This window comes from Pseudomonas sp. AIG (assembly GCF_977020205.1).
This window is the reverse complement of sequence record NZ_CDROCK010000046.1, coordinates 1-55,842: the sequence shown is the minus strand read 5'-3', so window position 1 is coordinate 55,842 and position 55,842 is coordinate 1. Positions and strand designations below refer to the sequence as shown.

The following is a 55,842-nucleotide window of genomic DNA, read 5'->3' as shown; positions in this document are numbered from 1 at the left end:
TGAAACCCAGGCGCGTCAGTACGGCTTCCACCGCGCCGCCCAGTTTAAGCGCGTGCTGCAAGGTGCACGGGCAATGCACGGCAATCCGCCGTTCAGTGGCGGCGCAAATCTGTTCGAGCGGTTCCTGCGCGAGTACCTGCACCAGATCCAGCGTGCGCTCGCTGATTTCCCGGGCCTTGGCTGCATACAGCGGATCGTCTGCCAGCAAATGCCCGTAATCCTTGATGAATGCGCCGCAACCGCTGGCGGTCTGCACAATCGCTTCGGCGCCGTTTTGCAGGTGCGGCCACCAGGCATCGATGTTCTGCCGAGCGCGGTCGAGGCCTTTGGCCTGGGCGTCGAGGTGATAGTCCAACGCGCCGCAACACCCGGCCTCGGCCACCGGGGTGACACTGATGCCCAAGCGATCCAGCACCCGCGCCGTGGCGTCATTGGTGTTTGGCGACAACCCCGGCTGTACGCATCCTTCCAGCAACAACACCCGCCGGGCATGACGCGGGGCGGGGCGCAAACCGGAAAACGGCAGATGCTGCGGCAGTTTGCTTTCCAGCATTCGCGGCAACAGCGGCCGAAACGTCGTGCCCACCCGCAACAAGCCTTTGAACAACCCTGGATTCGGCGCCAATGCGCGCAACCCTTCGCGCAATAGGCGTTGCGCCGCCGGACGCGGCACCGCGTGATCGACCACCGCGCGGCCAATGTCGAGCAGGTTGTGATAGTCGACGCCGGACGGGCAGGTGGTTTCGCAGTTACGGCATGACAGGCAGCGGTCCAGGTGCAGTTGCGTCTGCGCCGTCGCGGGTGCGCCTTCGAGCACTTGTTTGATCAGATAGATGCGCCCGCGCGGGCCATCGAGTTCATCGCCGAGCAACTGATAGGTCGGGCAGGTCGCGTTGCAAAAGCCGCAATGCACACAGGTGCGCAGAATCTTTTCTGCCTCGGCGGCGCGGGGCAACTGGCGCGATTGTTCGCTGAGGGTGGTTTGCATGGCTAGAACTCCGCGTACATGCGCCCGGGGTTGAACAGCCCTTGCGGGTCGAGTTGTGCTTTGAGTTGCCGGTGATAGCGCAGCAGCGTTGCGGGCAACGGTTGGAACGGCGTATCGCTGGCGCCGTGGCTGAAACAGGTGGCGTGGCCGCCCAGTTCCTGCGCGAGATTGTGGATGTACGCCGAATCGGATTTCAGCCAGCGTTGCGCGCCGGCCCAGTCGATCAGTTGCTCGCCGGGCAGATCCAGTGGTCCGAGATTGTTCGGCAACGACAAGCGCCACAGCGGCAGACCTTCGTTGAAAAACCCTAGACGCTGCTCATTCAGATCCCGCCAGAACCCTGAATCCAGCGGCTCACCACCGAGACGTTGATGTGCGGCTGTCACCGAGCCTTCGCCGCCCTCAAGCCGCAGATACAGACTCTGGCCATCGTGGCACGCGGCACTGATCGGCAGCGGTTGCTGGCCCCACTCGGCAAGCTTGGCCAGCGCCCGCGCGCATTCCATGTCGAGCCGAATGCTCAGGCACTGGCGCGGTTTCGGCAGGACTTTCAGCGACACTTCGGTGAGCACGCCGAGGCAGCCGTAACTGCCGGCCATCAGTCGCGACAGGTCGTAACCGGCGACATTCTTCATCACTTCGCCGCCGAAGCGCAGGTGCTGACCGAGGCCAGTGATCACCCGCGTGCCAAGGACGAAGTCGCGCACCGAGCCCGACCACGGCCGCCGAGGCCCGGATAAACCCGTGGCGATCATGCCGCCGACGGTGGCGCCTTCACCGAATGCCGGCGGTTCGCACGGTAGCATTTGCCCGGCGGCATCCAGCGCCGCCAGCAGTTCGGACAACGGCGTGCCGGCGCGCGCGGTGATCACCAGTTCGGTCGGTTCGTAACGAACGATGCCGCAGTGGGCGCGGGTGTCGAGTACTTCGCCGGCCACCTCGCGGCCGAGGAACGCTTTGCTGTTACCTCCCCGAATTTTCAGCGGCGTAGCGTTGGCCCGGGCCTCGTTGACCTGATCGAGCAGGGCGCTGGCGGCGTCGACATCGGCCATCAGAAACGCTCCAGTTCGGGGAACGGCAATTGCCCGGCGTGAATGTGCATCGCGCCGAATTCGGCGCAGCGGTGCAGGGTCGGAATGTTCTTGCCGGGGTTGAGCAGGCCTTGTGGGTCGAACGCGGCTTTTACTGCATGGAACAGGCTCAGTTCGTCACTGTTGAACTGCGCGCACATCTGGTTGATTTTTTCGCGGCCGACGCCGTGTTCGCCGGTGATGCTGCCGCCGACCTGCACGCACAGCTCAAGAATCTTGCCGCCCAAGGCTTCGGCGCGGTGCAGCTCGCCGGGTTGATTGGCGTCGAACAGAATCAGCGGGTGCATATTGCCGTCGCCGGCATGGAACACGTTGGCCACGCGCAACCCGTATTCTTCGCCGAGGCGGGCGATGCCTTGCAAAACGCCGGGCAATTCGCGGCGCGGGATGGTGCCGTCCATGCAGTAGTAATCGGGCGACAAACGGCCGATGGCCGGGAAAGCATTTTTGCGTCCGGCCCAGAACCGCACACGCTCGGCTTCATCACGGGCCTGACGCACTTCCGTGGCGCCGGCGGCGGTCATGACCTCGTGCACCCGTTGGCAATCATCGTGGACATCGGCTTCGACACCGTCGAGTTCGCACAACAGAATCGCCTCGGCATCGACCGGGTAACCGGCGTGGATGAAATCTTCAGCGGCGCGAATGGCGAGATTGTCCATCATCTCCAGGCCGCCGGGAATGATCCCCGCCGCGATGATTTCGGCGACCGCGCGGCCAGCCTTTTCCACGGAATCGAAACTGGCCAGCAACACTTTCGCGACCTGAGGTTTGGGCAGCAGTTTGACCGTGACTTCGGTGATGATCCCCAGCAAGCCTTCGGAGCCGGTGAACAACGCGAGCAAATCGAAACCCGCTGAATCGAGGGCGTCCGAGCCCAGAGTCAGGCGTTCGCCCTCGATGGTCAGCACTTCGATTTTCAGCAGGTTGTGCACGGTCAGCCCGTACTTGAGGCAATGCACACCGCCGGCGTTTTCGGCGACATTGCCGCCGATCGAGCAAGCGATTTGCGAGGATGGATCCGGCGCGTAATACAGGCCGAAGGGCGCCGCTGCCTGGGAGATCGCCAGATTGCGCACCCCCGGTTGAACCCGCGCGGTGCGGGCGGCCGGGTCGATGTGCAGGATATTGTTGAAGCGCGCCATCACCAGCAGCAGGCCCTGTTCCAGCGGCAAGGCGCCGCCGGACAACCCGGTTCCGGCGCCACGGGCAACCACCGGGACGTTTTTTTCATGGCAAAGTTTGAGCAGGGTTTGCACTTGCTCGAGTCGACGGGGCAGGGCGACCAGCATCGGCGTAGTGCGGTAAGCGGAGAGGCCGTCGCATTCGTAGGGTTTGAGTTCTTCGTCTCGCCACAAGATGTCTAGATCGGGCAGCGCTTGCTGCAATGCCTTAAGTAACTCAGCCTTGTTCACCTTCGGCAGCGGGCCGTCGAGGCGTTCGTCATAAAGAATGTTCATCTCAGGCCCTTACCCTTGATCGTTCCCACGCTCTGCGTGGGAATGCAGCCCGTGACGCTCCGCGTCACTGGACGCGGAGCGTCCCTTGAAGCATTACCACGCAGAGCGTGGGAACGATCAGGAGCTGGGTGCATTGTCATTTCTGGCTTCCGAGGAATTCGCGATACAGCCGCGCCGTATTCCCCGGCTGTTCAACCATCGGCATGTGCCCGACGTGATCCCAGACATCCACGCGCAAATTGGCGATGCCCTTGCTCCACACTGGCACGCTGCTGACGTCGATCAGCCGATCCTTGCGCCCCCAGAGCAACAGCGCCGGGCATTTGATATCGGGTAGTTTCGGCTCCATCGGCGGGCTGGCGCGGAAATCGCGGAAGATCTCCTCCAGTTCATCACGTTGTTGTTCGTAGCGTTGGGCGATGGCGTCCAGCACCAGATTCGGCACCCACGGCGGCGATTCCATGGTCATCGCATAAAACTGGCGAAACTCTTCCCGCGAGTTGATCAGAAACGGGTTATGCCCGCGCGCCAGATGCCGCTCCATGTCGCTGACCTCCGGTGCGGTGACGCCCGCCGGGTCGATCAATGCCACCGAAGCGATGCGGTCGGGATACGTCGCCGCCAGCCACGCGGCGATGTAGCCGCCCATCGAGTTGCCGATCACATGGACTTTCTCCACGCCGCAAACGTCGAGCAACTGGATCATGCGTTTGGCTTGCAGCGGAATGTCGTAGCCGCCGCCAGCCTTGAAACCGGTTTCGCCATGGCCGGCCAGGTCCGGGATGATCACTCGATACTGGCGCACGAAGTGCCGTGAAAAGCGCAGCCACAGGTTCTTGTCGGCGCTGTAGCCATGCAGCATCAGAATCGCGCTGGCCGCTTCATACGGCCCGCCCTGCCAGGTCGAGACGGTCATCTCGGCGATCGGCACTTCGATCTTGTGCAATTTGTACAACTTGGCCTCGATGGCCATGTTCAAGTCGTACAGCCAATGGCCGACCGCCGGATAACTCAACCAGCTCCAGGCCACGAAAACCGCGAGGGCGACAAACAGCAAAAGCATCGACGTCTTCCTTTTACGTGTTCAGGACAGAATGTGGTCGGCCGGTTTCAGCGCCCGGGTCAAGCGGTGATAGCTGAAACTGAAGCCGGGAAACATCGCGATCACATGACCGCTCTTGCTTTGATACCAACTGTGGCAGCCACCGGACTTCCAGACCGTGCGCTGCATTTCCCGATGAATCATCTCAGTGTAGGTACGTTCCGCTTCACGGCGCACTTCGATACTGCGCAGGCCTTTGGCCTGCACGGTGCGGATGCAGTCGAGGATGTAGTTCATCTGCGACTCGATGATGAACAGCGCCGAGGTGTGGCCGATGCCGGTGTTGGGGCCGGTGACGATAAACAGGTTGGGAAAGTCTGGCAGGCTGGTGCCCAGATACGCGCGCGGGTATTGCGCCCAGACCTCTCTGAGTTGCACGGCGTTTTTTCCGCTGACCGGGTAGGAAATTACCCCGTCGGTGGCGTCGTAACCGGTCGACCAGACGATCAGGTCGACATCGATGTGCTGGCCGTCCAGGGTGTTGATCCCGGTTTCGTCGATTGAAGCGATGCCTTGCTCACGGGTATGCAAGGTCACGTTGGGACGGCTCAGCGCCGGGTAATAGGTGCTGGACACCAGCACCCGTTTACAGCCGATGGTGAAGTCCGGGGTGAGTTTTTCTCGCAGTACCGAGTCCGGCACCTGGCGTTTGAGAAAGCGCAGGGCGTGCTGTTGCACCATATGAATCGCCGCTTGCGAGTATTTGAACGCGATGACCCGGGTTTCGAATTGCCAGTAAATCAGCCAGCGCAACAGTTTGTAGGCGGGTTTCAGGCCGAGCAGCCAACGTTGCAGCGGCCCGAACTGACGATCGGCGCGGGGCAGTACCCAGTGTGGCGTGCGCTGAAATACGTGCAATTGCTCGACCTGCGACGCAATCGCCGGAATCACTTGCACCGCACTGGCACCGCTGCCGACGATGGCCACGCGTTTAGCGCGGTAGTCGTAGCTGTGATCCCAGTTGTTTGTATGAAACGTCTTGCCTTGAAAGCGATCCTGGCCGGGAAAGTGTGGGATGACTGGTTGGCTCAATGGCCCGGTGGCATTGATCAGGAACTGCGCATAAAAGGTGCCTTTGCTGGCGGTGTGCACGGCCCAGCGTTTTTCCGTGTCGTCCCACTCGACGCACTGGACATCAGCCTGCAGCTCAACGCGTTCGCGCAGGCCGAACTGCTCGATCACGTGCTCGGTGTAGCGCTGCAGTTCAGCCTGACCGGCGAACATCTGCGACCAGCGGTACGGCGCGAACGACAGCGAGTACAGCGGCGACGGCACGTCCACCGCCGCGCCGGGGTAGGTGTTCTGGCACCAGGTGCCGCCAAAGAAGTCCCTTCGCTCCAGCAGTCGGAAATCGTCGATCCCGGCCTTCAGCAGGTTGACTGCGGCACACTGGCCGCCAAAACCGCTGCCGATGATCAACACTTGAAAGGTGTGCATGGGCCTCCTTCTTATAGTTGTTTTTCCATTTTGCTCCTTTCATGTATAGCCAAATATTTGCACTGTGTGCGGCCCTGATGTCGCTCTATTCAGCCCGCTGGCCGGTGATGGCTATTTAACGTCGCCCTGATAGACTCCCATCACATCCGTCCTGCGGTGTGCGTGATCGAGGTCCTTATGGGAAATACGGGAGGAAAGGGACTTTCATTGGCCAGGAGGCTTTATACGTCGCGAACCCTCGGGCTGTTGCTTGGGCTGCTGTGTGTATCCGTTGCGATGTATGCGCTAAATCCGCCGCTGTGGGTCTGGGCACTGATGTTCTTCAATGGCCTGGTCTGGCCGCATCTGGCGTTTCAATGGGCGCGCCGCTCCAGCGTTCCCTATCACGCCGAACATCGAAATCTGTTGATCGACGCTTTTCTCGGCGGTTTCTGGGTCGCTGCCATGCATTTCAATCCGCTGCCCACGGCAACGACCATTTCGATGATGGCGATGAACAACGTCGCCATCGGCGGCTCACGCTTTCTATTGGCAGGTTCTGCGGCGCAGTTGCTCGGGGTCGGCGTCGGGCTGGTGGTCTTTGCCCCGGCATTCGTTCCGCAGACCTCGCCTGCGCAAATGTACGCCTGTTTCCCTTTACTGCTGCTGTACCCGTTGGCGCTGGGCTGGATCTGCTTTCGCCAGGCCTACACCCTCGGTCGGCATAAACGCGAATTGCTCGCCCTGAGTCGCACCGACAGCCTCACCGGGCTGCTCAATCACGGCGCCTGGAAAGACCAACTGGAGATCGCTTTTCAGCGTTGCAAACGGCAGAAGCAGGGGGCGGCGATTGCGCTGATCGACATCGATCACTTCAAGGCGATCAACGACACTTACGGCCATGTTGCCGGCGACATTGTGTTGCGCCAGTTGAGCAAGTTGCTCAAGCAGAACCTGCGGGCGACGGACATTGCCGGGCGCTATGGTGGAGATGAGTTCTGCGTGATTCTGCCGGAACTGCCGCTGTTCAACGCCGCGCAGGCCATGGAGGCGTTGCGCGAGCGTTTCGCGATTCTGGGGTATGAGCAGAACCCAGCGTTGAAGGTCAGTTTGAGCATCGGCCTGGCGGCGTACGATCCGGCACATGCCGACGCGACGCGCTGGCTCAATGATGCCGATCAGGCGCTGTACGAGGCGAAGGCCAGCGGGCGCAACCGGGTGATCTGCAATTGCGATGACAAGCCCCGGCGGACGTTGCTGGATTCGGTTTGATCGCTACACCGTAGATCCCACAGGGTTTGTGTGTTGTCGGTTAGATCAGTGTCGCATTCGGTGTAGAGCCTCGCGCCGATGTCGGGTACGGTTAAATCCCCCCCGACGCGAAACAAGGATCGCTTCATGACGTTCTCATTTTCTCGCTCCCTGCTGGCCGCCAGCCTCGGCCTGTCTCTCGCTTTCTCCGCTGCCCACGCCTTCGCCGAACCGCACAAACAAGTGCTCGCCGATGCCGAGCAATACCAGCCAGAAGCCCTGAAACTGCTGGAGCGGCTGGTCAATATCGACTCCGGTTCCGGTTATGAACCCGGCCTCAAGCAAGTCAGCGACATCGCCATTGATGAGCTGAAAAAGCTCGGCGCCACCATCGAACGGGTGCCCAACACGCCGGAAAAATCCAACCATGTACTGGCCACGTTCAAAGGCACCGGCAAGGCAAAAATCCTGCTGATGGCGCACATGGACACGGTATTCAAGGAAGGTTCGGCGGCCGAGCGGCCGTTCCACATCAAGGACGGCCGCGCTTACGGCCCGGGGGTTATGGACGACAAGGGCGGCATCGTCGCCGGGATTTATGCGCTGAAAATCCTGAAAAACCTCGACTTCAAGGACTACGCGCAAATCACCTTCCTGCTCGACGCCAGCGAAGAAACCGGTTCGGACGTCGCCACCGACCTGATCAAGAAAACCGCCAAACAGCACGACGTGACCCTCAATCTGGAGCCGGGGCGTCCGGCCGATGGCCTGGTGGTGTGGCGCAAGGGCAGCGCGACGGCGCTGGTCGAGGTCAAGGGCAAAGCCGCGCACGCCGGTGTCGCGCCGGAACTGGGGCGCAACGCCGCGATGGAGGCGGCGCACCAGATTCTGCAACTGGGCAAACTCGGCGATGAGGCGAAGAAAACCACCATCAACTTCACCGTGCTCAAGGCCGGCGACCGCACCAATGTGATTCCTGATCAAGCCACGGCGAAGGCTGACGTGCGTGCTGCGGTGCCGGAGGAGTTCGACCGGATCGAGAAGGATCTGGCGCGGGTGTCGCAAGACAAGCTGATACCTGAGACGGAAGTGAAGACTTCTTTGCAGCGCGGGCTGCCACCGATGCCGCAGACGCCTGAGTCGGACCGTTTGATGGCCATGGCCCAAGGGATTTACGGCGAGATTGGCCGCAAGTTGACCGAAGAGGGCAGTGGGGGCGCGGCGGATGCCAGTCTGTCCGCGGGGGTTGGTACGCCGACGCTGGACGGCTTCGGGATTGTTGGTGGCAATATTCATACGCCGGAGGAATACGCCGAAGTGGCGAGCGTGGCGCCACGGATTTATCTGTTGTCGCGGATGATCATGGAGTTGGCCAAGCCGCGGTGAGGTAGTGATTGTTCCCACGCTCTGCGTGGGAATGCCTCAACGGACGCTCCGCGTTCGCTTTGTGTGGGACGCAGAGCGTCCCGGGCTGCATTCCCACGCGGAGCGTGGGAACGATCATTAAGCCGCGGTGAGGTGGTTTGCGGTGTGATGAGGTCGGCGGGGTGCCAGATAAATCGGCCCCTCACCCTAACCCTCTCCCAGAGGGAGAGGGGACTGACCGTGTTGTTTGTGGTCCATGTGGCAACCAGCAGATCAAGTTGAATGCAAATTCGCATTCAACGCGGTCTCTCACGTCGGCGTAGATCCAGAGCATCCCCCAATCAGTTCCCTCTCCCTCCGGGAGAGGGCTAGGGTGAGGGGCTTTTGTGGGAAAAGTGGAAGCTGTGAGTGACCAGCGCGGTGCATCTGTTGATGCGCGAGGGCTGTGCGATTCTGAATGTGATTCAGGCGCGGGCGGTGCAGCGGGAGGAGGCTTACAAGACGCCGGTTTAGCGGTGTAGCGGCTGTTGCTATCGCGAGCAGGCTCACTCCTACAGTAGATCTTCAGTGCACACAGTATTTGTGTTCAACACTGATCAATTGTAGGAGTGAGCCTGCTCGCGATGGCGTCAGCCCGGCCAACCCATCACTCCTTGACGCTCATGTATTCCTTGGCCCAGAGAATGTATTCCTCCGGCTGGGTATAGGTGTGCGTCAACTCGGTCGCGCTCAGGTCCGAAGCCTGGGTGAAGATCTGCCGCTGTTCGCGCAAGCTGTCGTACGTCGCTTTGATCGCGGCAAAGTAAGCCCCATGCCCATCAATGGTCACGCGCACACCGAGTTCGGCCAGACGCTTGTCGTCGCGCAGCGCCGGGTTGCCGTAGGTCACCAGCATCAGCGGTACGGTCAGGTGCTCGGCGATTTGCTCGAGCTGATCGAAATCCTGAATCCCGACCATGCAGATACCGTCAGCCCCGGCCGCCTGGTACTGGCGAGTGCGGCTGATGATTTCCTGATTCGGCAAAATGCCGGCATTGGTACGGGCGATGATCGCCATTTCCGTATCAACCCGGGCTTCCAGCGCCGCGCGGATCTTGCCGACGCCTTCGGCAACGGTGATCAGGTCGGTGGATTTGCGGCCGAATTGCGCCGGCAGCAAGGTGTCTTCGATGGTCAGGGCGGCGACGCCGGCGCGCTCCAGTTCGACGATGGTGCGCATCACGTTGAGGGCATTGCCGTAGCCGTGGTCGGCGTCGGCGATCACCGGCAATTGGGCGACGCGGCCGATGCGGGTGGCCTGTTCGGCGAACTCACTGAGGGTGATCAGGGCAAAGTCCGGGGCACCGAGCACCTGCAACGAGGCCACGGAACCGCCGAGAATCCCCACTTCAAAACCGAGGTCAGCGGCAATGCGCGCGGACATTGGATCGAACACCGAAGCCGTGTGGTAGCAGGTGTCGGAGGCCAGCAGTTGACGGAAGTTACGGCGCAAATCTTGATGGGAAAGCCTGGTCATACGAGTTCCACCAATACAAAGGAATGGAAAGGCTTGAACAAAGGTGTCAACGCCGAAGAATGAAAAGGCTATCACGCGAATGGGTCAAGGATCATGACGAATTTGCAAGGGACAGGTTGTCGCGGACGCTTTTGCTGAAAGGATTTACCTTTTTGCGGTGATGACCGTCAGGCCGCCACCGCCTGTTGCTGTTGATTGGGCAGCATCGCCGCACGTACCGAATTGCCCGGTTGCAATTGCAGGCGCTTGGCCGTGAGGCGGTCGATCACCAGGCTGCTGCCGACCCGGCGGGCGCGGGCGACGGTAATGCGGCAGTTTTCCAGACGGCGGTTGTGAATCAGCCACAACGGTGCCTGTTCATCCGGGCTGCCGAGGCTCAGGGTCAGCTCAAGGCTTTCGCGTACGGTGCGGATATTGCGCACGGGCGCTTCGATCACCGGGCCGCCGTCGAAGATGTCGATGTAGCCTTTGTGGGTAAACCCTTCGGCCTGGAGGATCTTCAGCGCCGGTTCGGTATTGGGGTGTGCCTGGCCGATCGCCGCTTGGGCTTGTTCGGTGAGCATGCAGGTATACAGCGGCTGGCGCGGCATCAGTTCGGCGATGAACGATTTATTACCCAGCCCGGACAAGTGATCGGCATGGCTGAAGTCCATTTGAAAGAAATGCCGGCCCAGACTGTCCCAGAACGGCGAACAACCGTGTTCATCGGCACTGCCGCGCAGTTCGGCAATCATCTTCTCGCCGAACAGGTGCGGAAACTCGGCAACGAACAGCAAACGCCCCAGTGACAACAAGCGGCCATTGCTGCCGTGACGCTGATCATGGCCGAGAAACAGCGAGCACAGCTCCGATTGGCCGGTCAGTTCGTTGTTGAGGAACAGTGTCGGTATCTGCCGTCGAATGCCCAGATCCGGCGCCGAACTCACGGTCAACCCGACCCGATAGTTGTACCAGGGCTCGCGCAGGCCGACCGCCCCGGCCAATGCGCTGACGCCGACCACGCGCAGGTCGTCGTCTTCGAGCACAAACAGATAATCGGCGTCGGCCCGTTCCACCTGTTCGGCGAACGCCCGTTGCGCCCAACGGACCCGGTGGGAAAGGCGATCTTCGTTGGCCGGCAGGGTGGTGAACCCCGGGCCGGCCTGTTGCACCAACGCCATCAAGGCGGGCAGGTCGCTGACTTTGACCGGGCGGACAATCATGCTGTAACTCCTTCTGCGCGCCTGTTCGGGCACTGTCGTTGGCTGTGCAACCGCGCGGGTTTCACAGGGCAATCAGCCGGATCCGGCTGCCATCGGTCACGTTCAGCGCCGCACACATTGCAGGGGTGAGGGACAGCGGTTGATCGGGTTGATAATCGAGTTCGGCCATGATCGCGCGAAAGCCGTGCAGCGCGTCGTTGCTCAGCAGATAACGGCCACGGGCATCGATCTGTGGCCGTTGCTGCACCGTTGCAGTCTGACTGCGGGCAATCGAACGGATATTGGCGGTACGCGCATACAGGGTCGGGCCGGCGTCGAACAGGTCGATGTAGCTGTTGGTTTCGAAGCCTTCACGCTCAAGGATGTCGAACGCTTCCTGACCGTCCGGGTGGATGCGACCGATGCAGTCCTGCGCCGCTTGCGGCAGCATCGGCACGTAGATCGGGTATTGCGGCATCAGTTCGGCGAGGAACGTGCGGCTCTGCAGCCCGCACAGCCGTTCGGCTTCCGCGTAGGGCAGGTCGAAGAAGTGTTTGCCCAGCGCATCCCAGAATGGCGAATGGCCTTCCTCGTCGCTGTAGCCGACGATTTCGGTGATCACCGCCTCGGCAAAGCGCGGCGCATGGGCGGCGATGAACAACAGGCGCGCCCGTGACAGCAACTCGGAAAACGGCGTGCGCACCAGATTGGCGTCGATGTGAAAACCGCGCAGCAGCGTGTGATCGTTGAGGTCGTGGCACAGCGACAGCGCCGGCACGCCGTGTTCAATGTTCAGCTCGCGGGACGCACTGGTGAAATGGCGATTGCGCAGGCTGTAGAACGGCTCGTCGAAGCCTGCCGTCGCCAGAATCTCCGAGCAGCCAACCAGACGCTGGTCGTCCAGGTCTTCCAGCACAAAGAAATAATTCTCCGGGCCGTGGGCCGCCGCTGCGCTGGCGAACGATGCACACGACGCGGCGATTTTTGCGCGCAGGCGCTCGCTGTCGTCCGGCAGGGAGGTCACGCCCACCAGACTGTCGCGGGCCAATTGTTGTAGCTGGGGCAGGTCAGTCTGCTCGACTGGGCGTAAGACCAGCATGGATGTACTCCTGTATCAAAAGGTTCGGCAAAGTCGCCGAACCTGACTATCACTGTCGGTTTCCACGCGATAAATCGGCGGTCGCCTGATTTGTTGTCAGACGCCGCTCTTTTTCTTGTCAGCCATTGCTCGGGTCAGGCAGCGCGGTGCTGGCGCCGAGTTTGTTGAGGAAAAACAGGTACACCAGACCCAGGGCAATCCAGATCAGGCCGAGTTTCTGCGCATCGACGCCCATGTTGTACATGATGGCCGCGACGATGATGAAGCCGATCACCGGGCAGATCAGGTGACGCACGACCTGACCGGACTTCTGCCGACGCCAGTAGTAGTTGATCACTGTCAGGTGCAGCAGCATGAAACCGCTGAGCGCGCCGAAGTTGACCAGCGAAGTCAGGGTGTCGACCGAGTTGATGAACAGGTAGCAGATCACCAGCGACAGCACGGCGACCAGATAAATGCTGAGGTACGGCGTGTTGTGTTTCGGGTGCACTTTGGCCAGCACTTTCGGCAGCTTGCCGTCGCGCGCCATGCCGAACAGCAGGCGCGACACCGCCGCTTGCGAGGTGATGGCCACGGCCACGCCCCAGGCCAGAGCCGTCGCGACAGCAGTCAGAGTCGCCAGCCAACTGCCAGCGGCGATTTCGGCGATCTCATAGAACGCGGTGTCGGCGGATTTGAAACCCATGCCGGCCGCCAGATCGGTGGCGATCCAGGTTTGTGCAACGAAAATCACGCCCATGACCAACAGGGTGATCAGTGCGGCTTTGCCGACGCTTTTGCCCGGATCGCCCTTGATTTCTTCGGCGAGGGTGGAGATCGCATCGAAGCCGAGGAACGACAGCACCGCAATCGACACCGCTTGCATCAGCAGGGCGAAGTTGAACGTTTCCGCGTGATACAGCGGCGCCAGGGTCAGCTCGCCGTTACCGCCACCGTTGTGCAGGGCATTCCAGGCGTAGAACAGGAAAATGCCCAGCACCACCAGTTGCGCCAACAGGAAGATGATGTTCATCCGCGCGGTGAAGGTGATGCCGCGCAAGTTGACGAAGGTCGCGCTGACCAGAAACGCCAGAATGAAGCCGACTTTCGGAATGTCCGGGTACAAATGGTTGAGCGCCATCGCCGCGTAAACGTAAAGCAGCGGCGGGATCAGCAGGTAATCGAGGAGCATCAGCCAGCCGGCGATGAAGCCGACATGTTGATTGAGGCCGCGCTGTGCATAGGAATACACGGAACCGGCAATCGGAAAGGCCTTGGCCATGCTGCCGTAGCTCAGCGCGGTGAACAGCATCGCCACCATGCCGATGATGTACGCCAGCGGCACCATCCCCGGCGCCTCGGCGTTGACGTAGCCATACACACCGAACGGGGCGATGGGGATCATGAAGATCATCCCGTACACCACCAGGTCGGTCAGCGTCAGGCTACGTTTCAACTCTTGCTTGTAGCCGAATTCTTCAATTTCCATGAAGCGCAACTCCTTGTCAGCCAGTCGGTCGTTTTAATTGTTATCGGTCCATCGTTTACAGCATCAGCCGTCTTTTATTCATTACAGCAATGGCGCGAGGTATCCGGCCCAGCGCGATACGGCGGCGGGGCTGCGCAGCAAATCGTTGCGCACCTCGATCAGCACGGAATCGAGGCCACGGGCATCGCCGTGCACCGGCACGGTCATGTCGCCCAGCGGATCGATCCTGTACGGCTGATTGCCGGCCACTTTCAGTGGGTGTTTAGCGAGGCCGTCGAGCAGGCGTTGCGCGTAAGACTTGGCCTGACCGAACAGCACGCCGACTTCCAGTGGTCGCGGCTGGCCGTAATACACCGGGGTGAAGCTGTGAATCCCGACCACGCGCACCGTTTGACCCTGTGCAATACGCTCGTCGATCAAGGTTTGCAAACGTGCATGAAACGGTTTGAACAGGGTCTGGCGGCGGTATTCGCGGGTGGCTTCGTCCAGCTCGCGGTTGCCCGGCACCTGATAAATCTCGCTCTGTACCGGAATACTGTCCGGTGCATGCCGTGGCCGGTTCAGATCAATCAACAGCCGCGAATAATTGGCGCTCAGCAGGGTTGCGCCAAGCATCTGCGACAACTGCTCGGCCAGTTGCAGCGCGCCAATGTCCCAAGCGATGTGTTCGTGGGCGGCGGCATCGTCCAGGCCCAGATTGTTCAGGGCGTCGGGGATGTAGCGACTGGCGTGTTCGCACACCAGAATCAACGGGTGCGTCGAGTCAGCGCGGCTCAGGTTGTAGGCCGGTCGGGTGTACAACCCCAGCTCGGCGGGTTCAGTACAGGCGTGCATAGTGCTCACACAAGTCAGCGGGCGAGAGCTGTTCCGTCAGCGCCAGTTCCTCGGTTTTCAGGGCGTAATAAGTGTCGAGCAGCGGCTTGGGCAGCCATTCGGTGAAGGCGCCACTGTTGCGCAGGCAATCCAGCGCCTGGGCCAGCGAGGCGGGCAGGGCAACGATGCCCCGCGCCTGGCGTTGCTCGTCGTTGAGTGAATCGGGAATTTCATCGGTGATCGCGTTCAGCGCCAAACGCTGTTCGATGCCCAGCCGTCCGGCGATCAGCAGCGCCGCCATGGCCAGGTGCGGCGAGGCAGTGGCGTCCATGGCGCGGAATTCGAGGTTGAACTGCTGGGCCACGGATTTACCGCCAAGGGTCACGGTCGGGCAGATGCGCAGCGCCGCCTCGCGGTTCTGTTGACCCAGACAAGCGTAAGAGGCGCTCCAGTGATGCGGCTGCAAGCGCTCGTACGAAACCGGCGTCGGCGCGGTGAAGGCACAGAGTGCCGGCAGGTAATGGAGGATACCCGCCGCCCAATGCTGGCCGAGACTCGACAGACCGTTGCTGGTGCCAGCGTCGTAAAGCATCGGCTGGCCGCCCAGATCGAGCAGGCTGACGTGCAGATGCACGCCGTTGCACACCGCGTCGGCGGCGGTCTTCGGCGCGAAGCTCAGGTCGAGGCCCATTTGCCGAGCGATCTCACGGGTGATCTCGCGCACATTGACGGCGCGATCCGCCGCCGCCACGCCGAGCGTCGGGCGGCAGGTGATTTCGTATTGGTGCTTGCCGTATTCGGGCAGAAACATCTCCGGTTCGACACCGCCGGCGCGCAAGGCGCTGAGCAGCCAGCCACCGAACTCGGCACCTTGGCGCTGGGCTTCGAGGGAGAACGCCAGATGCTCGGCGAAACCGGCGTGCAGGTTGAATTCGTGTTCGAACGCGGCGTTGACCTGCAAGCCCAGCGCATCGCGATATCGCTCGATTTCATCGCGCAACAGCGTACGCGGGCAGGCGCCCCATGGGCGGCCATCGGTTTCGCGGATATCGCCGTGGATGAAATCCAGCGCCGGCGCGTCGACGTCCGGGCCGTTGCCGACGGTGACGCGGCTGCCCAGATCCGGGATCAGCCGCAGGTCGCCATAAGCGCCCCATGGATTGGTCGAGGCAATGATGTCCTGCGGCGTCAACGCGCTGTTGGCCGGCACCCAGCCACACCCGGCGGCTTGATAATGCTCAAGTTCATCAGTGGGAAACGAGCGGCCCCGGGTGATGCCGATCAGGTCGGTGGTGACCAGCGTGGTCATCGGCAGTGGCGTCAGGCGCGCGCTCATGGCCGCATCTCCTGCAAGCGGGCGAGCACGGTGTCGGTGTCGGTGATCCAGCAGTAACCCTTGATCGCATTCAGGCAGGCGTGATGGCGCTCGGCGCTGTAGGTGGCGCAGGCATCTTCGACCAGCGTGACCAGATAGCCGCGATCGGCAGCGTCGCGCACGGCCATGTCGACACACTGGTCGGTGACGATGCCAGCGATGATCAGGTGGCGGGTTTCGAGGTTGCGCAGCACGTAGTCGATGTTGGTCGAATTGAACACCCCGGACGAGGTCTTCGGCAGGACGATTTCGTTTTCCACCGGGCTCAGGTCTTCAATGATCCGCGCCTGCACGCTGCCTTTGGGCAGGTGCATGTCCGAGAGTTTGTGGTCGAGCGAACGGTCGCGACCATCGGCAGTGAGGCTTTCGATAATCGTGTGCAGCACGTTCTGCTGCGTTTCGCGAAAAGCGCTGAGCAAGCGACGTTGATTGGGCACCACCTGCATGTGCGCGCGGGTCAGGAAATACTCGGCTTCCGGCCCGTTGAGGTGCGCGTCGAACTGCGGCTCGAGCCAGGCACGCTGCATGTCCACCAGCAACAGTGCGGTGTGATCGGTGACAAACGGCAGGTCCCGCGGCGAGCGGTGGGGAAGGCTGAACATCCTTATTTATCCTCCAGCAGGTGGGTGTTGAAGTCATTGCGCAGGGCATCGATGCCTTCCAGGCGATCGGCGAGGTTTTCGGTGCGCAGGGTCAGGCAGGCGATCAATGCTTCGACCTGAGCCAGCGCCGGCACCATGGTGTCAAACGGCGAGGCCGATTCCACCGGGGCGCTGATGATCAGGTCGGCGAGTTCGCGCAGTGGCGAGGCGTAGATGTCGGTGAACAGCACCACCCGCGCGTTGTTGTTTTTCGCCGCGCTGGCGACACGCAGGGCCTGGGTCTGATAGCGGCGATAGTCGAACAACAGGACCACGTCCTGGCGCTGCAGATCAAACAGGCGATCAGGCAGTTGCGCGTTGTCTTCCAGGGCGAAGCAACCGGGGCGCAGCAGGCGCAGGTGATTGAGCAGGTAAGTGGCCATCAGGCTGCTGAAGCGCCCGCCAAAGCAGTACACCTGATGCCGGGCATCGAGCAGCCAGTCGGTGAGAATGCGCACGTCTTCGGGTTGGGTCAGCGATTGGGTTTCGACCAGCAGGCGATGACTGTCGCCCAGATAGTGGCTCCAGGCGTCGTCCTTGTGCTGATGGGCGCGCGGTTGCAACAGCGTGCGCGGCGAGCGCAGGCGGTGATCCATGTCGCTGAGCAGCGCATCCTGGAATTCGGCATAGCCGCCGAAGCCGAGTTTTTTCACCAGCCGCACAATGGTCGGATCGCTGACGCCGGCATGTTCGGCCAGACGCGCCATCGGCCCCAGACCATTACGCGGGTACTGATCAAGCAAGGCGCGAACGACTTTGCGCTCCGACGGCGTAAGATCCAGGCCGGGATCGGTGATCAGGTCTCTGAGAGGGGGCATCCGGGCTCCTGCTGGATGAGGGTGTTGAATTCGCTTCATAATCCGTTAAAACAGTATTTATGTAACTGGCGTTACATGTCTAGTGAATTTTTCAGCGTGTTGAAAAGGCGCCAAAATGAGGCGAGGCACCCGTGTAACAAGGGCTACACAGAGTTCGACGGTTCTTGTAGTCCATTGCCCGCAACGGTGTCAGAGATTGCCGTATTTCTGGATTTGTCCGTTGTGCCCGGGGCGATCCAACAGCCCTGCAACCCTCGGATTACGGCACAATTGCCGACAGAGCGGCTTTTACACCGTAGATTTTCATCAAGGCCTACCGGAGCGATCCCTGTGCAGACCACTCGTTTGACATTGATTTGCCATGCACGAACCGTCGCACAGAAATTGGCGTGTTTTCCTACGAATGAGCCTGTTGAAAATAGAGGGTTGGCGTCGGGTGCATTGGCCGAGCGTTTCAACCCCGCGCGACGCTTGATTTGCGCGCCGGAATTGCGCACACGGCAGACAGCGGCGTGGTTTGGCGCGGATGCGCAAGTGGATGACGCGCTGCGCGATTGTGACTGGGGCCGTTGGCACGGGATGTCGATCAAGGATCTGCAACGCTCGGAAGCCGCCGGGCTGCAGGCGTGGCTGGAAGATCCCCACGCAACCCCCCACGACGGTGAGTCGGTGGCGCAGTTATGCGAGCGTGTGGCGATATGGTTGAGCAGCCTGGAAGCCATGCCGGGACAGGTGGTGGCGGTGACGCATCCGTTTGTCATCCGCGCCGCGCTGATCCACGTGATGCGCGGTTCGGCATTTCATGACATTGATGTCGAACCGCTGTCGATGGTCGAACTACGCTTCACCGGGCGCTGGCGCCTGTGCCTTAAAGGAGCTTTGTGATGAAACAACTGTTGGTGATCGGCATCGGCGCCGGTAACCCCGACTACATCACGATGCAGGCCGTGAAGGCGCTGAACCGGGTCGACGTGTTCTTTTTGATGGATAAAGGCCAGAGCAAGGACAAGCTGATCGACTTGCGCCGGGAGATCTGTGAGCGCTACATCGACGACCCCGACTATCGCTTCGTCGAAGCCCACAGCCCGGAACGCGAGCGCGGTGATGTTGACTACACCGCCAGTGTCGATGAGCTGAACCGTGCCAAGCAGCAGACCTTCGAGCGGCTGATCAATGACGAATTGTCTGATGGTCAGTGCGGCGGTTTTCTGGTGTGGGGCGACCCGGCGCTGTACGACAGCACCGTGCGCATCCTCCAGGCAATACTGGCCTCGGGTGCGTGTGCCTTCGAGTTTGCGGTGATCCCCGGGATCACCAGTGTTCAGGCGCTGGCGGCGCAACACAAAGTGCCGCTGAATACGATCGGCCGTTCCATTGAAATCACCACCGGGCGGCGTTTGGCGGCAGGGCAGGTGAGTGATGCGGACAGTCTGGTGGTGATGCTCGATGCTGAAGATTCGTATCACCACGTCGCGGATCGGCAAACCGAGATTTACTGGGGCGCCTACCTGGGCACGCCGGACGAGATTCTGATCAGTGGCAGGCTGGCGGATGTCGCGGATGAGATCGAGCGGGTGCGCAAGGCGGCGCGGGCGGAGCATGGGTGGATCATGGATACTTATTTGTTGCGTAAGCCTTAGAGTGTTGGTGCTTGGACTGGCCCTATCGCGAGCAGGCTCACTCCTACAATTGAATGGGTTCACAATTCCAATGTGGGAGCGAGCCTGCTCGCGAAGGCGCCGGAACATTCAACGCACATTTCGAACAGGCAAAAAAACACCCGGTGCAACGCAAGTCGCACCGGGTTTTTGTTGCCAGCAAGCGGCGGATGTCGTGGATCCGCCGATCACTGTTGAACTCTGGTTATGCGCGTTCCAGCGCCAGTGCCACGCCCTGGCCGCCGCCGATGCACAGGGTCGCCAGACCCTTTTTCGCATCACGCTTGATCATTTCATGCAGCAGCGTCACCAGCACGCGGCAACCCGAGGCACCGATCGGGTGCCCCAAGGCGATGGCGCCGCCGTTGACGTTGACCTTGTCCAGATCCCATTGCAGATCCTTGGCCACTGCCAGCGATTGTGCGGCGAAGGCTTCGTTGGCTTCGATCAGGTCGAGTTGGTCGATGCTCCAGCCAGCCTTGTCGAGGCAACGGCGGGTCGCGGAAACCGGGCCAATGCCCATGATTGCGGGATCAACACCAGCATTGGCGTAAGCGGCGATAGTTGCGAGTACGGGCAGGCCGAGGGATTTGGCTTTTTCGGCACTCATCAAAATCACGGCAGCGGCGCCGTCGTTCAGCGACGAAGCGTTGCCAGCCGTGACGCTGCCGTCCTTTTTGAAAGCCGGACGCAGTTTCGCCAGGGATTCGGCAGTGGTGTCGCCACGCGGTTGCTCGTCGACTTTGAAGGCAACAGGGTCGCCCTTGCGCTGCGGGATCAGGATCGGGGTGATCTCATCGACAAAGCGACCGGCCTCAATGGCGGCGGCGGCTTTTTGCTGAGACGCGGCAGCGAAGGCGTCCTGCTGCTCACGGCTGATTTCGTATTTGTCGACCAGATTCTCGGCGGTAATGCCCATGTGGTAGTCGTTGAATGCATCCCACAGGCCGTCGCTGATCATGGTGTCGACGATTTGCGCGTGGCCCATGCGCAGACCGGTGCGTGCGCCCGGCATCACATAGTTGGACAGACTCATGTTTTCCTGACCGCCGGCGATGATCACATCAGCGTCACCGCAACGGATCGCCTGTGCGCCGAGGTGCAGTGCCTTGAGACCCGAACCGCAGACCTTGTTCAGGGTCATCGCCGGCACGGCGTGGGGCAGGCCAGCCTTGATCGCGGCCTGACGCGCCGGGTTCTGGCCGGCGCCGGCGGTCAACACCTGGCCCATGATCACTTCATCGACCTGCGCACCGTCCAGACCGGTTTGTTCGAGCAACTGGCGGATCACCGCCGCACCCAGATCCACCGCGGACACGCTGGCCAGCGAACCCTGGAAACTGCCGATCGCGGTACGCGTGGCGGCAACAATTACGACGTCTTGCATTTTCGAATTCCTCACTGGGCAGCGAACTGCATTTCCGGTACGTGATCCGGGACGATCAGTTTACCAGCGGTTTTGGCGACGATTTCTTCGACGCTGACGCCAGGTGCGCGTTCCTTGAGGACAAAAGCGCCATTTTCGATTTCCAGATAGGCGAGGTCAGTCAGCACACGCTTGATGCAACCGGCGCCAGTCAGCGGCAGGCTGCATTTGGCGAGCAGCTTGGACTCACCGTCCTTCGATGCGTGGGTCATGATCACGATGATGTTGTCAGCGCCGGCCACCAGGTCCATCGCCCCGCCCATGCCCTTGACCAGCTTGCCGGGGATCATCCACGAAGCGATGTTGCCTTCGACGTCGACTTCGAACGCGCCGAGCACGGTCAGGTCGACATGGCCGCCACGGATCATCGCGAAGGATTCGGCGGAGTTGAAAATCGACGCGCCGATGCGCGCGGTTACGGTCTGTTTGCCGGCGTTGATCATGTCGGCATCGATAGTGTCTTCGGTCGGAAACGGACCCATGCCGAGCAGGCCGTTTTCCGATTGCAGCATGACTTCCATGCCGTCGGGAATGTAGTTGGCGACCAGAGTCGGAATGCCGATGCCGAGGTTTACGTAGAAGCCGTCCTGCATTTCGCGGGCGACGCGCTGAGCCATTTGTTCGCGGGTAAGTGCCATGTTCTTGTTCTCCGTCAGCCTGAATTATTTGCGGATGGTGCGCTGTTCGATGCGTTTTTCGAACGTGCCGCAAATGACCCGATCGACGTAGATGCCCGGGGTGTGGATCTGCGAGGGGTCGAGTTCGCCGGGTTCGACGATTTCTTCGACTTCAACCACGGTGATCTTGCCGGCGGTGGCGGCCAGCGGGTTGAAATTCTGCGCGGTGTGACGGTAGATGACGTTGCCGAAGTGGTCGGCTTTCCAGCCTTTGACGATGGCGAAATCGCCAGTGATGGATTCTTCCATCAGGTACTTGCGACCCTTGAATTCGCGCACTTCCTTGCCTTCGGCAACCGGAGTGCCGACACCGGTGGCGGTGAAGAAGGCCGGAATACCGGCGCCGCCCGCGCGCATTTTTTCGGCGAGGGTGCCTTGCGGGGTCAGGATGACTTCGATGTCGCCCTTGAGCAGTTGCTCTTCGAACAGCTTGTTTTCGCCGACGTAGGAGGCGATGACTTTGCTGATCTGACGATCGGTGAGCAGCACGCCGAGGCCAAAACCGTCGACGCCGCAGTTGTTGGAGACGACGGTGAGGTCGCGGGTGCCTTTGCGCTTGATCTCGGCGATCAGGTTTTCCGGAATGCCGCACAGACCGAAGCCGCCGGCGATAACGGTCATGCCGTCCTCAAGCCCGGCCAGGGCTTCCTCGTAGGAACTCACGCGCTTGTCGAAACCTGCCATATGCACCTCTTTTATTATTTGCGGGCGGCTGGCTAGCCGAATGGTTGGAGTGTCTCGCTGGAGGATATATTTGTTAAGTTGATTTTTAAGGTCGATTGATTGATAAAGCTCAATAGTCGCGTTATGGCGTGCTGCTTGACGCTTGATCGTTCCCACGCTCTGCGTGGGAACGCCTCTAGGGACGCTCCGCGTCCAGTGACGCGGAGCGTCACGGGCTGCATTCCCACGCAGGAGCGTGGGAACGATCATGTACCACGATGCACCGACGATCCTGAGGCTTGAGTATGACCATCAAACAGATCCGCGCCTTCCTCGCCGTGGCCCATAGTCTCAGCTTCGCCGTGGCCTGCGAGCGTCTGCACCTGTCGCAATCGGCGTTGAGCCTGACCATCAAAGCGCTGGAGGAGGGCCTGGGCGGACGCCTGTTCAGCCGCAACACGCGCAATGTGGCGCTGACCCCGGAAGGCGAATCGCTGTTGCCACTGGCGCGACGGCTGATCGCCGATTGGGACAACGCCGAAGATGAAATGCGTCAACGCTTCAGCTTGCAGCGCGGGCGGGTGACACTGGCGGCGATGCCGTCGTTTGCCGGCAACCTGCTGCCGCCAATCCTCAAAACGTTTCGCGCGCGCTATCCGAACGTCAACGTCACGGTCAACGACGTGATCAACGAGCAGGTGCTGGAAATGGTCCGTGACCGTCAGGTGGAGCTGGGCGTGGCGTTTGAACCGATGCAGAACACCTCGATGACATTTACGCCGCTGTACCTGGATCGCTTCGTCGCGGTGGTGTCGAAGGATTCGCCATTGGCGCGGCTTAGCGAGATCGACTGGCAGACGTTGTTGCAGGAGCCGTTCATCACGTTGCAGCGGCCCTCGACGGTGCGGGTGATGCTCGAAGAGCACTTGCAGGCGCGAGGCATGAAGTTGCCGGTGGAGTTCGAGAGCCATCAATTGGCGACCGTCGGGCGCATGGTCGCCAGCGGTCTGGGCGTCAGTGCCGTGCCAGCGTTGTGCGCCGAGCAGATGCAGGAGTTGGGCGCGCATTGCCTGACCCTGGATGACTCGGTGGAGCGGGCGATTGGTGTGCTGACCGAGCCGGGCAATGAACTGTCGGCGGCGGCGCAGGCGTTGTTCGATATCCTCCAGCAAGAGAACCTGAGCCAACGCCTGTCTCCCTGATTGCCCCGATCCCTGTAGGAGTGAGCCTGCTCGCGATAACGGAGTATCAGTCAAACTTGCTGTGGCTGACAGAACGCTATCGCGAGCAGGCTCACTCCTACAGGGGATCTGTGTATTCAGCAGGTGAGGCGTTGTGTCAACAGGGGCAACAGCTGTTCACACGACGCTTCAATCTTCAAATCCAGCAAATCATCCGCGCGAGTCTTGCCCAGATTGATCGCAATCAGCGGCTTACCGCGATCGGCAATCACCCGGCACAGCCGAAACGCCGAATACGCCATCAACGAAGACCCCACCACCAACATCCCTGCCGCATTTTCCGCCGCCGCCATTGCCCGTGCTGCCGTGGGCTGCGCGACGTTTTCGCCGAAAAACACCACGTCCGGTTTCATCCGCTCGCCAGCGCAATGCGGGCAGTGCGGTACCTGAAAACGCGCCTCGAACGCCGGGTCAAGCAGGGTGTCGCCATCCGGTGCCTGCACGGCATCAACGCCAGCCAGATACGGATTTTGTCGTTCCATCAATTGTTGAATCGAATCACGCTCACTGCGCTGGCCGCAGTCCAGACACAGGACCCGGTGCAGGCTGCCGTGCAGTTCGATCACATCGTGACTGCCAGCCTGATCGTGCAGGGTGTCGACATTCTGAGTGATCAGATCGCGGATCAGCCCACTACGCTGCAAATCGGCCAATGCCTCGTGAGCCGCATTCGGCTGCGCCTGACGCACCCTCGGCCAGCCGAGCATGGCGCGCGCCCAATAGCGGCGGCGCGATTCGGGGGCAGCGAGGAATTCCTGGTACATCATCGGTTGCCGGCCACGGCGTACACCGTCGCTGTCGCGGTAGTCCGGAATGCCCGACGGCGTGCTGATGCCGGCCCCGGTCAATACGATGAAGTCGCCATCAGCCATCACCTCTTGCAGGGTGTCGAGGTGTTCGCGGGTCGGGCTGTCGAGCATGGTCAGCGCTCCGAAGTGGGCAGTGCCAGCAGGTTAGCACGCGACCCGCGTGGCTTACTTGCGCGCCTCCAGAATCAGGTTGAACGGTGTTTGCGTGGCCCGGCGGAAGTGCTTGAACCCGGCCTCGGCAAACACTTTGCGCAGACGCATTTCCCCGGCTTGCGCACCCAGGCCGAGGCCGACTTCCTGAGACAGCGAGTTCGGTGTGCAAATAAACGTCGAGGCCGCGTAGAACAGCCGCCCGACCGGGTTGATGTTGTCGTCCAGCGTGTCGTTGGCGAACGGCTCGACCAGCAACACGGTGCCGTCGTCCTTCAGTGAATCATAGGCGTGACGGGCGGCGCCGACCGGATCGCCCATGTCGTGCAGGCAGTCGAAATAGCAGATCAGGTCATAGTCATCGCCGGGGTAGCCTTTCGCCGAGCCCTGAAAGAACTTCGCCCGGCCGCTGACGCCACCTTCCTCGGCGCGTTGGGTGGCGACGGTGATCGAGGGCGCGTGGTAGTCGTAGCCGACGAAGCGCGAGTTGGGAAACGCCTGCGCCATGATCACCGTCGAGGCGCCATGGCCGCAGCCGATGTCGGCGACTTTGGCGCCTTCTTCAAGCTTGGCCACCACGCCGTCCAGCGCCGGCAGCCATTCGGCAATCAGGTGCCCTTTGTAGCCGGGCCGGAAGAACCGCTCCGTGCCGGTGAACATGCACGGGTGGTGATCGCCCCAGGGCAGGGCACCGTTGCCGCGCATGGCTTTGACCAGTTTGTCTTTGTCATGAAAAAACGACGCCACTACCCCGAGGCCGCCAGCGACGTAGACCGGTGAGTCTTCGACGGCCAAGGCCAGCGCTTGTTCTTCGGGTAAACGGAACTGGCCGTCGTGGTGCTCCATATAGCCGGATGCCGCGTGAGCGCTAAGCCATTCGCGCACCAGACGCGGGTTGCAGGTGGTTTTTGCGGCGAGGGCATCGGCGCTGATCGGCTGACTGTCGGCCATGGCCCGGTACAGGCCGAGTTCTTCGCCGACGATGACATTGGCCAGCATCGCCGCGCCGCCCATGTCGTTGACCAGTTTGCCCATGAATTGGTTGAGCTTCGCCTCGTCCATCATGTGTGCTCCTGAAACAGGATCACGGTCCGGCGGCGTCGAAGGTCGAGGCGTGCGCCACCGGGCGGTGGTCACGGAGTTGGGCAGGGCACCGCTGACGTCCTGCGTCCCCCCTCGACTGGGTAATGAAAGAGTCTAGCCCCGGTCCGCGACTGCCGCTGTCTTTGTGAACAGCGAAAAATCGGGTGGGAGCGAGCCTGCTCGCGAAGGCGGCATTTCAGGCAATTCTTATATTGGCAGTGCTGACGCTTTCGCGAGCAGGCTCGCTCCCACAATATTGATCGGCAGTGAGTCTGTATCACCGTGTATCGCCGTCATCGCCGGATACACAGGGTTGCAAATGCCCGGTCATGTGTACACAGCCGCGATACAGCCGGCGGCTCAAATGTGGAAAATCCACTGCTGAGGTAGATCCCATGCATACGCCGCCCTCATCACGGCCACCCAGCGTCGGCCTCGGCCTGCGCCGTGGCCTGCTGAAAGACCTGCAAGCTGCCCGCACCGACGCTTTCGACTTCCTCGAAGTCGCCCCGGAAAACTGGATCGGCGTCGGCGGCGCCCATGGCGCGGCGTTGCGTGAACTGGCCGAACGCTACCCGTTGTCCTGTCACGGCTTGTCGCTGTCCCTTGGCGGGCCGGCGCCGCTGGATGTCGGGTTCTTGCAGGAAGTGCGGGTGTTTCTCGACCATTACCACGTGCCGCTGTACAGCGAGCACCTGAGTTATTGCAGCGATGACGGTCATCTGTATGACTTGCTGCCATTGCCGTTCACCGAGGAAGCGGTGCACCACGTTGCCGCGCGAATTCGTCAGGCCCAGGACATTCTCGGTCGGCGACTGGCGGTGGAAAATGTCTCCTACTACGCCGCCCCGCGCCAAGACATGGATGAGGTGACCTTCACCAATGCCGTGCTGCACGAGGCCGATTGCGACCTGCTGCTGGACGTCAACAATGTCTACGTCAACGCGATCAACCACGGATTCGATCCGCAAACCTTTCTCGCTGGTATCGAGCCGCGCCGGGTGGTCGGCATGCATGTGGCCGGGCATTTCGATAAGTCCGACACGCTGAAAATCGACACCCACGGTGCCTCAGTCAAACCGGTGGTGTGGTCTCTGCTGGCCGAGGCCTATAGGCGATTTGGCGCAAAGCCAACGCTGCTTGAGCGGGATTTCAATTTCCCGGCGTTTTCCGAATTGGTCGCCGAGTTGCAGACCATTCGCCGCTTGCAAGCGGGGGGCGGCCATCGTGGATAACCTGCTACAGCAACAACAGGCGCTGACCCGATATTTGCGCGATCCCGACCATCAATCGCCACCGGCCGGCATGAACGCGGCGCGGGTCAACGTCTACCGCGATCTGGTGTTCAACAATGTCTCGCAGTTGTTAAGCGGCACATTTCCGGTGTTGATCCGCATCATCGGTGAGCGACGCTGGGGCTTGCTGGTGCGAGGATTCTTGCGCGACTGGCGGGCGCAGACTCCGAAGTTCGGAGAGATTGCCGAAACGTTTCTCGACTATCTCGCTTCGTCACCGCAGATGTTGCGCGAGGGCGAGTGGCCGGCGTTTTTGCTGGAGCTGGCGCATTACGAGTGGGTCGAGATGGTCTTGCAGCAGTCTGATGCTCAGGCGCTGCCGTCAAGCGATCCGGCGCTGTTGCTGGAACGCCCGCTGCAGATCTCGGCGCTGGCCTGGCCGTTGGCGTATGTCTGGCCGGTGCATGCACTTGATCCGAACCATCAGCCCGCCACGCCACCGGCGCAACCGACGCTGTTGCTGGTGCAACGCACGGCGGACTGGCGTGTGCAGTTTTCCCAACTGAGTCCGCTGGCATGGCGTCTGTTACAGCACATTGAAGCGTTTCCTGACCTTGATGGCCGCCAGCAATTGCAAGCTTTGGCGGTGGAAGCAGGGGTGGCCGAGACCGAAGTATTCATGGAAAGCGGATCGGCGTTGTTGCGGCAGTTTCACGAGGATGGCGTGCTCGGCAGCGTCTTTTGATCATGCGGCAGAGAGCCACGACGGCGGGCAGGGATGCTGACGATAGAAGTCGCGCAGATGCGTCACATCGCGTGCGAATCCTGCGTCCAGCCATTGGCGATATTGCGCCTGCGCCGGTATCTGCAAGGTCGATTGGCGCAGACAATCCGCCACGGCTTGCGCGGCCTGCATACCGCTCATCAACGCTTTGAGCACGCCGTGAGAAGACGCCGGGTCGAGTCGGTTGGCGGCATCGCCCACGAGAAAATAGCCGGCACCGGCGGCGGCCGGGGTGATGCGCCAGGTTACATCGGCGCCTCGTATCGGCCCCACGGCTGGCAATGCTTGCAGCGCCTCGGGAAGTCTCGCCGATCGCATGTTGTTCTCGAACGTCAGGTGCGCCCAGTGCAGCAACTGCTGCTCAACCTGAGCGATCCAGGTCCATCCGTCAGGGTCGGCCAGCAAGTGTGCGGTTGTTGCATAGGTTGCGCTGTGACCTTGCAGGTAGCCGTAACGCGCCACCAGCGGTGGTGAACAGTGCCGGACCGGCAGACCGAGTTGGCGAGCGAGCCAATCACAAGCGCCACTGGCATCGATCAGGCAGGTCGCATAAAGGCATCCACTGTCAGTATCCACGCCGATCACCCGATTGGCCTGAGCCAGCACCCGTCGCGCCCGGCAGGGCTGACTGATCTCCACCCCCAACCTGACAGCTTGCGACAGTAACGTCGCGTCCAGGTGCGCCCGTTCCAGATGAAAACCCTGCCACGCGCCGCGATCATCGGCGCCAAAAGGATTGAAGCGCGGCGCGCCGTTCCAGTGCACCCAATGGCCGTCATAGCGCCGGGCCGCGCCGTCACACAGCTGTTCGGCGACCCCCAGTTGTCGTAGTAGCGGTTCGATACCCGGATGCAGGCTTTCGCCGGGGCGAAATCGGGGGAACGCCTGCCGTTCGATCAAGGCCACGCGCAGTCCGTGACGGGCGCAACTGATTGCCGTTGCGCAGCCCGCAGGGCCGGCACCAACGACCACAACATCAAAATGCTTCATGGGCGACCTGCCATGGCAGGGTGTCGCGTTTGATCAGGATTGCATCGGCGCTGAGCAGCATAATCACCAGTTCTTCGACTTCGACGTGGCGTAACCTGAAATCACCTTCGGCAACTTGCACGGCACCGCGCTTGTACAGCAAAAAGCGCTGCACCCAGCCCTCCAGGACCTGTCCGGATTGCGCCTGTGCGCTGTCCAGTTCCGCGTTCGGCCGCTGCACTTCAACGAACGACAACAATGGCCAGGCATTGCGCAGGGGTTTATCGCTGGCGGCGCCGAGCGCGCGGTACACGCGATACATCGAGCGTACGCGCTGCTGATACGCGGTTTGCGCGGTGTGGCCGGTCGTGCTCAGGGAAAACCGGCCATCAAGGGCCACTTGTGTGTAATCGGCATGGGCATACGCGTGGTACTGGACGATCAGCCGGTCGTCTTGAGTGACCAGTTGCGGGCCGCGCTGATTATCCCAGGCCACGCCGCCGCCCATGCCGATTTCCTCATCGGTCAGGGGAATGATGCTGTGCAGCGTCGAGCGCGGCTCGAAGACCCGTGCCGAATCGGGAGCTACGCCGGGCCAGAAAGAACCCAGCGCCGCGCAGATCTTCGCATCCTCGGGAAACGGGCTGGCCATCTGATAACCGGCGAGGACGTTGATCCACTCATCGTCCGCCGTGCGCTGGCGAACCCAACCGACCTCCCAGCCAGGCCCGAACACCCCGGCGGCGCCGTCAGGCAATGAGGTCGGCCGCGATGGTGATGGTGGCGCGGCGGAGGATCGCAGCTTGCCGGCCTGATCGGCGAGGACAACGATGGCGCTCACGCCGCGGTCGGACGGGGAGAACAACTGATCTTGCAAGTGCAGGTTGGCGCAGTAGCGAACGTTGGAAAGCGCCTCCAGTCGAGCGTGCCAGAGGCCGGTGCTCGGTAGCGTCGGTTCGTCGCTGAGCCACTGCAACAGCTTGCGTTGACTGCACAGCGGATAGAAGTCCGGAGGGCCGATCAGCGAGTAGGCCGCGACGGCCGGCAAACTGTTTTCCAGCATCGGGCTGCGTGGCAACACCCAGCCATCGGCGGTACCGTCCTGATAATGCAAGGCGCGATAACCGCCCTGACGCACCAATTCCTCGACATCTTCGTGGTCGTTCAAATCCTCGATGCTGCCATCGGCCTCGACCCGGTGACGTCCGTGAACCATGCCGCCGGTGTTGGCCGGCATCACAAAGGACAACGGCTGACCCTGATATTCAACGGGCGCAACCAGCCGGGTTCTGACGTCAGGCAACAGCAGACCGGGGCCGAGATCTACAGCCCACGCCCAATGCGCCAGATTGTCGGTAACGACGAAGGGCGGCTGGTTGATCTGCGGTTCCTGCCAACCGGTGCCGCTATGGCGTAAATGGATATGGCGCAGTTTTTCGTTGATCTGGTGATTGTCCAGCGACACTGTCAGGTTCATGCCTTGCAGGCATTGCGAGCCATTGAACAACTTGTGCAGCGGCACCCAGAAGTCCAGTTCGGCATCAATGTCCACCTGGAAATCCATCGGCCCGAAGCGTTCGGCGTCGCCCTTGAGTTGCACGGCAATGTAGGCGCTGTAGCGCACTGGCATCACCCGGATGCCGTGCGGATCATCGTCGACGAAGGGCAGGAAACTGCGCAGTGTTGCGTCATAGCACGCGGGGGCGGTGCCGACGCGGGCGATACCGGTACGCGAGAAGCACAGGTCGGCATGCCGGCCATGCACGGTGTCGACGGCGCAACGATATTCACTGGCGAACGCGACCACCGCCAACGGCGCGCCCCGGGCTTTGTGGTGCAGACTGCCGAGTGTGGGCGGGCTGACGCTGAAGACATAGTCGAGCACTGTCTCGATCTCGGCGGCGGTGGGAAACAGCTGCAATGTTCGCCCGATCTCATCACAGCGCACGTTGGGGGAGGCCAGCGCGTGATAGAGCAGGCTGTGCGCCGGTGCGCCGGCTTCGATCGCGCGGCTGCCGGCCAATGCGAAATCGGCAAACCCGGGTAGCGAACGGTCGATGTTCAGCGGCTTGCGCAGCTCCGCCGCCAGCGGTTCGGCGAGCAGATCCAGGCCGTGGGCGAGCATCAGTGAATGCCAGCCGCCGGGTGCCAGGCGCGTACACACGTGTGTGACGGATTCGAGCAGGTTCATGTTGCGCCTCGACAGGGTGGGCCAATCGTCATGGAACCGCAGCCCGGCGCTGACTCGCTACTGTCAGATCTGACAGTGGCGACCAATGGTGATCAGTACACAACGGGCAACACAACCATAAGCGCATCAGCCAAGAGGCACAGTCAGTGGATTCTGATGAAGTTGTAGGCATTGGCGCGGCGGCGTGCAGGCTACCGACCGGTACTGGTCGGTAGTGTTAAACAGGTGCCGTGCAAGCGTTTACGGGTGCAGCGGCAGCTTCAGTTCAGCACACAACCCGCCACCCTCGCGGTTGCTCAACGTCAACGAGCCGCCCAACGCCATGGCCAGTTGCTGGGCGATCGCCAACCCCAGCCCGGTGCCGCCGGTATCGCGATTGCGCGAGTTTTCTACGCGGTAGAACGGTTGCAGCACTTGCGCCAGTTCAGCGTCGGCGATGCCCGGGCCACGGTCCATGACGGTGATCGCCAGGCTGCCCTTGTTCGCTTCGACCCAGACTTCGGCGGCACCGGCGAATTTCAGTGCGTTGTCGGTCAGGTTCACCAGAACCCGGCGCAACGCATGAGGACGGGTGTCGATGACCGTCGCACTCTTGCCGACCAGGTGCACCTGCTTGCCCATGTCCTGATAGTCGAACACCAGGCTTTCGAGGAAGGAGTCCATGTTGGTCCGGCGGCTTTCTTCGGTCGAACCATGGATGCTGCGGGCGTAAGCCACGCCTTCGCGCACCAGATGTTCCATCTCGCTGAGGTCATTCCACAGTTTGTCTTTCTCGGCGCAATCGTCCATCAGCTCGGCGCGCAATTTCATCCGCGTGATCGGCGTTTGCAGGTCGTGGGAAATCGCCGCCAGCAGTTGCATGCGCTCTTTGAGGTAAGCGGCGATGCGCGCCTGCATCGTGTTGAATGCACGCGCGGCGTAGGCCACTTCGTTCGGGCCGCTTTCGTCGAGGTTGATCGGGTGGGCGTTGGGGTCAAGGGTTTCCACGGCGTTGGCGAGGCGCGTCAGCGGACGGATCGCGATGCGCACCGCCAGCCAGGTGCAGGCGATCATCAACGCCAGTTGCCCAAGCAAAACCACCGGCAGCCAGGGCGACAATGGCGCCATGGCGGGACGCACATCGATGGTCACCGGGCTGCCGTCGCTCAGGCGCAAATGGCCCTGAAAGTGTTTCTTCGGCCCGGGAATATCGGTGAAGGTCAGCGGATAGCGTTCACCGATGGCTTCAGTGATCGAGGTGACGGCCACCGGCACATCCCCAGCCTCGATCGGCGTGCCCGGTTCGCCTTCGCTCAACAGGTAGCCGTAATTGGCCCGCGCCAGACGCGTAAGCCAGTCGGGGCGCTCTGCGGCGGGCAGTCGATCAAGGATCGCAATCGAGGTCGACACGTCGGTTTCGAGATTGCCGAGCATGGTGTTCTTGGCGCTTTGGTAACGCTCGTAATACTGCGCGCCGAACGACAGCGCCTGAGCAAGCAGCAGGCCGATCAGAAAGATCAGCGACAGGCGCGAGGCGAGGGTACGCGGCCAGTGCAGATTGACGCTCATGCCGGGGCACCGAGAATTTCGACTGGCAGTGAGAACACGTAACCTTCGCTGCGCACGGTCTTGATGTAGGCCGGCTCGCGCGCATCATCGAGCAGACGCTGGCGCAAACGGCTGACCAGCAAATCGATCGAGCGGTCGAACAGATCGGCATCGCGGCCCTGGGTCAGATTGAGCAGTTGATCGCGGCTGAGCACCCGTTGCGGGTGATCGAGAAAGACCCGCAGCAATCGATATTCAGCGCCGCTGAGGGCGACCATGGTGCCGTCCTTATCCAGCAGATGACGGGCCGAGGTGTCCAGTTGCCAACGGCCGAAGGCCAGTAACCGCCCGGCCTCGGTGACCACCAGATTCGGTGGCAGCATCCGTGTGCGGCGCAGCACGGCGTTGATCCGCGCCAGCAGTTCGCGGGCGGCGAACGGTTTGGTCAGGTAATCATCGGCGCCCATTTCCAGACCAATGATGCGGTCGGTTTCATCGTTGCGCGCGGTCAGCATCAACACCGGCGTGGCCTTGTGTTTGCCCACGCGCAGTTCGCGGCACAGCTGCAGGCCATCGTCGCCGGGCATCATGATGTCGAGCACGATCAGGTCGACGGTGTTGGCTTCGAGAAAGCTGCGCATCTGCCGGCCATCGGCGACCACCGTGGTGCGCAGGCCGTTTTTCTTCAAGTAGTTGCCCACCAGTTCACGGATCTCGCGGTCGTCGTCGACGATGAGAATGTGATCGACATGATCCATCGGTGCAAACCTCTATCAAAAGGGACTGCCGTGCAGTGTATCGAGCCTGCGGCGGCTCGCCTGCCTGCCTTTGTATTGCAGTGTATCTGCCGTGACAACGGATACATGAGCACGCAAAAACCCGGTTTTTTCAGGGCTTTGTATCGCTGTGTATCCCCCGCTGGCCGGGATACACAGCGATTGAAACGCGGCTTTTCCTGACACAGACGCGATACCTCGCGAGCCTCAAATAGGCTCCATCGAGGCTCACACCGATCGCCTCGGCTCCAACCCACTGAAGCCTTGAGGAAACGCCATGAACAACACATCCGTAATCGCCGCCTGCCTGTTTGCCGCCCTGAACATCTGCACGCTGTCGGCCCGTGCCGAAGCCGCTGTCACCCCGCAAACCTACACCTACGGCACCCACCTGGATATCCAGAAAGTGATCTCGCTGAAAGAGGACAACTCGGTGTCCTGCGGCATCGTCGAGGCGCGCATGACCTACCTCGATTCGGCGGGCCAGACCCGCGTACTCGATTACAGCAAATTCGCTGATGGCTGCAACACCGACAACTGAGTCTTCAACCAACGGCAACCCAGCCAACTCTTTATAGAAGGAACAACACCATGAACAACGTCTCGCGTTTTTTGACCGCCATCGCGTTCTCCCTGGCCGGCGTCGCCGCCCATGCCAATGCTGCGGTTGAACAGCATAGCTGCCACAGCGGTACCTGCTTTCAACTGACGCCGGAGGCCAAGCAGGACAGCGACGGCCTGATTGCCGCGGATGGCTCGAGCCGCACGCCACAAGGCCAGATGTTTGCCGAGAACGGCGCCAGCCGAACGCCGCAGAGCCATTGGCTGGAGAGCCAAAGCGTCTGAACGGCTCGCCACATTCATTGATCAAGGGTGACTCACTATGTACCTCATCGCATTCCTCGGCGGTCTGCTGACCGTGCTCAGCCCCTGCATTCTGCCGGTGGTGCCGTTTCTGTTCGCCGGGGTCCAACGCAGCCGCGCTTCGATACTGCTGACCCTCGGCGGCATGGCGCTGACCTTCGCGCTGATCTCAAGCCTCGCCGTGGTCAGCAGCGAGTGGGTGATCCAGGCCAGCAACAGCGGACGTTACGTCGCACTGATCGTGATGAGCGTGTTCGCCCTGTCGCTGATCTCGGCGCGCATCGGCGACTGGCTGACGCGACCGTTCGTGATGCTCGGCAACCGCCTCGATCCGGATGCGCGCAAGAAAGCCGGACCAATGGGGGCGATCATGCTCGGCGTCGCTACGGGGTTGCTGTGGGCACCGTGCGCCGGACCGATTCTCGGGGTGATCCTCAGCGGGGCCATGTTGCAAGGTGCCAATGCGCAGACCAGTGTGTTGCTGCTGGCCTACGGCGCTGGCAGTGCGTTGTCGCTGGCCACGCTGATCTTCACCGGGCGCGGCTTGGTCAATCGCCTGAAACCGTCAATTCCGTTCACCGGCTGGTTGCGCCGTGGTGCCGGTGTTGCGGTGCTCGCGACGGCGGTGGTGATTGCCACCGGCTTCGATAAAACCTTGCTGGCGAACACGTCCTCCCAAGGCCTGGCCAGCGTCGAAAAAAGCCTTTTGGAGAACGTACCGAAAGCAGTCGACTACTTCGTCAGCAAAGTCCGCGCGGACTCGCCGATGGAGCAGGGCAAAGGCGCGATGCCGTCACTGGGCGGCGCCGTGCAATGGCTCAACTCGCCCGAGCTGAACGCCGAGTCCCTGCGCGGCAAAGTGGTGCTGGTGGACTTCTGGACCTACGACTGCATCAACTGCCAGCACACGTTGCCGTACGTCAAAGACTGGGCGAAGAAATACGAAAAGGACGGCCTCGTGGTGATCGGTGTGCACACCCCGGAATACGGCTATGAGCGGATCATCGACAACGTTCGGGATCAGGTGAAAAAACTTGGCATCACCTACCCGGTGGCCATCGACAACAACTATGCGATCTGGCGCAACTTCGACAATCAATACTGGCCGGCGCATTACCTGATCGACGCCAAAGGGCAGGTGCGTTACAGCCACTTCGGCGAAGGTCGCTATGAAGCGCAGGAGCAGATGATCCAGCAGTTGTTGCAGGAGGCGAAGGCGCCTGCGGCCTGATCAGCAACGTCCGATGGCTCAGAGGTCACGCACCATGAGCCATTGCTCGTTGTCCCAGGCACGAAAACGCTCCACGATTTGCCAGCCGCGCTTGGCGTAGTAGCCCTGCTTGGTTTGTGTGTGCAGATAAAGACGCGCAAAGCCGCAGTCTTTCGCCTCGTGACAAATTCCTTCAATCATGCGTTCCGCCAGCCCTTGTCCGCGTGCTTCAGGGCTGACGAATACGCAGGCCAGCCAAGGGCCGAGATCGGGCCGCAGCGCGAGGTCATCACGCGCCAGCGCCGCGCCGCCGACAAGCCGCTCACCGTCCATGGCGATCAGGCAGGACCAGTCGCCATTGCTTTGGCCCAGGGCAAATTCACGCTGCCATTCGGCCAGCGGTTGGTCGACGTATTCGTAAGGGAATTGTTGATGAATCCATTGCGCATAACGGTCGCTGTGGTGCATGTGATGCGCGAGCCAATCGATTTTCAGTGACATCTGACGAGTCCGTTCCAGTAGCGAGCGAGCATCAGAAACCAATCCCCGAACGTTGGCAATCCTGAAGGTGTTCCAGCCGCTTAACAGATTCGCGCCACTCATCGGCAAACCCCCTGTTTTCAAGGGTTGCCGGACGATCGGCAGGGACGCCAGTCAGCAGCAGCGCGATAGTGGGCGAGCAGGGTCACTGCCGGTCCTGCCACATAAAAAGAACGCGAGGTTGCCATGCCGAAATTCGTGATTGAACGCGAGATTCCAGGAGCCGGAAAGCTGTCGGATGAAGAACTAAAAGCCGTGTCGCAAACGTCCTGTCAGGCCTTGCGTGATCTCGGGCCGCAGGTGCAGTGGCTGCAGAGTTATGTCACCGCCGACAAAATCTATTGCGTGTACATCGCGCCTGACGAAGAGCAGGTGCGCGAACACGCCAGGCTCGGTGGCTTTCCTGCCAACAGTGTGGCGCGTGTGGTGACGGTCATCGATCCGACGACGGCCGAATGATCACCGATCCCACCCGCAGCGGAGTTCACTCTTATGAGTACCCCGATTGACCTGACTGCCCTGAAGGAACGCCAGAAAGTCGCCTGGGCCAGCGGCGACTACGCGGTGATTGGCACGACGTTGCAAATCGTCGGCGAAAACCTCGCCGAAGCCTGCGACCTGCGTTGCGACGAGGAGGTGCTGGATGTCGCCGCCGGCAACGGTAATGCAACGCTGGCAGCGGCACGGCGCGGTTGTCTGGTCACCTCGACCGATTACGTTGCGGCACTGCTGGAGCGCGGTCAGGATCGGGCCCGGGCGGAGCATCTGGACGTGACGTTTCAGGTGGCCGATGCCGAAGCGCTGCCGTTCGCCGACGAGAGTTACGACGCCGTGCTGTCGACCTTTGGTGTGATGTTCGCACCGGATCAGGACAAGGCTGCTGCCGAACTCGGCCGGGTTTGTCGCCGTGGCGGGCGGATCGGTCTGGCCAATTGGACCCCGGAAGGTTTCGTTGGCCAGATGTTCAAGACCCTCGGCCGGCATCTGCCACCGCCTGCCGGTGCTCAGCCGCCGTCGAATTGGGGCTCCGATGCGTGGTTGCACAAGCATTTCGATGACCGCGAATTTCTGCTGCGCGTGACGCGGCGCGAGTTCAACTTCCGCTATCGCTCGGCCGCGCATTTCATCGATATTTTCCGCCATTGGTACGGGCCAGTGCACAAGGCTTTCGCGGCGTTGCCGCCGGAGAGTGGGCAGGCGCTGGAAAGTGATCTGGCGGCTTTGCTCAACCGTTTGAACCGGGCGGGGGAGGAGTCGCTGGTGGTGCCGAGTGAGTATCTGGAGGTGGTGATCACTAAACGCTGAATGAAGATCCCTGTAGGAGTGAGCCTGCTCGCGATAGCGTTCTTTCAGTCAAAAATATTCAACTGACAGACCGCTATCGCGAGCAGGCTCACTCCTACAATGGATGTGTGTTGGGTTCTGGAGCTTATTTCACCTGCGGCCGCTCAAACCATTCCAGCGCCGTGCGCCAGATGCAGATCCCCAGAAAGTACGCTGACATCAGCAACCACAAGCCCATCACCAACGGGTTGATCACCGGGTGGTTGAGCACCAGCGACAGGCTGCACAGCAGCCAGATTGCCGTCACCGCAATGTTGATCGGCATGAAGCGGCGCACACGGAACGGGTGCAAAAACTTCATCCGCGTCACTGTCAGCAACGCCAGGCCAATTACCGTCAGGAAGGTAATCCATGGCCCCGGTCCGATGATGTACAGGCACAGCGCGACCACATTCCACGCCGCCGGAAACCCGACAAAGTAGTTGTCCTTGCTCTTCATATTGACGTTGCAGAAACAGAACAGCGACGACACCAGAATCAGCGACACGGTCAGCAGCAGGGTGTAGTCGGGCAATGGAATGTAGCGATAGATGAACAGCGCCGGAATGAACACGTACGTCAGGTAATCGATCACCAGATCAAGGATCGAACCGTCGAAGCTCGGCAGCACCGATTGCACGTTGACCTTGCGCGCCAGTGCGCCGTCGAGGCCGTCGACAATCAGCGCCACGCCCAGCCACATCAGGCAGTGGGTCGGCTGGTTTTCCAAGAGGGCGAGGGTGGCCAGAAAGGCAGTGACCACGCCAGTCGCGGTAAAGCCATGGGCGCCCCATGCTTTGAGCCTGGCGATGTGTACGGTCGATATCACGGGGGCGTTCTCCAGAAAGTCAAGCAAGCCGGGTATCACCCTTGGGCAACAAGGGCGCCGGCAAACCGGGTCGGGGTTGCAGCTATCGACCGGTCTGGCCGGGATAAGGTTCACCATTGATCAATCTTAGCTGGCCGGCGAAAAAATACGCGGGCGAAATCCATCGGAGCATTGGGTGTCAGCCAAACGGTGCTGGCGCTATGGCTGCCGGGGTCTATTGTTGCCAGACGCAGTCACTGCCAATGCTTGAGGATGACGTCATGAACACCAGCGATTTGCTTGAACAACTGCTGCGAGGCCAGGCCTCGACGGGACAACAATCTGCAAACCCGGCTGGCGGGTTGGGCGGTTTAGGTGGGTTGCTGGGTGGACTGCTCGGTGGCGGCTCGGGCGCGGGCAGCAGCGGTGGCTCCGCCGGTGGACTTGGCGGCTTGGGCGGCTTGCTCGGTGGTTTGCTCGGCGGCGGTGCCGGTGGTGGTCTCGGCGGCGCATTGGGTGGGGCTCTGGGCGGTGGGGGCGGCACGCAAAGTCGTTCCGGCGGGACCAATTATGCGGCGCTGGCGTCGCTAGGGATGATGGCGTTTCAGGCATATCAGGCCTGGCAACGCAGCCAGGCTAGCGCGGCCCCGCAACAGATTCCCCAGACCGCGAATCTCCTTGCAGGCCCGGACATCGAAGAACACAGCCACGCGGTGCTTCGTGCGTTGATCGCGGCGGCCAAGGCTGACGGTGAGATCGACGCCCGGGAACAACAGTTGATCAATGGGGAAATCAGCAAACACACCGACGACCCACAATTGCAGCAATGGTTTGAGGACGAAGTCTCGAAACCGCTGGACGCCAACGAAGTCGCGCAGGCGGCCAAAGGCGATCCGGCCATGGCCGCTGAAATGTATCTGGTCAGCGTAATCCTCGTGGACGACCAGCAGAACGCCGAGCGCAGTTATCTTGATGAGTTGGCAGCAGCCTTGCAGATCGATCCGGACTTGCAGGTGCATCTGGAACAGCAGGCCAAAGGTCAGGCCTGAAGTCACGTTAAAAAATCATTGCCACCAGCAGCTCCGCCAAGGAGCTGCTTCGCCGTCCGTCCGGGCAATTTTCACGTCGATTGAATTTTTCGCAGGCGCTGGCTCTCTGCTGCTGTAGAGGCGTGTGGAACAGCGCCCTGCCAATCGACCGAGAATTTTGCCATGACTGTCCTGACACACCTGCAGGCTGCGCCTGACCAACCGCATGTGATGAACGCCGCCGGAAGCATTCGGCAGGTCTATGATGCGCTGTTGCGCGATGACAATTCACAGGACCTTGCGCGGACGTTTTTGCAGGAGCAACTGCAACACGCCGCGCAACTCTCCGATTCCCTGCCCGAAGATCCCGCGACGTGGCACGCATGGGTAGCCGAACATTGCGCCGATGTCGCCCGGCAATACGCCGACTATCTGCAACAGCGCAAGGCCGGTGGGCCTCGGCAATTTTTCCGTGGCAAGGCGCAGGCGTTGTATTTCCTGCAAGCGGTAGCGCCGACCAAACTGGTTGATGGTGCCTGGCTTTCTGGCCTGCTGCCGCGCTGGCAGGACCCGCGTTTACAAGGCTTGCTGCGCACCTTTCTGGAAGAACTGGGCGAAGGCAATCCGGCGCAGAACCACGTGGTGATTTACCAGAAATTGCTCGCCGAGCACGATCTGCAGGACAGTAGCGCCATCGACGATGAACGCTACCTGCAAGGCGCGATACAACTGGCACTCGGTGTCTGTGGTGCTGATTATTTGCCCGAGGTGATCGGCTACAACCTCGGCTATGAACAACTGCCGTTGCACCTGTTGATCAGCAGTTACGAACTCAGTGAGCTGGGCATCGATCCGTACTATTTCACCCTGCATGTGACCATCGACAACGCCAGCACCGGCCATGCACAAAAAGCCGTGCAAGCAGCGCTCGATCTACTACCGCTTGAAGCCGATCGCACCGAGTTTCTACGCCGGGTATCGCTGGGCTATCGGCTCAACGACCTGGGGCAGGGCAGTCGCGCAATCATCGAGGGTTTCGACCTAGAGCACGAGTTGCTGGCGATGCTCGAGCGCAAGTGCCCATTCGCCCAGCACATGCACTCCGATTACTGCCGCTTCGAAGGGCAGACCGTCAATCAGTGGCTGGCTGCACCGGAACAATTGCCCGGTTTTCTTCAAGCGTTGCAGAACAAGGGCTGGATCAAACGCCACGAAGACCCGCAGACCAGCCGTTTTTGGCAACTGATCGCGGGCGACGGTGCGGCGATGTTTGGCGTGTTCAATACCTACGAAAAACAACTGGTGCACGACTGGATTGCCGGCGACTGGACACCATCGGATAAAGCGAAAGCTGTTCGGCGGCACAGTCATCCCGCAGCGCCCATCGAAGGGCTTGAACAGGATCCCGACGTACAGGCGCTCAACGCCGCGCTGCAAGGTCGGGACGGATTGGCGCAGATGGCGATTCTGATCCCCTGGCTCGCGCCGGCCCGCCATGCACATCCGGCCGGACTGCTCGCCACCCGCCGTTTTATCGAACTCAAATCCCGTTTGCCTTAAGGACATCGCCGATGAATCAGGAAGAACAACTCTGTACCAACGACCTCGTGCTGCTGCAACTGGGCCGGCGCTTGTTGGCAGACGGATATCGGTTCGTCACCCCGACGCCGTTGACCCATCAACGGGTCAACCAGCGTGACGAGGGTCAGATGGCCGACTCCTTGCGCGATGTATTCGGTTGGTCGCGTCCGTTCGCACCGGGGTTGTTGTCGGCCGATGAACAGCGGCAGCTGCAAGACGCTCAGGTCATTGATACCTACGAAGGTCAGTTGAAAAGTCGCGTGCGCTGGTCAAGCCTGGATGATTTGCTGTTCGTGCATTCGGCGTTCCCTACCGAGGCTGCTGATGCGGTGTTTTTCGGCCCCGACACCTACCGTTTTGCGCAACTGATCCACGCTCACCTGCAACAGAATTTCGCGCCGATCCATCGCGCGGTGGACATTGGCTGTGGCGCTGGCGTCGGTGCGATTGTGATCGGCCGTGCCCGTCGCGAGGCACAAGTGCTGGCGCTGGACATCAACCCTGCAGCGCTGCGTCTGACTGCGATCAATGCGGCGCTGGCAGAAGTCGGCAACGTCGAAGTGCGCGCCAGTGATCTGTTGCAAGGCGTTGACGGTGAGTTCGACCTGATCGTCGCCAACCCGCCGTACATGGCCGATCCAGCGGAACGCGCCTATCGCCACGGTGGCGGCACGCTGGGGGCGGGGCTGTCGCTGCGCATCGTCGAGCAGGCGCTGAATCGGCTGGCACCTGGCGGCTCGTTGCTGCTTTATACCGGCGTGGCGATGGTTGATGGTCGCGATCCGTTTCTTGACACCGTGCTGCCGCGACTCGATGAACAGCGCTTCGGCTGGACGTATCGCGAACTTGATCCGGATGTCTTCGGCGAGGAGCTGCTCAACCCCGGTTATCAACGGGTCGACCGGATCGCCGTGGTGGCGTTGACCGTGACCCGAATTGGCTGAAGCAAGGCAGGTGCGCAATGAGCAGAAACCTTGACGACTACAACCGCATGCGCGACTTCTCGGCGACGTCTGAGCCGGCCGCCGTCAAGCGCTCCGGGCGTGAAACCGCCACGGATCACGCGTTGCAGTTCTGCATCCAGAAGCACGACGCTTCGCACCTGCACTATGACTTTCGTCTGGAACTCGATGGCGCCTTGAAGAGCTGGGCGGTGCCGAAAGGGCCGTCGCTCGACCCCAAGGTCAAACGTCTGGCGGTGCATGTCGAGGATCATCCGCTGGATTACGCGACGTTCGAGGGCAGCATCCCCGAAGGGCATTACGGTGCTGGCGATGTGATCGTCTGGGATCGCGGTGTGTGGATTCCGCTGGAAGATCCGCACAAGGCCTACGCCAAGGGCAAGCTCAAGTTCGAGCTGCAAGGCGAAAAGCTCGGCGGCATCTGGAATCTGGTGCGCACGCACATGCCGGGCAAGAAGGAGAACTGGTTTCTGATCAAGCATCAGGACAGCGCCGCTCGTCCGCAAGATGATTACGATGTATTGGTCGCCGAGCCGGACAGCGTGCTGAGCGAACGCACACTTGTCACCCAGCCCAAACTGGCCGCCGAACAAAGTAAACCGCTGAAAAAGCCCCCGGCCAAGACGCGCAAAGCCGCGACCGGCAAACTCACCGGCGCGCACAAGGCCAAACTGCCGGCGCAGCTCAAGCCGGAACTGGCCACGTTGGTCGACAGCGCACCGGAAGGGCAGTGGAGTTACGAGATCAAATTCGACGGCTACCGGATCATGGCGCGCATTGATCATGATCAGGTGCAACTGTTCACCCGCAACGGTCACGACTGGACGCACAAATTGCCGCAACAAGCCGCAGCCCTGGCGGGGCTCGGTCTTGAGTCGGCTTGGCTGGACGGTGAAATGGTCGTCGCCAATGAACAAGGCGTGCCGGATTTTCAGGCCCTGCAGAATGCCTTCGAAGCCGGGCGTAGCGGCAACATCCTCTACTACCTGTTTGATCTGCCGTATCTCAACGGCGTCGACCTGCGTGAAGTACCGGTCGAAGAGCGTCGCGCTGCGCTGGCCACGGTGCTCGGCAGTCATGAGCAACCGTTGTTGCGTTTCTCTGAAGCCTTCGACGAAACCCCGGATGCACTGCTCAACAGCGCCTGCCAGATGCAGATGGAAGGCCTGATCGGCAAACGCCTCGGCTCGCCGTATGTGTCGCGGCGCAGTGGCGACTGGATCAAGCTCAAGTGCAAGCATCGTCAGGAGTTCGTGGTCGTCGGCTACACCGACCCGAAAGGTTCGCGCAGTGCCTTCGGCGCATTGCTGTTGGGGCTGCACGATCGCGACAGCGGCGAATTGCGCTACGCCGGCAAGGTCGGCACCGGTTTCAACGAATCAACGTTGAAAAGCATTCTGGCCCAACTCAAACCCTTGCAGGTGAAGAAGGCGGCGGTGGTCAATCCACCCAGCGGCTTCGAGGTCAAAGGTGTGCACTGGCTGAAGCCGAAACTGCTGGCAGAAGTCGCATTTGCCGAAATGACCAAGGACGGTTCGGTGCGCCACGCCGTGTTTCATGGCTTGCGCGATGACAAACCGGCCAAGGACATCACTGAGGAGCGAGTGAAATCCGTGAAGACTCCAGAAACGAAAACCGCCACGAAGACGCCGACGAAAAAATCTCCGGCCAGTAACACCGACACCGCACCGTCACAACTCGGACTGGCCAACGGCAAGGTGCGCATCACTCACCCTGATCGGGTGATCGACGCGGTCAGCGGCACCACCAAAATACAACTGGCCGAGTACTACGCCAGCGTCGCCGAATGGATCCTGCCGCAGCTCAAGGATCGGCCAGTGGCCCTGGTGCGTGCCCCGGACGGCATCGCCGGCGAACTGTTCTTCCAGAAAAACGCCGAACGTCTGGCGATCCCCGGCATCACCACGCTGGACAAGGACGTCACCGGACAACCGGTGATGCTGATCAACAACGCCGAAGCACTGATCGGCGCGGTGCAGATGAGCACCGTCGAGCTGCACACCTGGAATGCGACCACGGTCGATCTGGACAAGCCCGATCGCTTCGTCCTCGACCTCGACCCGGATCCGGCGCTGCCGTGGAAAAGCATGGTCGAAGCGACGGCGCTGACATTGACCGTGCTCGATGAATTGGGTTTGAAAGCGTTCCTTAAAACCAGTGGTGGCAAGGGTATTCACCTGGTCGTGCCGCTAACCCGCAAGCTTGGCTGGGAGGAGGTCAAGGACTTCAGCCACGCCATCGTCAATCATATTGCCAAGCTGTTGCCGGAGCGGTTTTCGGCGGTGTCCGGGCCGAAAAACCGCGTCGGGCGGATCTTTATCGATTACCTGCGTAACGGTCTGGGCGCCACCACCATCTGCGCTTACGCCACGCGTACCCGCGAAGGTCTGCCGGTGTCGGTGCCGCTGTTTCGCGAGGAGGTCGCCGAGATCAAGGGTGGCAATCAGTGGAACGTGCACAACGTTCATGAGCGGTTGGTGGAGGTTGGCGACGAGCCATGGGCCGACATGAAGAAAACCCGCCAGAGCATCACGGCCGAGATGCGCAAACGCCTGGGGCTGAAAAAGTGATCAGGTGTCGCGCAGCAAGTCGTGGGCGTTGAGCAGTTCGAAGGCAATTTCGGGGTGATTTTCCAGGCCGCGACGGATGGCGGCCGGAATCGCTGCGCGGGTCTTGCGGCACAGGCCCGGTAACTCGTCGATCTGAATGGCGATGCCGCGCATGGTGCGGACTTCGTTGAATCCGGGGGCGACTTCGACGCGCAATCCCAGTTGTTCATACATGCGTTTTTTCAGGTGTTCGAGATCGGCGAGGTCTTTGAGTTTTTCCAGCCGCGCCAGCAGGACTTTTTCTTCCTCGCGGGTCAGGCGCAGGATGCGCAAATCCGCGCCGGGTGTCTCCAGCAACGGGTCGCGCCCGCAAATGCAGGCGCCGGGCGGGCAGGGTGAGCGCAAGGGCACAGAAGTCGTCATGGCCTCCATCATAGAGGCCGTCGGACAGTTTTGCCTATGCGCCGTCAGCGGCCATCCATCGGCTGCTTTATCCGTGACGGCTACTGATTCAGGCCTTCGTAATGCACCAGAATCGCGTTGGCGAGATCTTCATCGCTGGCGTTCAGGCCGGGATTGTCCTGGCGAACCTGTTGCAGCACTGATTCAAGATAAACCCCACGAATGGCCCCGCCACTGGCGACAAATGCAGATAAGTCGTCACGGGCCGGAATCACCATTTTGTGATCCTTGAAGGTCGAGTACAGCGACGCGGAGACACCTGCCGAAGTGGCGACATCACCCGCATCAACGCGGGCCAGCGCCGAACCGACCGGCAGGCATAAGAGTAAAGAAGAAACGAGCACTAACTTGCGCATGACGGTGTTCCTCCACAAGCGCGAAGCAAAAAGGGAAGGACTACATAATGTGAGAGGGGCGCGGTGCGCGGGAGTTCCGTGGGGCTGGAAAGTCTGCGTTATTGCAAGACAGACGCGGTCAACGCCATGGCGGGTTGCCCGGCCTTCAGACTGCGACGGTTCAGATCACCCCGCAGGCATGCGATCACCGCCAGCGCCTTGATGGCGACTTTTTCCGTCGCCGCGTGTGCAGTACCGACACGCTCTGGCCCGGCAGACCTGCACAAATAGGCTTAACTGAAGGTCTGACGGGCGCTTGCGGCGCGTGGCCAAGGAGAAAACCAAGGTGTCGATCAAACTTCGTTTAGTGTTGCTGATTGTGACAAGTCTGTTGACGGCGTTGATCGTGAGTCTGGTCAGTTACGTCGGCAATCAGCGGATGGCCTCGGCGGTCAGTGATAACGCGGTCAGCATGAGCGCGCTGCGCAATCACATGGAAGCCGACATGATGCACGACGCCCTGCGCGCCGATGTCTACTCGGCGATGCTGGTCGGGCTGGGCAAAAGCACCAACACGGCGAGCGAGGTGCGCGATTCGATCAACGAGCATGCCGGGCATTTTCGTGAGGTGCTCGAAGAAAACCTCAAGTTGCCGATCAACCCGACACTGCGCACGGCGCTGGAACACATCAAACCCGGTCTCGACACCTACATCAACGCGGGCGAACGGATTGTCGGGTTGGCGCTGGACAACCCTGATGCCGCTCAACAGGAATTGGGCACCTTCAACACAGCGTTTGGCCAGTTGGAAGAGCAAATGGCCGCGTTGAGCGAGTTGATCGAATCCAATACGCGGCAGACCAGCGCAGGAACCGAAGCCGCTATCCGCAATGCCAACGTTGCGCTCGGCGTCGTGTTGCTCGCCAGTCTCGTGCTGCTCTTGATACAGGGGCGCTGGGTCATTCTGAGCATCATGGGGCCGTTGAAAACTGCCAGTCGCATCGCCGAAAGCATCGCCCACGGCAACCTCAGCGAGCCGATCGCCGAGCCGTCCGGCAAGGACGAAGCCAGTGTCTTGATTCGCACGCTGGCGACCATGCAGCGCGACTTGCGCAACATGATCGATGTGGTCCGGCGCAATGCTCACGGCGTCAGTGGCATGAGCGAACAACTCAGCCACGGCTGCCATCAGGTTGCCGACAGCAGCCAGCAGCAAAGCGTGGCGGCCGGCACCATGGCGGCGGCCGCCAGCCAGATGACCGCGAGCATCGAGGACATCACCCGCCACGCCGAACGGGCCCTGAGCATGGCCAATCAAGCCGAAACCCTGGCCAAGGAGGGCGGTGGAGTGATTCATCAGGTGGTCAGTGATATGGACGATATCGCCCGATCAGCGCAACAGTCGGCGCAGGTGATCCGCACGCTGGATCAGGAATCAGAAGCCATTTTCAACATCATTCAGGTGATCAAGAGCATTGCCGACCAGACCAACCTGCTGGCGCTCAACGCCGCCATTGAAGCGGCCCGGGCCGGGGAACAGGGCCGGGGCTTTGCGGTGGTGGCTGACGAAGTACGCAGCCTGGCGGCGCGCACCAGCGCCTCGACCCAGGAAATCGCCGCGATGGTCGCGCGCATTCAACACAGCACCCGCGAGGCGGTCAGCAGCATGGAGGCGGGGGTCGCGCAGGTCGACAAGGGCATGGCGGTGACGGCGGATGTCGAGCGGGCCATCCGCGAAATTCTCGAGGCGACGTTGAGCACGACACAACTGGTCAACGACATCACCCGCACGATCGGCGAGCAGAGCCAGGCCAGTAACGAGATTGCCCATCAGGTGGAAATGATTGCCGGGATGTCCGAGGGCAACAGCCGGGTGATTGGGCAAACGGCAAATACCACCGATGAATTGTCGAGTCTGGCAGCGCAGTTGGCGCAGTCGGTGGATCGGTTTCGGCTGTAATCAGGACGATTCGTATTGTCAGGGCTGCAGCCTTCGCGAGCAGGCTCGCTCCCACAGGTTTCGTGGTGTAAATGCAATATTCGCTGCGCCACCGAACGCTGTGGGAGCGAGCTTGCTCGCGAAGAGGTCAGTTCAACCAACACTAATGCTGGATAAATTCACACAATCAAAACTTGAACGCCTGCCGCCCCACCAGCAACCACTTGCCATCCTGCTTCTGCCAGATCTGAAAATTCTCGATCTCCGTTGGTATCACCTCGGTCCCCTTCAACGCCTGCGCGGAAAAGTGGTGGCGCACCAGCGCGGTATCGCCGGACAGGGTGATGGTCTGATTCTGCATTTGCAGGGTCTTGAACGCGCTCTTGCCGGTTTCGATATCGGCAATAAACTCCTTCTTGTCCTGAATCTTGCCGCTGGAATGGCCGTAGGTCAGGTTGGGCGCGGTGAGTGCATTCAGTTCGGCGATGTCCTTGTGCAGCATCGCCTGGGTCAGATGATCCACCGCTTGGGCGACATCTTTTTCCGCCGGGGCAGACGCGGCCATGGCGTAGCCGTTGAAGGCACAGAGAAAGCCGATCAGGAGTCGGGTCTTGGTCATGACATGTGTTTCCTTGTTGTTATGAGTGATGACTGCTTCGTCAGTCATCGTACAACCTAGCAGATAATGAATGGATAAGGCACTGCTTCAAGGCGCTGATCGTCGGGGTCATGTTCAGCCTTCGCCGGCCGATAAGTCCCTGAGCGGAAAAAGACTCTCAAGTCGGGAACAGACGCGCGGGTTTGCCCTGACGTGATATTCTTCGCGCCAACTTGGTTTGACCTTATTCAGTTTGCTTGCCTGCGGGCGGGCCGACGGAATCCCTGTCGCTCAAGTAGCTGAGCCAATAATGATAAGAAGTCAGTTCAGAAGGGACATTAACTGAGGTCGATGCAGCATGTCGGCCTTGTGTGCCCACCCGTCAAAATTGAAGTGTGCCGGAATCTGCGACGCTAGCCTGAGCGTCATCAAAGCGGATCGCATGCAGATAACAGCGGCGGGCGGAAGGCGTTTTATCATAGGTGCAACAGATGTTTAAAAAAGTGAACACAGCCCTGCTGGGTCTGGCTTTGGCGATGGGGATGACATCCGCCAATGCTGACGAAGCAAAGAAAGTCGACGTGCTGCTGATCGGCGGCGGCATCATGAGCACCACCCTCGGTGTGTGGATCAATGAGCTGGAGCCAAGCTGGTCGATGGAAATGGTCGAGCGCCTCGACGGCGTCGCCCTCGAAAGCTCCAACGGCTGGAACAACGCCGGTACCGGTCACTCGGCACTTGCCGAGCTGAACTACACCCCGGAAGACGACAAAGGCAACGTAACGATCCCGAAAGCCGTCGAGATCAACGAAGCGTTCCAGGTCTCCCGTCAGTTCTGGGCCTGGCAGGTTCAGCAAGGCGTTCTGAAGAACCCTCGCTCGTTCATCAACACCACTCCGCACATGAGCTTTGTGTGGGGCGATGACAACATCAAGTTCCTGAAAAAGCGCTACGAAGCCCTGCAAGCGAGCCCGCTGTTTGCCGGCATGCAGTACTCCGAAGACCCGGCTGTGATCAAGAAGTGGGTCCCGCTGATGATGGAAGGGCGTGACCCGAACCAGAAAATCGCGGCCACCTGGAGCCCGCTGGGTACCGACATGAACTTCGGCGAAATCACCCGCCAGTTCGCCACGTACCTGCAGACCAAGCCGAACTTCGATCTGAAACTGTCGAGCGAAGTCCAGGACATCACCAAGAATGCCGATGGCACTTGGCGCGTCAGCTACAAAAACCTGAAAGACGGCACTAAAACCGAAACCGACGCCAAGTTCGTGTTCATCGGCGCGGGCGGCGGTGCACTGCACCTGCTGCAGAAGTCGGGCATTCCTGAAGCCAAGGAATACGCTGGCTTCCCGGTAGGCGGCTCGTTCCTGGTGACCGATAACCCGGCCATCGCTGAACAGCACCTGGCCAAGGCCTACGGTAAAGCCTCGGTTGGCGCACCACCGATGTCCGTTCCGCACCTGGACACCCGTGTCCTGGACGGCAAGCGCGTCATCCTGTTTGGCCCATTCGCGACCTTCAGCACCAAGTTCCTCAAGGAAGGCTCGTACCTGGACCTGTTGACCAGCACCACCACCCACAACATCTGGCCTATGACCAAGGTCGGCATCAAGGAATACCCGCTGGTCGAGTACCTGGCTGGTCAACTGATGCTGTCGGATGAAGACCGCATGAACGCGCTGAAGGAATACTTCCCGAACGCCAAAGCCGAAGACTGGCGCCTGTGGCAAGCCGGCCAACGCGTGCAAATCATCAAGCGTGATGAAGCCGCTGGCGGCGTGCTGAAACTGGGCACCGAAATCGTTGCCGCACAAGACGGCTCCATCGCCGGCCTGCTGGGCGCATCGCCAGGCGCGTCGACCGCTGCACCGATCATGCTGAGCGTGCTGCAGAAAGTCTTCAAAGACAAAGTCGCAACCCCAGAGTGGCAATCCAAGCTGCACCAGATCGTGCCAAGCTACGGCACTCAGCTGAACAGCGATCCGGCCAAAGTGGCTGCAGAGTGGGCGTACACCGCCAAGATCCTCGAACTGCCGACACCTCCAGTGATCGGTCAGGTGGCTGCTCCGGCCGCACCTGCAGCTGAAAAGGCTGAAGCTCCGAAGGAAAACGCTGCACGTGACATGGCTCTGTGATTTGACTGCCCCGCCGGAGCGGTTGGGCGTTTAAGTCGATTGAGGCAAGAAAAACCCGCTGAGCCTGCCTGGTCAGCGGGTTTTTTTGTGGACGTTTGATTCATGCAAAGCAGTCAGTAGTGGCATTTTGATGTTTTTTGCCCTTATTCTTGACCGCGCGGCCGCAGCGAGTGAAGAAAGCAGAGCGGTCTCATCGTAGTTTGTTCCTATGGAGAGTTACGGGTGATGGAGGTGTTTCGTGCCACAAATTGATCTTCAAGCGTATTGGGGGCCGACTAGTTTCAGTCTGGATTGTCAGGAGCTTCAGGACCTGAAGGACTATCTGGTTTCGGGGAGTAAGAGCGTCGTAACGATTGGGGCCAGGAACTACAAATGGCAGGATGGAGGCCTTTACTTTGCTTCCAGTGGCGATCCTGGAAAGTACTACATCGATATGACATCGAGTGACATTATTGCTGTCATCGACGCCGCGATTAGCCAGCATTGTCGATAATCACGCTCGGCGTAATCCTGCTCGGTTTGAGGGATCAAAGAAATGAATGCAAAGGTTCAGGCTTTCTCTGAAGAAAAATTCAAGTGTTTTGTAAGGTACATGATCCAAGTTGCAAAGCAGAAGCGCTGCGTTACCTATGTAGAGTTGGAGAATGCCTTCGGTTTAGGACATGGCCAAGTCGGATGGTATGCGGGGAAGTTAGGCGACTACTGCAATGCGACGGGCTTGCCCCTGCTCAATGGGCTGATTATCAATAGTACTGAATGTGTTCCTAGCCATGGCTTTGACTGGTATGAAGCCCAGTATGAAAAATCATGGGGCGAAATCGTCAGTGAATGCTTTAAGTATTTCCACGTCACCTCTACGAGAGCCAAGCAGTCCGAGGGGTTCAGTGGGCGCGATACTGATGTCAGTAAATTCCTGAAGGAAAGTGGCATGCCTCAATATCTGGAGGTTTAGTTTTCCTCCAGATCGCGGCCATGACACGCACTGGTTCATTTTTACTGACAGGCTGATTAAAGCCCCATTGCATTTTATTGGAATGGGGCTTTTGCCGTTTTTGAGGTTCAGGAAGGCGCAGTTGTCGGTACCGGGATGGCTCTGGAGCTCAGGCTTTGGCAGACGCCAGATAAGCGCCGAGGCGACGCCCCATCTCTTCGCCCAACGCCTGCAATCCGCTGAGCGGCCGCACCATCACCTCGAACTCGACAATCTTGCCGTTCTCGTCAAAGCGAATCATGTCGATGCCTTTCAGCTCCTTCGAACCCACCTTGGCGCTGAACTCCAGAATCACATTCAAGCCATCGGCAGTCGCCAGCTCACGGTGATAGGTGAAGTCTTCAAACACCTCGAACACGGTATTGAGGATCATCGACACCACTGGCGCGCCCGGATAAGGCGTGTGCGCCATCGGCGAGCGGAACACGGCTTGCGGGTCGAGCAGGCCGGGCAGGGCGCTGAGGTTGCCGGTGCGGATCATTTCGTGCCATTTGCCCAGCGATGCGGCGACGTTGGGTTGCAGGTTCAGGTCGGTCATGTTCACTCCAGGATTTTTCTTGTTGTTGTCGCGACGGCAATGACTCTAGATCAACCACGCCGAAATTGAACCCTTGTGCCGCGATCTGAATATCGGCCCATGGCCCATGCGGATCAGATGCGCATCTGATCCGTATTTTTTCACTGGATCTGCCTCTGTTACCAGCTCAGTCATCCGCTCAAAATAGCCCCACGGTTCGGCACTCGCGGCAGTTCTTCATCCCGAAGCGCCCAGTGCACCGCAAGCTCGGCATTGAGGAGAGCAACATGAACAAGATGGCGTTTTTTCTGGGTGGCTTTCTGACACTGACCATTCTGATCGGCCTGCTCGCAACGATTTCTCCGGTCTGAGGCGACCCATTACCAGTGAAGTCCACGGGTGTGTCGCGCAAAGCATGTTTAAATGCCGCGCCCCCACACCTGTAAATGGACTTCAGTCATGGCCGAACACCGCATTCGCGCGCGCACTTTGCGTTTTTCATCACAACGGCAAAATTCTGGTTAACGAATTTCGCGACCCGGTCAGCCAGCAAACCTGCTTTCGGCCCGTCGGCGGCGGTATCGAATTCGGCGAGACGAGCGCCGAAACCATCGTGCGTGAAGTGCAGGAGGAGTTGGGACTGACCATGACGGACATGCGTCTGCTCGGCACACTCGAAAGTCTTTTCGTTTACAACGGCAAACCGGGACACGAAATTGTCCAGGTATACGACGCGACGTTTGTCGATCAAGGCGTCTACGACCACGCACAGATCGATGGCCATGAAAGCGACGGCGCGCCCTTCACCGCGCGCTGGCATGACAGCTCAAGCTTCAGCGAGCAGGCGCCATTGGTGCCGAATGGCTTGCAGGAGCTACTGAAAAGCGCCGGATTGCTCGGATGAATTCACTCACGCTTCCCCCGACCAATACCAAAGCGTATCGCCCCAATTCGAGCCACTGAACCCCGGCATGATTTCCCCCAAATCGAAGTAACGTCGGGAGTTTGCCTGTGCGGGGCTGAACCAATAACCTGCGGCGCTACAAGGCTGACCGGCCTCTATTCGTGCTGGAGTTTTCGAATGCGCATCGTCTTGGTCGAATCGCGCGTACCAGCGCTCGGTACTGTCTTGTGCGAAGCAGTTACCGTAGGGTGAATAAGTGTGCAGTTGATCGGGTTTTGGATTACGAAGCTGTTTCAAAACACGGTTCACCGCTACATAGGTGACGGGTAGAGGTTCATGGATAGCGCCCAGTTCGGGTAAAGCGCCGGCGCGAATGATCAGTCCGCCCTGATAATCCAGCATCTCGACGTCGCCACGTCCGCTGAAGACGTGGCGTAATCCGTCTTTGCCTCCCAGTTGCTCGGTAAATCGAGTGCCAACAATGGTGTACCAGTTGACACCTTTGATGTGATCAAGCAGTTCTCGTTTGAAGTTGTGCACCATTGAGTCAACTTCCAGACCGACATATTGCTGCGCCAGTTGAAATTCCATGGGCATGTAACGATCGAAGTCGTAGGGCAGTATGCTCGAAAGTCCGCCGTAGCCATGTTCGGCTTCAACCTGATCGCACAAGTAAACCAGCCATTCTTGAAAGCGCGCGACGCCGTCGGGCTCTTTCAGGAAACTCCAGGGCAATGTCATCTTCAGGTATGAGCGTTTTTGATCGCCATGCACCTCGAATGAGTTCAATGCGGACAGGCTGTACGCGGCAGCTTCGTTCGCGGTTGCGCCGCTGCTGATGTGCCATTCGTATTGTTCGTTCGGCCCTGACTCGCGAATTTTTTCCTGGGTTTTGCTGAATCCGGAATCTGTCAGCTTCTTGTAGCGGTCGTCGAACTGTCCCTTCAGATGCTGGCCGAACTCTTCCTTGAATCGGGTGAAGCATTGCATGACATTGCGTTTGCTTTGCAGCGAGTAGCCTTCCTTGAAGTAGAGGGTTGCGATCAACCCGAGTCGTACAACGGGGGTGTTATCGGGTAGCTCAAACGTCAGGTTCGCAGATTGTTCACTCAGTTTGTTCAAGCTCTCCCTGATCGAGCCTTCGTCCTGAAGGACGGACTTCACCTCAAACTTCCCCCGACCAATACCAAAGCGTATCGCCCCAATTGGAGTCGTTGATCTTCGGCATGAGTTCACCCTGTTGGAAATGACGGCGGGAGTTCGCCTGAGCAGGAGTGAACCAATAGCCGGTCCGGCTGCATGCATCGCCGGCAACGATTCGGCCAACTTGTGTCACTCGTGGGCTTTGGTGATTTCTCGCATAGTCGACCAGATCTTTTGGATAAACCATATGGTCGACTTTGCTGTCGTCGATGCCATACAAAAACGCGATGGCGGCGGCCTCGATTGCCCAATAGCCAACGTAATTGCCGTCTTCTCCTTGTAAATGAGTGTCGTGCCACGGTGCTTGTTTAAAAGCGGGGTACCAGCCCTGGCAATACTTTTTCAGCAGGGCGGACGCCTCTTCGCGCGTGTCGGCGTAGATTGCTTGTATTAGCGGGGTGTATACGTCGTGATACCACTGGTCAACGTCATGACGGTTGGGCAGCACCTTCTTCAACAGGTCTTCGAATAGCGTGTCGTCCCCGGCATAACCTGCGTTGTCCAGCATTTTGACAAAGCGTACGAGCAAGTCGTTACGGTGCAGCAGAATACACAGACCGATTACTTGCACAGCTTCTTCGTACTGATCTGGCCAGTCATCGATAGCCAACGGAGAAATCTGTGGCGCTCCTTCGAAGTCGGCGAGGGTTTGCTGGCGCACTTCATATTTTTCGATCAGGTCCTCAAGTAACGGAACCAGAGACTCAACGTCCATTCCTGCGGTGTAAGTTGCCAACAATTTGTCCAAAGCCAGACTTTGGAAGTATCGGGCACGCTGGGATGCTTCCTCTTCATCGGAGTCGGATTTGAAACGATTGGTCTTGAAGAACTCGATGACTTCGTCATGTTCTTTCAGGAAGTGGTTGTACTGATGATCAGAGAAGAATTTCTGGCGTTTGCTCATTGATGTCATGCCTCAAGCTTGAGGGAGTCCCTCGCACCGTATTTTTTTGCCAAGGATTTTTTGCGCTTGTTTACAGCCGCTTTCACCTCGGTTTCGTTGTAATGAAACGCCTTGTGTGTGCGATGGGTGCTTTCTGCAAGACTCTGAAACCGCGCTTCGGCATGGTCTTTCGGGCTTGCGCTGGAATGATAAAGCGGGGAATAAAACAGATGGCGACTGTAAGAGGCCAGGACCTGTGCGGCAAGTGCGCGACCAGCCACAGCCTTGTTCAGGTTTTGGGTGATCCACTGACTGCTCATTTGAACCAGTATTTCTTTGATCTTGGCAGAGGGCGCGGGTGAGCGGCTGGATGCCTGTGGTTTGTTTTTTCCGGTTCTCATCGACGTTGAGGGCTTGCTGGCACCGGCCTCAGGGGTATCTTCGATCGGTTCAAGCAGTTGGCTTGCGTCGGCGATGCGCGTTACGCCCGATATGCCCGATTCTCCCAGTTTGGAGGCGATGCCGGGTTTTCGAGTGTTATTGGCTCTACGCATGAATTTTGGTGCATCTTCTTCGCGGCTCGCCTTCGCTTCGACAATCGCGAATTTTTCGCCGCCATTGTTCGCTGGCTTCGCGCGCCAGACCGCGTCGATACCGGTTCCATTGGCGCCGTCAGACAGTTTGTAAAGGACATGCCTGGCTTTAGGGCTGCCTCCCGAAGAGAGTTTTCCGGTTTTCGTGGCACCCGGCAGCCCTTCCAGCCATTTGCCATCCGCCCCCTTGTCATGTCCATCCCAATCCTTGCCCCAACCGAATTCGACTGCGCAGATGTAATCGGCGATATGTTCGCCGCTGACGCCCAAGCCTTCATTCAAAATGCTCGAAGGCGCCTGTACGCCGACCTTGGAGGATTCGACACGGTTGGAGTGGGTGCCGCTGGCGCCGTCCTTGCCTTGAGTGCCGACGGAGGAATCGCGGTTGGCGGGTTTTTCCGCGCGCCGTGGGTGACTGGTGCCGGACGAGGCGGCGGAGCTGTTGCGCTGCATGCCTTTCCATTTGATCAGGCGTTTTTCAACAATGCCAAGCATCGCCGGCATGTTGTCTCGGGCGGTAGCGAGGACGGTCACCACGGCGGTTTGAACCCAACCCGGCGAGCCCTTGTAAACAGAGGAACTTCTGATCGCGGAAATGATGTCGTCCATTTCCGCACGCAGTTTGCCGGCGTTGAAAATACGTGACAGGAGTTCTTCCGGACTGGTCTTGATGCCGCACTCTTGCAGAACGAACCGCAGCAGATCGAACAACACCGGGGCGAATCGTTGAGGGTTGCGGTTGACGATACGCATGCTTTTTTTCAAGCCGTCACCCGCGCCGGGTATCCAGCCGATCACTGCCAGGAGCAAGTCGAACTGGGCATCTTCCTTGGCTCCGGGCGTGTCCGATTTGTACAGCAGAACGGCGGACTCGATGGTGTCGTACACGTCAATGGCCTGGCCCAGAAACGGCACCGCACCCATCGCAATGCCTTTGCCCAGTTCGATAGCCGCTTCCTGATAAGCCCCGGTGCGGTCGTCGTTGCTGCTTGCTTGTTCGCTCATGCCAGCCTCCCTGCGGCTTTTTCGACCAATGCCTGTAGATCAACGGTGGCGGGGTCGAGACCCAGTTTTCGCAGATCTTCGTCGATTTTGTCGTCAGAAGCGTCAACCACGGCCACTGCCGGACGATCATAGGGACGAGGGTCTTCACCGTAATAGACTTTCGCGGGGCCTTTTGGCACGTCTTCCAGCCGGGCGAATCCGTCGCTGTCGAGCACACCTTCGCGAGTCGAACCATCGGCGAATTCAACGCGATAAGACGCGCCGGGTACGGGTTCGAGATTGTCGTAGTGCAGGTTCAGTTCAAGCCAGGTGGGATTGGTTTTGGCCCGTTCCATCAAGTTGCCGGCCGTGTCAGTCGCCGCCAGTCCGGGAATCAGCGGAGCAAGAATCCCGATGCCGGTCCCCACGCCGGGCGAGCCGCCAGTGTTGACCTTCACCTCGGCGCCGCTGATGGTCACGCCGCCCGCGTCAACCTTGACGAAGCTCCCGCCTGCCTTTGCCGTCAGCTCCATGCCGCCCTCAACCACAACCTTATCGCCAGCGTGGTAGTGAATCTCTGTCCCGGCCTCAACAAACTGCGCAGTCCCCACCTTCAGATGCTGCGTCACACCCACG

At 60.2% G+C, this 55,842-nt stretch carries 51 protein-coding genes and 3 pseudogenes (1 of these 54 only partly in view); 22 read left to right on the top strand and 32 right to left on the bottom strand.

The annotated features are described in order from the left end of the window. From glcF to ACWR1S_RS23220, 5 genes are all read right to left on the bottom strand, one after another. Nucleotides 1-988: the 5' portion of a glycolate oxidase subunit GlcF gene (glcF, locus tag ACWR1S_RS23240; RefSeq protein ID WP_454565149.1), read on the bottom strand. 233 nt of this gene lie to the left of the window's left edge; the window shows 988 of its 1,221 coding nt (coding positions 1-988); the start codon lies at nucleotides 986-988; its stop codon lies beyond the left edge, outside the window. 2 nt (nucleotides 989-990) lie between these two features. Beyond that, a complete protein-coding gene (glcE, locus tag ACWR1S_RS23235) occupies nucleotides 991-2,040 on the bottom strand; it encodes a glycolate oxidase subunit GlcE (RefSeq protein ID WP_454565148.1) in 1,050 nt (349 codons plus the stop codon). Beyond that, nucleotides 2,040-3,539, bottom strand: a complete 1,500-nt coding sequence (gene glcD / locus ACWR1S_RS23230) for a glycolate oxidase subunit GlcD (protein ID WP_454565147.1) — start codon at nucleotides 3,537-3,539, stop codon at nucleotides 2,040-2,042. Before glcD ends, glcE begins: the two co-directional genes overlap by 1 nt. Before the next feature lie 136 nt (nucleotides 3,540-3,675). Beyond that, nucleotides 3,676-4,602, bottom strand: a complete 927-nt coding sequence (locus ACWR1S_RS23225; RefSeq protein ID WP_454565146.1) for an alpha/beta fold hydrolase — start codon at nucleotides 4,600-4,602, stop codon at nucleotides 3,676-3,678. A 21-nt stretch (nucleotides 4,603-4,623) separates the two neighbouring features. Continuing rightward, nucleotides 4,624-6,078 (bottom strand): flavin-containing monooxygenase, encoded by a 1,455-nt coding sequence (locus ACWR1S_RS23220; RefSeq protein WP_454565145.1) that lies wholly within the window; start codon nucleotides 6,076-6,078, stop codon nucleotides 4,624-4,626. Nucleotides 6,079-6,255: 177 nt separating this feature from the next. Between ACWR1S_RS23220 and ACWR1S_RS23215 the strand changes: the two genes are divergently transcribed. Further along, nucleotides 6,256-7,329 carry a diguanylate cyclase gene (locus ACWR1S_RS23215; protein WP_454565144.1) on the top strand — a complete coding sequence of 358 codons (1,074 nt, stop codon included), beginning with the start codon at nucleotides 6,256-6,258 and terminating at the stop codon, nucleotides 7,327-7,329. Between the two features lie 126 nt (nucleotides 7,330-7,455). Continuing rightward, complete coding sequence (locus tag ACWR1S_RS23210; protein ID WP_454565143.1) at nucleotides 7,456-8,694, top strand: M20/M25/M40 family metallo-hydrolase; 1,239 nt, start codon at nucleotides 7,456-7,458, stop codon at nucleotides 8,692-8,694. 625 nt (nucleotides 8,695-9,319) lie between these two features. Here the strand turns inward: ACWR1S_RS23210 and ACWR1S_RS23205 are convergent. The 8 genes from ACWR1S_RS23205 to ACWR1S_RS23170 form a co-directional block, all read right to left on the bottom strand. Continuing rightward, entirely contained in the window at nucleotides 9,320-10,189 is an 870-nt protein-coding gene (locus ACWR1S_RS23205) for an isocitrate lyase/PEP mutase family protein (RefSeq protein ID WP_007919546.1), read from the bottom strand. A gap of 167 nt (nucleotides 10,190-10,356) precedes the next feature. Next, nucleotides 10,357-11,391, bottom strand: coding sequence for an arginine N-succinyltransferase (gene astA, locus ACWR1S_RS23200; RefSeq protein WP_454565142.1), 1,035 nt, complete (start codon nucleotides 11,389-11,391; stop codon nucleotides 10,357-10,359). A gap of 61 nt (nucleotides 11,392-11,452) precedes the next feature. Then, a complete protein-coding gene (locus ACWR1S_RS23195; protein WP_454565141.1) occupies nucleotides 11,453-12,469 on the bottom strand; it encodes an arginine N-succinyltransferase in 1,017 nt (338 codons plus the stop codon). Between the two features lie 118 nt (nucleotides 12,470-12,587). After that, nucleotides 12,588-13,937, bottom strand: a complete 1,350-nt coding sequence (locus ACWR1S_RS23190; protein ID WP_454565140.1) for an APC family permease — start codon at nucleotides 13,935-13,937, stop codon at nucleotides 12,588-12,590. 81 nt (nucleotides 13,938-14,018) lie between these two features. Further along, nucleotides 14,019-14,771, bottom strand: coding sequence for an N-formylglutamate amidohydrolase (locus tag ACWR1S_RS23185; RefSeq protein WP_454565139.1), 753 nt, complete (start codon nucleotides 14,769-14,771; stop codon nucleotides 14,019-14,021). Next, the gene (locus tag ACWR1S_RS23180; RefSeq protein WP_454565138.1) at nucleotides 14,755-16,086 is read right to left on the bottom strand and encodes a glutamine synthetase; all 1,332 of its coding nucleotides are present in this window, start codon (nucleotides 16,084-16,086) and stop codon (nucleotides 14,755-14,757) included. Before ACWR1S_RS23180 ends, ACWR1S_RS23185 begins: the two co-directional genes overlap by 17 nt. Beyond that, the gene (locus ACWR1S_RS23175) at nucleotides 16,083-16,727 is read right to left on the bottom strand and encodes an isochorismatase family cysteine hydrolase (RefSeq protein WP_454565137.1); all 645 of its coding nucleotides are present in this window, start codon (nucleotides 16,725-16,727) and stop codon (nucleotides 16,083-16,085) included. The genes ACWR1S_RS23180 and ACWR1S_RS23175 overlap by 4 nt, the downstream gene beginning before the upstream one ends. Nucleotides 16,728-16,729: 2 nt before the next feature. Further along, nucleotides 16,730-17,584, bottom strand: a complete 855-nt coding sequence (locus ACWR1S_RS23170; RefSeq protein ID WP_034152527.1) for a MurR/RpiR family transcriptional regulator — start codon at nucleotides 17,582-17,584, stop codon at nucleotides 16,730-16,732. Nucleotides 17,585-17,914: 330 nt separating this feature from the next. Between ACWR1S_RS23170 and ACWR1S_RS23165 the strand changes: the two genes are divergently transcribed. Next, nucleotides 17,915-18,469 carry a histidine phosphatase family protein gene (locus ACWR1S_RS23165; RefSeq protein ID WP_454565136.1) on the top strand — a complete coding sequence of 185 codons (555 nt, stop codon included), beginning with the start codon at nucleotides 17,915-17,917 and terminating at the stop codon, nucleotides 18,467-18,469. Next, entirely contained in the window at nucleotides 18,469-19,224 is a 756-nt protein-coding gene (gene cobF / locus ACWR1S_RS23160) for a precorrin-6A synthase (deacetylating) (RefSeq protein WP_454565135.1), read from the top strand. The genes ACWR1S_RS23165 and cobF overlap by 1 nt, the downstream gene beginning before the upstream one ends. Before the next feature lie 223 nt (nucleotides 19,225-19,447). Here the strand turns inward: cobF and ACWR1S_RS23155 are convergent, their stop codons facing one another. The 3 genes from ACWR1S_RS23155 to ACWR1S_RS23145 are packed head-to-tail and all read right to left on the bottom strand — an operon-like array spanning nucleotide 19,448 to nucleotide 22,029. Beyond that, a complete protein-coding gene (locus ACWR1S_RS23155) occupies nucleotides 19,448-20,629 on the bottom strand; it encodes an acetyl-CoA C-acetyltransferase (RefSeq protein WP_454565134.1) in 1,182 nt (393 codons plus the stop codon). An 11-nt stretch (nucleotides 20,630-20,640) separates the two neighbouring features. Further along, nucleotides 20,641-21,306 carry a CoA transferase subunit B gene (locus ACWR1S_RS23150; protein WP_122843518.1) on the bottom strand — a complete coding sequence of 222 codons (666 nt, stop codon included), beginning with the start codon at nucleotides 21,304-21,306 and terminating at the stop codon, nucleotides 20,641-20,643. A 24-nt stretch (nucleotides 21,307-21,330) separates the two neighbouring features. Beyond that, entirely contained in the window at nucleotides 21,331-22,029 is a 699-nt protein-coding gene (locus ACWR1S_RS23145; RefSeq protein WP_016983257.1) for a CoA transferase subunit A, read from the bottom strand. Between the two features lie 284 nt (nucleotides 22,030-22,313). On the opposite strand from ACWR1S_RS23145, the gene ACWR1S_RS23140 reads away from it, so the two are divergent. Further along, on the top strand, nucleotides 22,314-23,210 hold the full coding sequence (locus ACWR1S_RS23140) for a LysR substrate-binding domain-containing protein (protein ID WP_454565133.1): 897 nt from the start codon (nucleotides 22,314-22,316) through the stop codon (nucleotides 23,208-23,210). A 116-nt stretch (nucleotides 23,211-23,326) separates the two neighbouring features. Here the strand turns inward: ACWR1S_RS23140 and ACWR1S_RS23135 are convergent, their stop codons facing one another. Together ACWR1S_RS23135 and ACWR1S_RS23130 are read right to left on the bottom strand one after the other, a co-directional pair. Continuing rightward, entirely contained in the window at nucleotides 23,327-24,169 is an 843-nt protein-coding gene (locus ACWR1S_RS23135) for an NAD-dependent protein deacetylase (RefSeq protein WP_454565132.1), read from the bottom strand. A 54-nt stretch (nucleotides 24,170-24,223) separates the two neighbouring features. Continuing rightward, entirely contained in the window at nucleotides 24,224-25,270 is a 1,047-nt protein-coding gene (locus ACWR1S_RS23130) for a class I SAM-dependent methyltransferase (protein ID WP_454565152.1), read from the bottom strand. Nucleotides 25,271-25,686: 416 nt separating this feature from the next. Between ACWR1S_RS23130 and ACWR1S_RS23125 the strand changes: the two genes are divergently transcribed. Together ACWR1S_RS23125 and ACWR1S_RS23120 are read left to right on the top strand one after the other, a co-directional pair. Continuing rightward, nucleotides 25,687-26,526, top strand: coding sequence for an HvfB family MNIO-type RiPP peptide maturase (locus ACWR1S_RS23125; protein ID WP_454565131.1), 840 nt, complete (start codon nucleotides 25,687-25,689; stop codon nucleotides 26,524-26,526). Beyond that, nucleotides 26,519-27,271, top strand: a complete 753-nt coding sequence (locus tag ACWR1S_RS23120; protein WP_454565130.1) for an HvfC family RiPP maturation protein — start codon at nucleotides 26,519-26,521, stop codon at nucleotides 27,269-27,271. The genes ACWR1S_RS23125 and ACWR1S_RS23120 overlap by 8 nt, the downstream gene beginning before the upstream one ends. On the opposite strand, the gene ACWR1S_RS23115 is transcribed toward ACWR1S_RS23120, so the two are convergent. The 4 genes from ACWR1S_RS23115 to ACWR1S_RS23100 form a co-directional block, all read right to left on the bottom strand. Further along, complete coding sequence (locus ACWR1S_RS23115; RefSeq protein WP_454565129.1) at nucleotides 27,272-28,300, bottom strand: NAD(P)/FAD-dependent oxidoreductase; 1,029 nt, start codon at nucleotides 28,298-28,300, stop codon at nucleotides 27,272-27,274. Further along, complete coding sequence (locus tag ACWR1S_RS23110; protein WP_454565128.1) at nucleotides 28,287-30,470, bottom strand: hypothetical protein; 2,184 nt, start codon at nucleotides 30,468-30,470, stop codon at nucleotides 28,287-28,289. Before ACWR1S_RS23110 ends, ACWR1S_RS23115 begins: the two co-directional genes overlap by 14 nt. A 240-nt stretch (nucleotides 30,471-30,710) precedes the next feature. Further along, nucleotides 30,711-32,018 carry a sensor histidine kinase gene (locus tag ACWR1S_RS23105; protein WP_454565127.1) on the bottom strand — a complete coding sequence of 436 codons (1,308 nt, stop codon included), beginning with the start codon at nucleotides 32,016-32,018 and terminating at the stop codon, nucleotides 30,711-30,713. After that, a complete protein-coding gene (locus ACWR1S_RS23100) occupies nucleotides 32,015-32,755 on the bottom strand; it encodes a response regulator (RefSeq protein ID WP_007919579.1) in 741 nt (246 codons plus the stop codon). The genes ACWR1S_RS23105 and ACWR1S_RS23100 overlap by 4 nt, the downstream gene beginning before the upstream one ends. 295 nt (nucleotides 32,756-33,050) lie before the next feature. On the opposite strand from ACWR1S_RS23100, the gene ACWR1S_RS23095 reads away from it, so the two are divergent. The 3 genes from ACWR1S_RS23095 to ACWR1S_RS23085 are packed head-to-tail and all read left to right on the top strand — an operon-like array spanning nucleotide 33,051 to nucleotide 34,868. Beyond that, nucleotides 33,051-33,314: a DUF2790 domain-containing protein gene (locus ACWR1S_RS23095; protein WP_454565126.1), complete on the top strand. Its 264-nt coding sequence runs from the start codon at nucleotides 33,051-33,053 to the stop codon at nucleotides 33,312-33,314. A 50-nt stretch (nucleotides 33,315-33,364) separates the two neighbouring features. Further along, nucleotides 33,365-33,619, top strand: a complete 255-nt coding sequence (locus ACWR1S_RS23090; protein WP_454565125.1) for a hypothetical protein — start codon at nucleotides 33,365-33,367, stop codon at nucleotides 33,617-33,619. Between the two features lie 37 nt (nucleotides 33,620-33,656). Further along, on the top strand, nucleotides 33,657-34,868 hold the full coding sequence (locus tag ACWR1S_RS23085; RefSeq protein ID WP_454565124.1) for a cytochrome c biogenesis protein DipZ: 1,212 nt from the start codon (nucleotides 33,657-33,659) through the stop codon (nucleotides 34,866-34,868). Between the two features lie 18 nt (nucleotides 34,869-34,886). Here ACWR1S_RS23085 and ACWR1S_RS23080 read toward each other — a convergent pair whose 3' ends face one another. Then, nucleotides 34,887-35,348 carry a GNAT family N-acetyltransferase gene (locus ACWR1S_RS23080; RefSeq protein ID WP_454565123.1) on the bottom strand — a complete coding sequence of 154 codons (462 nt, stop codon included), beginning with the start codon at nucleotides 35,346-35,348 and terminating at the stop codon, nucleotides 34,887-34,889. Between the two features lie 225 nt (nucleotides 35,349-35,573). On the opposite strand from ACWR1S_RS23080, the gene ACWR1S_RS23075 reads away from it, so the two are divergent. Together ACWR1S_RS23075 and ACWR1S_RS23070 are read left to right on the top strand one after the other, a co-directional pair. Beyond that, nucleotides 35,574-35,846, top strand: a complete 273-nt coding sequence (locus ACWR1S_RS23075; protein ID WP_454565122.1) for a DUF4242 domain-containing protein — start codon at nucleotides 35,574-35,576, stop codon at nucleotides 35,844-35,846. 33 nt (nucleotides 35,847-35,879) lie between these two features. Then, nucleotides 35,880-36,692 (top strand): class I SAM-dependent methyltransferase, encoded by an 813-nt coding sequence (locus ACWR1S_RS23070; RefSeq protein WP_454565121.1) that lies wholly within the window; start codon nucleotides 35,880-35,882, stop codon nucleotides 36,690-36,692. Nucleotides 36,693-36,816: 124 nt separating this feature from the next. Here the strand turns inward: ACWR1S_RS23070 and pcsA are convergent, their stop codons facing one another. Next, nucleotides 36,817-37,539 carry a phosphatidylcholine synthase gene (gene pcsA, locus ACWR1S_RS23065; RefSeq protein WP_105709010.1) on the bottom strand — a complete coding sequence of 241 codons (723 nt, stop codon included), beginning with the start codon at nucleotides 37,537-37,539 and terminating at the stop codon, nucleotides 36,817-36,819. Nucleotides 37,540-37,799: 260 nt separating this feature from the next. On the opposite strand from pcsA, the gene ACWR1S_RS23060 reads away from it, so the two are divergent. From ACWR1S_RS23060 to ligD, 4 genes are all read left to right on the top strand, one after another. Beyond that, nucleotides 37,800-38,567: a tellurite resistance TerB family protein gene (locus ACWR1S_RS23060; protein WP_454565120.1), complete on the top strand. Its 768-nt coding sequence runs from the start codon at nucleotides 37,800-37,802 to the stop codon at nucleotides 38,565-38,567. A gap of 162 nt (nucleotides 38,568-38,729) precedes the next feature. Then, nucleotides 38,730-40,106, top strand: a complete 1,377-nt coding sequence (locus tag ACWR1S_RS23055; protein WP_454565119.1) for an iron-containing redox enzyme family protein — start codon at nucleotides 38,730-38,732, stop codon at nucleotides 40,104-40,106. An 11-nt stretch (nucleotides 40,107-40,117) separates the two neighbouring features. Further along, a complete protein-coding gene (locus ACWR1S_RS23050) occupies nucleotides 40,118-41,071 on the top strand; it encodes a methyltransferase (RefSeq protein WP_180699500.1) in 954 nt (317 codons plus the stop codon). 17 nt (nucleotides 41,072-41,088) lie between these two features. Beyond that, on the top strand, nucleotides 41,089-43,680 hold the full coding sequence (gene ligD / locus ACWR1S_RS23045; protein ID WP_454565118.1) for a DNA ligase D: 2,592 nt from the start codon (nucleotides 41,089-41,091) through the stop codon (nucleotides 43,678-43,680). Here ligD and ACWR1S_RS23040 read toward each other — a convergent pair whose 3' ends face one another. Next, nucleotides 43,681-44,082, bottom strand: coding sequence for a hypothetical protein (locus tag ACWR1S_RS23040; protein ID WP_454565117.1), 402 nt, complete (start codon nucleotides 44,080-44,082; stop codon nucleotides 43,681-43,683). It abuts the gene before it with no gap. Nucleotides 44,083-44,162: 80 nt separating this feature from the next. Further along, entirely contained in the window at nucleotides 44,163-44,477 is a 315-nt protein-coding gene (locus ACWR1S_RS23035) for a DUF2388 domain-containing protein (RefSeq protein ID WP_122594408.1), read from the bottom strand. A 304-nt stretch (nucleotides 44,478-44,781) separates the two neighbouring features. On the opposite strand from ACWR1S_RS23035, the pseudogene ACWR1S_RS23030 reads away from it, so the two are divergent. After that, a pseudogene (locus ACWR1S_RS23030) lies at nucleotides 44,782-45,558 on the top strand (MCP four helix bundle domain-containing protein); the annotation flags it as partial. Beyond that, nucleotides 45,553-46,416, top strand: coding sequence for a methyl-accepting chemotaxis protein (locus tag ACWR1S_RS23025; protein ID WP_454565151.1), 864 nt, complete (start codon nucleotides 45,553-45,555; stop codon nucleotides 46,414-46,416). The pseudogene ACWR1S_RS23030 and the gene ACWR1S_RS23025, both read left to right, overlap by 6 nt. 166 nt (nucleotides 46,417-46,582) lie before the next feature. Here the strand turns inward: ACWR1S_RS23025 and ACWR1S_RS23020 are convergent, their stop codons facing one another. Beyond that, the gene (locus ACWR1S_RS23020) at nucleotides 46,583-47,014 is read right to left on the bottom strand and encodes a nuclear transport factor 2 family protein (protein WP_454565116.1); all 432 of its coding nucleotides are present in this window, start codon (nucleotides 47,012-47,014) and stop codon (nucleotides 46,583-46,585) included. Between the two features lie 470 nt (nucleotides 47,015-47,484). Between ACWR1S_RS23020 and mqo the strand changes: the two genes are divergently transcribed. The 3 genes from mqo (at nucleotide 47,485) to ACWR1S_RS23005 (ending at nucleotide 50,083) form a co-directional block, all read left to right on the top strand. Further along, nucleotides 47,485-49,131, top strand: coding sequence for a malate dehydrogenase (quinone) (mqo, locus tag ACWR1S_RS23015; RefSeq protein WP_242206495.1), 1,647 nt, complete (start codon nucleotides 47,485-47,487; stop codon nucleotides 49,129-49,131). Between the two features lie 238 nt (nucleotides 49,132-49,369). Beyond that, complete coding sequence (locus ACWR1S_RS23010; protein WP_454565115.1) at nucleotides 49,370-49,624, top strand: hypothetical protein; 255 nt, start codon at nucleotides 49,370-49,372, stop codon at nucleotides 49,622-49,624. Between the two features lie 42 nt (nucleotides 49,625-49,666). Further along, a complete protein-coding gene (locus tag ACWR1S_RS23005; protein ID WP_454565114.1) occupies nucleotides 49,667-50,083 on the top strand; it encodes a hypothetical protein in 417 nt (138 codons plus the stop codon). Between the two features lie 148 nt (nucleotides 50,084-50,231). Here the strand turns inward: ACWR1S_RS23005 and ACWR1S_RS23000 are convergent, their stop codons facing one another. Further along, nucleotides 50,232-50,660, bottom strand: coding sequence for a nuclear transport factor 2 family protein (locus tag ACWR1S_RS23000; protein ID WP_454565113.1), 429 nt, complete (start codon nucleotides 50,658-50,660; stop codon nucleotides 50,232-50,234). 438 nt (nucleotides 50,661-51,098) lie between these two features. On the opposite strand from ACWR1S_RS23000, the pseudogene ACWR1S_RS22995 reads away from it, so the two are divergent. Next, nucleotides 51,099-51,543: pseudogene (locus tag ACWR1S_RS22995) on the top strand (NUDIX hydrolase). 6 nt (nucleotides 51,544-51,549) lie between these two features. Here the strand turns inward: ACWR1S_RS22995 and ACWR1S_RS22990 are convergent. The 4 genes and pseudogenes from ACWR1S_RS22990 to ACWR1S_RS22975 form a co-directional block, all read right to left on the bottom strand. Beyond that, complete coding sequence (locus tag ACWR1S_RS22990) at nucleotides 51,550-52,707, bottom strand: type VI immunity family protein (protein WP_454565112.1); 1,158 nt, start codon at nucleotides 52,705-52,707, stop codon at nucleotides 51,550-51,552. Nucleotide 52,708: 1 nt separating this feature from the next. Next, entirely contained in the window at nucleotides 52,709-53,650 is a 942-nt protein-coding gene (locus ACWR1S_RS22985; RefSeq protein ID WP_454565111.1) for a PoNe immunity protein domain-containing protein, read from the bottom strand. 5 nt (nucleotides 53,651-53,655) lie between these two features. Next, nucleotides 53,656-55,227 (bottom strand): hypothetical protein, encoded by a 1,572-nt coding sequence (locus ACWR1S_RS22980; protein ID WP_454565110.1) that lies wholly within the window; start codon nucleotides 55,225-55,227, stop codon nucleotides 53,656-53,658. Beyond that, nucleotides 55,224-55,842, bottom strand: a pseudogene (locus ACWR1S_RS22975) (type VI secretion system tip protein VgrG); the annotation flags it as partial. The pseudogene ACWR1S_RS22975 and the gene ACWR1S_RS22980, both read right to left, overlap by 4 nt.

What these genes read in the sequence shown, in the direction of transcription:
- ACWR1S_RS23210 (WP_454565143.1), top strand. Translation starts at nt 7,456, where the DNA reads ATGACGTTCTCATTTTCTCGCTCCCTGCTGGCCGCCAGCCTCGGCCTG.
- ligD (WP_454565118.1), top strand. Translation starts at nt 41,089, where the DNA reads ATGAGCAGAAACCTTGACGACTACAACCGCATGCGCGACTTCTCGGCG.
- ACWR1S_RS23095 (WP_454565126.1), top strand. Translation starts at nt 33,051, where the DNA reads ATGAACAACACATCCGTAATCGCCGCCTGCCTGTTTGCCGCCCTGAAC.
- ACWR1S_RS23190 (WP_454565140.1), bottom strand. Translation starts at nt 13,937, where the DNA reads ATGGAAATTGAAGAATTCGGCTACAAGCAAGAGTTGAAACGTAGCCTG.
- ACWR1S_RS23145 (WP_016983257.1), bottom strand. Translation starts at nt 22,029, where the DNA reads ATGGCAGGTTTCGACAAGCGCGTGAGTTCCTACGAGGAAGCCCTGGCC.
- ACWR1S_RS23125 (WP_454565131.1), top strand. Translation starts at nt 25,687, where the DNA reads ATGCATACGCCGCCCTCATCACGGCCACCCAGCGTCGGCCTCGGCCTG.
- ACWR1S_RS23090 (WP_454565125.1), top strand. Translation starts at nt 33,365, where the DNA reads ATGAACAACGTCTCGCGTTTTTTGACCGCCATCGCGTTCTCCCTGGCC.
- ACWR1S_RS23060 (WP_454565120.1), top strand. Translation starts at nt 37,800, where the DNA reads ATGAACACCAGCGATTTGCTTGAACAACTGCTGCGAGGCCAGGCCTCG.
- ACWR1S_RS22980 (WP_454565110.1), bottom strand. Translation starts at nt 55,227, where the DNA reads ATGAGCGAACAAGCAAGCAGCAACGACGACCGCACCGGGGCTTATCAG.
- ACWR1S_RS23100 (WP_007919579.1), bottom strand. Translation starts at nt 32,755, where the DNA reads ATGGATCATGTCGATCACATTCTCATCGTCGACGACGACCGCGAGATC.
- cobF (WP_454565135.1), top strand. Translation starts at nt 18,469, where the DNA reads ATGAAACAACTGTTGGTGATCGGCATCGGCGCCGGTAACCCCGACTAC.
- ACWR1S_RS23175 (WP_454565137.1), bottom strand. Translation starts at nt 16,727, where the DNA reads ATGTTCAGCCTTCCCCACCGCTCGCCGCGGGACCTGCCGTTTGTCACC.
- ACWR1S_RS23055 (WP_454565119.1), top strand. Translation starts at nt 38,730, where the DNA reads ATGACTGTCCTGACACACCTGCAGGCTGCGCCTGACCAACCGCATGTG.
- ACWR1S_RS23025 (WP_454565151.1), top strand. Translation starts at nt 45,553, where the DNA reads ATGCAGCGCGACTTGCGCAACATGATCGATGTGGTCCGGCGCAATGCT.
- glcE (WP_454565148.1), bottom strand. Translation starts at nt 2,040, where the DNA reads ATGGCCGATGTCGACGCCGCCAGCGCCCTGCTCGATCAGGTCAACGAG.
- ACWR1S_RS23040 (WP_454565117.1), bottom strand. Translation starts at nt 44,082, where the DNA reads ATGACGACTTCTGTGCCCTTGCGCTCACCCTGCCCGCCCGGCGCCTGC.
- ACWR1S_RS23215 (WP_454565144.1), top strand. Translation starts at nt 6,256, where the DNA reads ATGGGAAATACGGGAGGAAAGGGACTTTCATTGGCCAGGAGGCTTTAT.
- ACWR1S_RS23110 (WP_454565128.1), bottom strand. Translation starts at nt 30,470, where the DNA reads ATGAACCTGCTCGAATCCGTCACACACGTGTGTACGCGCCTGGCACCC.
- ACWR1S_RS23205 (WP_007919546.1), bottom strand. Translation starts at nt 10,189, where the DNA reads ATGACCAGGCTTTCCCATCAAGATTTGCGCCGTAACTTCCGTCAACTG.
- ACWR1S_RS23105 (WP_454565127.1), bottom strand. Translation starts at nt 32,018, where the DNA reads ATGAGCGTCAATCTGCACTGGCCGCGTACCCTCGCCTCGCGCCTGTCG.
- ACWR1S_RS23195 (WP_454565141.1), bottom strand. Translation starts at nt 12,469, where the DNA reads ATGCTGGTCTTACGCCCAGTCGAGCAGACTGACCTGCCCCAGCTACAA.
- mqo (WP_242206495.1), top strand. Translation starts at nt 47,485, where the DNA reads ATGTTTAAAAAAGTGAACACAGCCCTGCTGGGTCTGGCTTTGGCGATG.
- ACWR1S_RS23035 (WP_122594408.1), bottom strand. Translation starts at nt 44,477, where the DNA reads ATGCGCAAGTTAGTGCTCGTTTCTTCTTTACTCTTATGCCTGCCGGTC.
- ACWR1S_RS23140 (WP_454565133.1), top strand. Translation starts at nt 22,314, where the DNA reads ATGACCATCAAACAGATCCGCGCCTTCCTCGCCGTGGCCCATAGTCTC.
- ACWR1S_RS23070 (WP_454565121.1), top strand. Translation starts at nt 35,880, where the DNA reads ATGAGTACCCCGATTGACCTGACTGCCCTGAAGGAACGCCAGAAAGTC.
- ACWR1S_RS23155 (WP_454565134.1), bottom strand. Translation starts at nt 20,629, where the DNA reads ATGCAAGACGTCGTAATTGTTGCCGCCACGCGTACCGCGATCGGCAGT.
- ACWR1S_RS23150 (WP_122843518.1), bottom strand. Translation starts at nt 21,306, where the DNA reads ATGGCACTTACCCGCGAACAAATGGCTCAGCGCGTCGCCCGCGAAATG.
- ACWR1S_RS23180 (WP_454565138.1), bottom strand. Translation starts at nt 16,086, where the DNA reads ATGAGCGCGCGCCTGACGCCACTGCCGATGACCACGCTGGTCACCACC.
- ACWR1S_RS23135 (WP_454565132.1), bottom strand. Translation starts at nt 24,169, where the DNA reads ATGCTCGACAGCCCGACCCGCGAACACCTCGACACCCTGCAAGAGGTG.
- ACWR1S_RS22985 (WP_454565111.1), bottom strand. Translation starts at nt 53,650, where the DNA reads ATGAGCAAACGCCAGAAATTCTTCTCTGATCATCAGTACAACCACTTC.
- ACWR1S_RS23220 (WP_454565145.1), bottom strand. Translation starts at nt 6,078, where the DNA reads ATGCACACCTTTCAAGTGTTGATCATCGGCAGCGGTTTTGGCGGCCAG.
- ACWR1S_RS23130 (WP_454565152.1), bottom strand. Translation starts at nt 25,270, where the DNA reads ATGGACGAGGCGAAGCTCAACCAATTCATGGGCAAACTGGTCAACGAC.
- ACWR1S_RS23185 (WP_454565139.1), bottom strand. Translation starts at nt 14,771, where the DNA reads ATGCACGCCTGTACTGAACCCGCCGAGCTGGGGTTGTACACCCGACCG.
- ACWR1S_RS23000 (WP_454565113.1), bottom strand. Translation starts at nt 50,660, where the DNA reads ATGACCGACCTGAACCTGCAACCCAACGTCGCCGCATCGCTGGGCAAA.
- ACWR1S_RS23005 (WP_454565114.1), top strand. Translation starts at nt 49,667, where the DNA reads ATGAATGCAAAGGTTCAGGCTTTCTCTGAAGAAAAATTCAAGTGTTTT.
- ACWR1S_RS23020 (WP_454565116.1), bottom strand. Translation starts at nt 47,014, where the DNA reads ATGACCAAGACCCGACTCCTGATCGGCTTTCTCTGTGCCTTCAACGGC.
- astA (WP_454565142.1), bottom strand. Translation starts at nt 11,391, where the DNA reads ATGATTGTCCGCCCGGTCAAAGTCAGCGACCTGCCCGCCTTGATGGCG.
- ACWR1S_RS23075 (WP_454565122.1), top strand. Translation starts at nt 35,574, where the DNA reads ATGCCGAAATTCGTGATTGAACGCGAGATTCCAGGAGCCGGAAAGCTG.
- ACWR1S_RS23170 (WP_034152527.1), bottom strand. Translation starts at nt 17,584, where the DNA reads ATGCCCCCTCTCAGAGACCTGATCACCGATCCCGGCCTGGATCTTACG.
- ACWR1S_RS23115 (WP_454565129.1), bottom strand. Translation starts at nt 28,300, where the DNA reads ATGAAGCATTTTGATGTTGTGGTCGTTGGTGCCGGCCCTGCGGGCTGC.
- ACWR1S_RS23225 (WP_454565146.1), bottom strand. Translation starts at nt 4,602, where the DNA reads ATGCTTTTGCTGTTTGTCGCCCTCGCGGTTTTCGTGGCCTGGAGCTGG.
- glcD (WP_454565147.1), bottom strand. Translation starts at nt 3,539, where the DNA reads ATGAACATTCTTTATGACGAACGCCTCGACGGCCCGCTGCCGAAGGTG.
- ACWR1S_RS23085 (WP_454565124.1), top strand. Translation starts at nt 33,657, where the DNA reads ATGTACCTCATCGCATTCCTCGGCGGTCTGCTGACCGTGCTCAGCCCC.
- ACWR1S_RS23050 (WP_180699500.1), top strand. Translation starts at nt 40,118, where the DNA reads ATGAATCAGGAAGAACAACTCTGTACCAACGACCTCGTGCTGCTGCAA.
- ACWR1S_RS23080 (WP_454565123.1), bottom strand. Translation starts at nt 35,348, where the DNA reads ATGTCACTGAAAATCGATTGGCTCGCGCATCACATGCACCACAGCGAC.